The sequence below is a fragment of the Cohnella fermenti genome (genome assembly GCF_004801405.1).
Lineage (GTDB): Bacteria > Bacillota > Bacilli > Paenibacillales > Paenibacillaceae > Cohnella > Cohnella fermenti.
Window position 1 is genome coordinate 1 of record NZ_SSOB01000038.1, and the last position, 56470, is coordinate 56470.

General features: G+C 58.2%; 58 protein-coding genes (1 of these 58 cut by a window edge). 51 read left to right on the forward strand and 7 right to left on the reverse strand.

Annotated features, from left to right (window positions below):
* A partial coding sequence (locus tag E6C55_RS24035) for an IS110 family transposase (RefSeq protein ID WP_136372372.1) occupies positions 1 to 271 on the reverse strand: 271 nt, incomplete at its 3' end.
* A gap of 412 nt (positions 272 to 683) precedes the next feature.
* Between E6C55_RS24035 and E6C55_RS24040 the strand changes: the two genes are divergently transcribed.
* From E6C55_RS24040 to E6C55_RS35105, 3 genes are all read left to right on the forward strand, one after another.
* Positions 684 to 1649 carry a glycosyltransferase family 2 protein gene (locus E6C55_RS24040; RefSeq protein ID WP_168735850.1) on the forward strand — a complete coding sequence of 322 codons (966 nt, stop codon included), beginning with the start codon at positions 684 to 686 and terminating at the stop codon, positions 1647 to 1649.
* An 83-nt stretch (positions 1650 to 1732) separates the two neighbouring features.
* Positions 1733 to 2830, forward strand: coding sequence for a DegT/DnrJ/EryC1/StrS family aminotransferase (locus E6C55_RS24045; protein WP_230986835.1), 1098 nt, complete (start codon positions 1733 to 1735; stop codon positions 2828 to 2830).
* An 81-nt stretch (positions 2831 to 2911) separates the two neighbouring features.
* Complete coding sequence (locus E6C55_RS35105; RefSeq protein WP_269145558.1) at positions 2912 to 3043, forward strand: hypothetical protein; 132 nt, start codon at positions 2912 to 2914, stop codon at positions 3041 to 3043.
* Positions 3044 to 3525: 482 nt separating this feature from the next.
* Here E6C55_RS35105 and E6C55_RS24050 read toward each other — a convergent pair whose 3' ends face one another.
* The gene (locus tag E6C55_RS24050; protein WP_136372375.1) at positions 3526 to 3927 is read right to left on the reverse strand and encodes a helix-turn-helix domain-containing protein; all 402 of its coding nucleotides are present in this window, start codon (positions 3925 to 3927) and stop codon (positions 3526 to 3528) included.
* Between the two features lie 236 nt (positions 3928 to 4163).
* Here E6C55_RS24050 and E6C55_RS24055 point away from each other — a divergent pair, with 236 nt between their 5' ends.
* From E6C55_RS24055 to cls, 29 genes are all read left to right on the forward strand, one after another.
* Positions 4164 to 4607 (forward strand): PilZ domain-containing protein, encoded by a 444-nt coding sequence (locus tag E6C55_RS24055; RefSeq protein ID WP_136372376.1) that lies wholly within the window; start codon positions 4164 to 4166, stop codon positions 4605 to 4607.
* A gap of 19 nt (positions 4608 to 4626) precedes the next feature.
* Positions 4627 to 5385, forward strand: coding sequence for a tyrosine-protein phosphatase (locus E6C55_RS24060; RefSeq protein WP_136372377.1), 759 nt, complete (start codon positions 4627 to 4629; stop codon positions 5383 to 5385).
* A gap of 80 nt (positions 5386 to 5465) precedes the next feature.
* Positions 5466 to 6248, forward strand: coding sequence for a YveK family protein (locus E6C55_RS24065; RefSeq protein ID WP_168735851.1), 783 nt, complete (start codon positions 5466 to 5468; stop codon positions 6246 to 6248).
* On the forward strand, positions 6229 to 6936 hold the full coding sequence (locus E6C55_RS24070; RefSeq protein WP_136372379.1) for a CpsD/CapB family tyrosine-protein kinase: 708 nt from the start codon (positions 6229 to 6231) through the stop codon (positions 6934 to 6936). The genes E6C55_RS24065 and E6C55_RS24070 overlap by 20 nt, the downstream gene beginning before the upstream one ends.
* A 299-nt stretch (positions 6937 to 7235) precedes the next feature.
* Positions 7236 to 7916: a sugar transferase gene (locus E6C55_RS24075; protein WP_136372380.1), complete on the forward strand. Its 681-nt coding sequence runs from the start codon at positions 7236 to 7238 to the stop codon at positions 7914 to 7916.
* Positions 7917 to 7956: 40 nt separating this feature from the next.
* Positions 7957 to 8283 (forward strand): hypothetical protein, encoded by a 327-nt coding sequence (locus E6C55_RS24080; RefSeq protein WP_136372381.1) that lies wholly within the window; start codon positions 7957 to 7959, stop codon positions 8281 to 8283.
* A 6-nt stretch (positions 8284 to 8289) separates the two neighbouring features.
* A complete protein-coding gene (locus E6C55_RS24085) occupies positions 8290 to 9480 on the forward strand; it encodes a glycosyltransferase family 4 protein (protein WP_136372382.1) in 1191 nt (396 codons plus the stop codon).
* 50 nt (positions 9481 to 9530) lie between these two features.
* Positions 9531 to 11111 (forward strand): O-antigen ligase family protein, encoded by a 1581-nt coding sequence (locus E6C55_RS24090; RefSeq protein ID WP_136372383.1) that lies wholly within the window; start codon positions 9531 to 9533, stop codon positions 11109 to 11111.
* On the forward strand, positions 11014 to 12249 hold the full coding sequence (locus E6C55_RS24095) for a polysaccharide pyruvyl transferase family protein (RefSeq protein WP_136372384.1): 1236 nt from the start codon (positions 11014 to 11016) through the stop codon (positions 12247 to 12249). The genes E6C55_RS24090 and E6C55_RS24095 overlap by 98 nt, the downstream gene beginning before the upstream one ends.
* An 11-nt stretch (positions 12250 to 12260) precedes the next feature.
* Positions 12261 to 13754, forward strand: coding sequence for an oligosaccharide flippase family protein (locus tag E6C55_RS24100; RefSeq protein ID WP_136372385.1), 1494 nt, complete (start codon positions 12261 to 12263; stop codon positions 13752 to 13754).
* 33 nt (positions 13755 to 13787) lie between these two features.
* A complete protein-coding gene (locus tag E6C55_RS24105) occupies positions 13788 to 15890 on the forward strand; it encodes a stalk domain-containing protein (RefSeq protein WP_136372386.1) in 2103 nt (700 codons plus the stop codon).
* 13 nt (positions 15891 to 15903) lie between these two features.
* Positions 15904 to 17295, forward strand: a complete 1392-nt coding sequence (locus tag E6C55_RS24110; protein ID WP_136372387.1) for a sugar phosphate nucleotidyltransferase — start codon at positions 15904 to 15906, stop codon at positions 17293 to 17295.
* A 41-nt stretch (positions 17296 to 17336) separates the two neighbouring features.
* Positions 17337 to 18620 carry a beta 1-4 rhamnosyltransferase Cps2T gene (cps2T, locus tag E6C55_RS24115; protein WP_136372388.1) on the forward strand — a complete coding sequence of 428 codons (1284 nt, stop codon included), beginning with the start codon at positions 17337 to 17339 and terminating at the stop codon, positions 18618 to 18620.
* Positions 18529 to 19422 carry a glucose-1-phosphate thymidylyltransferase RfbA gene (gene rfbA / locus E6C55_RS24120; RefSeq protein ID WP_136372389.1) on the forward strand — a complete coding sequence of 298 codons (894 nt, stop codon included), beginning with the start codon at positions 18529 to 18531 and terminating at the stop codon, positions 19420 to 19422. Before cps2T ends, rfbA begins: the two co-directional genes overlap by 92 nt.
* A 31-nt stretch (positions 19423 to 19453) precedes the next feature.
* The gene (rfbB, locus tag E6C55_RS24125) at positions 19454 to 20443 is read left to right on the forward strand and encodes a dTDP-glucose 4,6-dehydratase (RefSeq protein WP_136372390.1); all 990 of its coding nucleotides are present in this window, start codon (positions 19454 to 19456) and stop codon (positions 20441 to 20443) included.
* Entirely contained in the window at positions 20433 to 21323 is an 891-nt protein-coding gene (rfbD, locus tag E6C55_RS24130; protein ID WP_136372391.1) for a dTDP-4-dehydrorhamnose reductase, read from the forward strand. Before rfbB ends, rfbD begins: the two co-directional genes overlap by 11 nt.
* Positions 21317 to 22483 carry a nucleotidyltransferase domain-containing protein gene (locus tag E6C55_RS24135; protein ID WP_168735852.1) on the forward strand — a complete coding sequence of 389 codons (1167 nt, stop codon included), beginning with the start codon at positions 21317 to 21319 and terminating at the stop codon, positions 22481 to 22483. Before rfbD ends, E6C55_RS24135 begins: the two co-directional genes overlap by 7 nt.
* Entirely contained in the window at positions 22480 to 23478 is a 999-nt protein-coding gene (locus E6C55_RS24140) for an LCP family glycopolymer transferase (RefSeq protein WP_230986836.1), read from the forward strand. Before E6C55_RS24135 ends, E6C55_RS24140 begins: the two co-directional genes overlap by 4 nt.
* 2 nt (positions 23479 to 23480) lie before the next feature.
* On the forward strand, positions 23481 to 24017 hold the full coding sequence (locus E6C55_RS24145) for a VanZ family protein (protein WP_168735853.1): 537 nt from the start codon (positions 23481 to 23483) through the stop codon (positions 24015 to 24017).
* Positions 24014 to 24205, forward strand: coding sequence for a hypothetical protein (locus E6C55_RS24150; protein WP_136372394.1), 192 nt, complete (start codon positions 24014 to 24016; stop codon positions 24203 to 24205). The genes E6C55_RS24145 and E6C55_RS24150 overlap by 4 nt, the downstream gene beginning before the upstream one ends.
* A gap of 110 nt (positions 24206 to 24315) precedes the next feature.
* Positions 24316 to 25116, forward strand: coding sequence for a hypothetical protein (locus tag E6C55_RS24155; RefSeq protein ID WP_136372395.1), 801 nt, complete (start codon positions 24316 to 24318; stop codon positions 25114 to 25116).
* Positions 25113 to 25379 carry a PqqD family protein gene (locus tag E6C55_RS24160; protein ID WP_168735854.1) on the forward strand — a complete coding sequence of 89 codons (267 nt, stop codon included), beginning with the start codon at positions 25113 to 25115 and terminating at the stop codon, positions 25377 to 25379. Before E6C55_RS24155 ends, E6C55_RS24160 begins: the two co-directional genes overlap by 4 nt.
* On the forward strand, positions 25369 to 25872 hold the full coding sequence (locus E6C55_RS24165) for a S24/S26 family peptidase (protein ID WP_136372397.1): 504 nt from the start codon (positions 25369 to 25371) through the stop codon (positions 25870 to 25872). The genes E6C55_RS24160 and E6C55_RS24165 overlap by 11 nt, the downstream gene beginning before the upstream one ends.
* A 19-nt stretch (positions 25873 to 25891) precedes the next feature.
* Positions 25892 to 28114, forward strand: coding sequence for an ABC transporter ATP-binding protein (locus E6C55_RS24170; protein WP_136372398.1), 2223 nt, complete (start codon positions 25892 to 25894; stop codon positions 28112 to 28114).
* Complete coding sequence (locus E6C55_RS24175; RefSeq protein ID WP_136372399.1) at positions 28115 to 28618, forward strand: DUF1854 domain-containing protein; 504 nt, start codon at positions 28115 to 28117, stop codon at positions 28616 to 28618. It begins immediately after the preceding gene.
* Between the two features lie 42 nt (positions 28619 to 28660).
* Positions 28661 to 28861, forward strand: a complete 201-nt coding sequence (locus tag E6C55_RS24180) for a hypothetical protein (RefSeq protein WP_136372400.1) — start codon at positions 28661 to 28663, stop codon at positions 28859 to 28861.
* Positions 28862 to 29103: 242 nt separating this feature from the next.
* Positions 29104 to 30024, forward strand: coding sequence for an ABC transporter ATP-binding protein (locus E6C55_RS24185; RefSeq protein ID WP_136372401.1), 921 nt, complete (start codon positions 29104 to 29106; stop codon positions 30022 to 30024).
* Entirely contained in the window at positions 30017 to 30823 is an 807-nt protein-coding gene (locus E6C55_RS24190; protein WP_136372402.1) for an ABC transporter permease, read from the forward strand. Before E6C55_RS24185 ends, E6C55_RS24190 begins: the two co-directional genes overlap by 8 nt.
* 603 nt (positions 30824 to 31426) lie before the next feature.
* Positions 31427 to 32857, forward strand: coding sequence for a cardiolipin synthase (cls, locus tag E6C55_RS24195; RefSeq protein ID WP_136372403.1), 1431 nt, complete (start codon positions 31427 to 31429; stop codon positions 32855 to 32857).
* 30 nt (positions 32858 to 32887) lie between these two features.
* Here the strand turns inward: cls and ligD are convergent, their stop codons facing one another.
* Complete coding sequence (gene ligD, locus E6C55_RS24200; RefSeq protein WP_136372404.1) at positions 32888 to 33796, reverse strand: non-homologous end-joining DNA ligase; 909 nt, start codon at positions 33794 to 33796, stop codon at positions 32888 to 32890.
* A 74-nt stretch (positions 33797 to 33870) separates the two neighbouring features.
* On the opposite strand from ligD, the gene E6C55_RS24205 reads away from it, so the two are divergent.
* The 11 genes from E6C55_RS24205 to E6C55_RS24255 all read left to right on the forward strand — a co-directional run bounded on the left by E6C55_RS24205 (position 33871) and on the right by E6C55_RS24255 (position 45341).
* On the forward strand, positions 33871 to 34824 hold the full coding sequence (locus E6C55_RS24205) for an ATP-dependent DNA ligase (RefSeq protein WP_136372453.1): 954 nt from the start codon (positions 33871 to 33873) through the stop codon (positions 34822 to 34824).
* A 173-nt stretch (positions 34825 to 34997) separates the two neighbouring features.
* The gene (locus E6C55_RS24210) at positions 34998 to 36050 is read left to right on the forward strand and encodes an ABC transporter substrate-binding protein (RefSeq protein WP_230986837.1); all 1053 of its coding nucleotides are present in this window, start codon (positions 34998 to 35000) and stop codon (positions 36048 to 36050) included.
* A gap of 105 nt (positions 36051 to 36155) precedes the next feature.
* Positions 36156 to 37805, forward strand: coding sequence for a helix-turn-helix domain-containing protein (locus tag E6C55_RS24215; protein WP_168735855.1), 1650 nt, complete (start codon positions 36156 to 36158; stop codon positions 37803 to 37805).
* A 136-nt stretch (positions 37806 to 37941) separates the two neighbouring features.
* Entirely contained in the window at positions 37942 to 38157 is a 216-nt protein-coding gene (locus E6C55_RS24220; RefSeq protein ID WP_136372406.1) for a hypothetical protein, read from the forward strand.
* 42 nt (positions 38158 to 38199) lie between these two features.
* Entirely contained in the window at positions 38200 to 38880 is a 681-nt protein-coding gene (locus tag E6C55_RS24225; protein WP_136372407.1) for a GntR family transcriptional regulator, read from the forward strand.
* A gap of 480 nt (positions 38881 to 39360) precedes the next feature.
* On the forward strand, positions 39361 to 40356 hold the full coding sequence (locus E6C55_RS24230) for a metallophosphoesterase family protein (protein WP_136372408.1): 996 nt from the start codon (positions 39361 to 39363) through the stop codon (positions 40354 to 40356).
* A 7-nt stretch (positions 40357 to 40363) separates the two neighbouring features.
* Positions 40364 to 41227, forward strand: a complete 864-nt coding sequence (locus E6C55_RS24235; protein WP_168735856.1) for a metallophosphoesterase family protein — start codon at positions 40364 to 40366, stop codon at positions 41225 to 41227.
* Positions 41228 to 41309: 82 nt separating this feature from the next.
* On the forward strand, positions 41310 to 42689 hold the full coding sequence (locus E6C55_RS24240) for an ABC transporter substrate-binding protein (RefSeq protein ID WP_136372410.1): 1380 nt from the start codon (positions 41310 to 41312) through the stop codon (positions 42687 to 42689).
* Between the two features lie 88 nt (positions 42690 to 42777).
* On the forward strand, positions 42778 to 43752 hold the full coding sequence (locus E6C55_RS24245) for a carbohydrate ABC transporter permease (RefSeq protein WP_136372411.1): 975 nt from the start codon (positions 42778 to 42780) through the stop codon (positions 43750 to 43752).
* 16 nt (positions 43753 to 43768) lie between these two features.
* Positions 43769 to 44605, forward strand: a complete 837-nt coding sequence (locus tag E6C55_RS24250; RefSeq protein ID WP_136372412.1) for a carbohydrate ABC transporter permease — start codon at positions 43769 to 43771, stop codon at positions 44603 to 44605.
* A 1-nt stretch (position 44606) separates the two neighbouring features.
* A complete protein-coding gene (locus E6C55_RS24255; RefSeq protein WP_136372413.1) occupies positions 44607 to 45341 on the forward strand; it encodes a tyrosine-protein phosphatase in 735 nt (244 codons plus the stop codon).
* A 68-nt stretch (positions 45342 to 45409) separates the two neighbouring features.
* Here the strand turns inward: E6C55_RS24255 and E6C55_RS24260 are convergent, their stop codons facing one another.
* From E6C55_RS24260 to ku, 3 genes are all read right to left on the reverse strand, one after another.
* On the reverse strand, positions 45410 to 45841 hold the full coding sequence (locus E6C55_RS24260) for a hypothetical protein (protein ID WP_136372414.1): 432 nt from the start codon (positions 45839 to 45841) through the stop codon (positions 45410 to 45412).
* Between the two features lie 212 nt (positions 45842 to 46053).
* Complete coding sequence (locus tag E6C55_RS24265) at positions 46054 to 46800, reverse strand: CAP domain-containing protein (RefSeq protein ID WP_230986838.1); 747 nt, start codon at positions 46798 to 46800, stop codon at positions 46054 to 46056.
* A 199-nt stretch (positions 46801 to 46999) separates the two neighbouring features.
* On the reverse strand, positions 47000 to 47935 hold the full coding sequence (gene ku, locus E6C55_RS24270) for a non-homologous end joining protein Ku (protein WP_136372415.1): 936 nt from the start codon (positions 47933 to 47935) through the stop codon (positions 47000 to 47002).
* 144 nt (positions 47936 to 48079) lie between these two features.
* Between ku and E6C55_RS24275 the strand changes: the two genes are divergently transcribed.
* The 7 genes from E6C55_RS24275 to tsaD all read left to right on the forward strand — a co-directional run bounded on the left by E6C55_RS24275 (position 48080) and on the right by tsaD (position 52467).
* Positions 48080 to 48265 carry a hypothetical protein gene (locus E6C55_RS24275; RefSeq protein ID WP_136372416.1) on the forward strand — a complete coding sequence of 62 codons (186 nt, stop codon included), beginning with the start codon at positions 48080 to 48082 and terminating at the stop codon, positions 48263 to 48265.
* Complete coding sequence (locus E6C55_RS24280) at positions 48243 to 48422, forward strand: H-type small acid-soluble spore protein (RefSeq protein WP_136372417.1); 180 nt, start codon at positions 48243 to 48245, stop codon at positions 48420 to 48422. The genes E6C55_RS24275 and E6C55_RS24280 overlap by 23 nt, the downstream gene beginning before the upstream one ends.
* A 120-nt stretch (positions 48423 to 48542) precedes the next feature.
* Positions 48543 to 49106: an NAD(P)/FAD-dependent oxidoreductase gene (locus E6C55_RS24285; protein WP_136372418.1), complete on the forward strand. Its 564-nt coding sequence runs from the start codon at positions 48543 to 48545 to the stop codon at positions 49104 to 49106.
* Between the two features lie 427 nt (positions 49107 to 49533).
* Positions 49534 to 50058, forward strand: coding sequence for a tRNA (adenosine(37)-N6)-threonylcarbamoyltransferase complex ATPase subunit type 1 TsaE (gene tsaE / locus E6C55_RS24290; protein WP_136372419.1), 525 nt, complete (start codon positions 49534 to 49536; stop codon positions 50056 to 50058).
* The gene (gene tsaB, locus E6C55_RS24295; RefSeq protein ID WP_230986839.1) at positions 50055 to 50897 is read left to right on the forward strand and encodes a tRNA (adenosine(37)-N6)-threonylcarbamoyltransferase complex dimerization subunit type 1 TsaB; all 843 of its coding nucleotides are present in this window, start codon (positions 50055 to 50057) and stop codon (positions 50895 to 50897) included. The genes tsaE and tsaB overlap by 4 nt, the downstream gene beginning before the upstream one ends.
* Positions 50894 to 51430 (forward strand): ribosomal protein S18-alanine N-acetyltransferase, encoded by a 537-nt coding sequence (gene rimI / locus E6C55_RS24300; RefSeq protein WP_136372420.1) that lies wholly within the window; start codon positions 50894 to 50896, stop codon positions 51428 to 51430. Before tsaB ends, rimI begins: the two co-directional genes overlap by 4 nt.
* Positions 51427 to 52467, forward strand: coding sequence for a tRNA (adenosine(37)-N6)-threonylcarbamoyltransferase complex transferase subunit TsaD (gene tsaD / locus E6C55_RS24305; RefSeq protein WP_136372421.1), 1041 nt, complete (start codon positions 51427 to 51429; stop codon positions 52465 to 52467). The genes rimI and tsaD overlap by 4 nt, the downstream gene beginning before the upstream one ends.
* A gap of 1028 nt (positions 52468 to 53495) precedes the next feature.
* Here the strand turns inward: tsaD and E6C55_RS24310 are convergent.
* On the reverse strand, positions 53496 to 55463 hold the full coding sequence (locus E6C55_RS24310; RefSeq protein ID WP_136372422.1) for an ABC-F family ATP-binding cassette domain-containing protein: 1968 nt from the start codon (positions 55461 to 55463) through the stop codon (positions 53496 to 53498).
* A 221-nt stretch (positions 55464 to 55684) separates the two neighbouring features.
* Between E6C55_RS24310 and E6C55_RS24315 the strand changes: the two genes are divergently transcribed.
* A protein-coding gene (locus tag E6C55_RS24315; RefSeq protein WP_168735857.1) for a helix-turn-helix transcriptional regulator crosses the window boundary here: on the forward strand, positions 55685 to 56470 show its 5' portion. 204 nt of this gene lie beyond the right edge of the window; 786 of the gene's 990 nt are visible here — the first part of the coding sequence; its start codon is at positions 55685 to 55687; its stop codon lies beyond the right edge, outside the window.

A 56470-nucleotide genomic window follows, 5' to 3' on the forward strand; every position in this document is an offset into this window, starting at 1 on the left:
AAGTGAATACCTTGGCCTTGCGCGCTTGCAGCTCAGCATCCTGATGCAGATACATGGCCGGGTGCCAACTGTAAACCGAGGTGGCTTCGAGCCCGATGTGAATCTCGGATACGGCAAGCTTGTCCGCGACAGCAACGATGCGGTCGCGCAGATGGGAAGCGCCGCCGAGGTTATTCTTGACGGTGAACGAGTCGAGCTTGTCGCCGTCGGCGTTCATGAAGCACACTTCGAGCTCCTGCGAGCTCACGTCAATACCGACAAAGAGTTTCAAGTGGAATTCCTCCTTTCGATAAGGGATTCAGGGAATGGACGCTCCGGGATGCCTCCGGCGCACGCGCAGATCAGTCACCCTCGCCTATAAGGACACACTTCGGTCCATGAGCTGCCCCGGATCTGCTACGTCCGGGCATGGGTTGCCGAAGGGAACAGCCAGCGGGTAAGAAGCTCAAGACGCGTACCGGAGAAACAGACTTTGAGAGTAGACGATGCTACTGGAGGCGTAAGAATTTCCCCGAATGGACCCTAAGTTCCATTGTCCAGAGGCATGCCGGAAAGTCCAGTCCCTGATTCGATTTTCAAGGTGCAAAATGGCTGGAAATTTTTCGAGCGGCCTCCAGTCCCCTCGGGGACTGGAAATAGGCTCTTGAATGACTTCAAAACATACTATACGAGGAGGGGTGCAGATGGATAAGCAAGGAAGCGTCAGCATCATCATCCCGGTTCGCAACGGGGCGGAGTTCATTCTTCAGACTCTGGAGACGATTGCCGGTCAGACCTACCGGGAATTCGAAGTGATCGTGATCGACGACGGTTCGACAGACGAGACGGCTCGAATTGTGCGGAGCTTCATGAGCGGAGATTCCAGGTTCAGAATCGTGGACAACAGCGGCGGCGCAGGGCATGAGCATGCCCGCAACTACGGAGTCTCGTTAGCTCGCGCGGATTGGATCGCGGAATGCGATGCGGATGATCTCTGGCACGAAGACAAGCTGCGTCGCCAGGTGCAGTTCCGCGATAGCTGGAGCCATGCGATTCCCCTTGTCCTGTTGGGCACGGCGGCGCAGCTCATTAACGATAAGGGGGAAGTTGTAGGTTCGTTGGGGACAAGTCCGACTACCTTGGAAGAGTATATGGAACGGAGAGCCCGGGACGATTACTTTATGTTGAATCACTCCTCCATCTTTTACGAGAGAGGCACATTTATGAAAGTAGGAGGGTATAAGCAGGATTACATCGGCGCGGAGTGTACGGAGCTGTATTCGCGGATGGCGGAATACGGGGCGGTCTTGGGCCTGCCGGAGCGATTGTTCCTGTATCGCAAGCATCTGAAGAGCTTCATGCTCGCGAATACGATTACCCAGGAGATCAACTTCCACCGGATCAGGGAGAACATCGTCCGCAGGCGGATGGGGCAAGAGGAGCTTACGTTCGATCAGTTCCTCGCGACGTTCAAGCAGAAGATGAGCTCCTCCGGCATGAGACGCTTTAATCGCAATGCCAAAGGAACGCTGTATTACCGCAGGGGCGCGATCAGTTCGGTAAACGGCCACTTGCTTCAGGGGCTAATCTATCTGGCCATCGCATGTTTCTATGACTTTCGGAAAGTTTGGAGCGGGTTGATGAGGAAGCTGCATCATACCGGATTATAGTCGCGGAAAGGATGAAGGACTTGGAACTGTCCGATACCCCAATCTTGGTAACGAAGCCTTTTTTGCCTCCACTGCATGAGTATATGAGAGAAATCGAGAAGATCTGGGAAGTTACCATATTAAGCAACCACGGCCCTATTCATAATCAGTTCGAAGCGGCATTAAAGAGTTATTTGAATGCGAAGCACCTCTCTTTGTTCGTGAATGGCCATATGGCTCTGGAGATCGCGATCAAGACGCTCGATTTGCAAGGGGAGGTTATCACAACTCCGTTCACTTTCGCCTCGACGGCGCACGCGATATCGAATTGCGGATTAACCCCTGTGTTCTGCGATATTAATCCTAATGATTACAATATCGACGTAACGAAGATAGAAGAGTTGATCACCGAGAAGACGTCCGCGATTGTGCCCGTCCATGTTTACGGCACTCCGTGCGACGTGAATGCGATCCAGCGCATCGCCAAGAAGCATGGGCTCAAAGTCATCTACGATGCCGCTCACGCCTTCGGAGTAAGCGTAAACGGAGTCGATATCGGCAACTTCGGCGACATCTCCATGTTTAGCTTCCATGCGACGAAGGTGTTCCATTCGATCGAAGGCGGAGCCTTGTCGTTTAACCACGAACCCTACAAGACGGTTATGGCGAAGCTGCGGAACTTCGGGATCAGCGGCCCGGATTCGATCGACATGACCGGAACGAATGCGAAGATGAACGAGTTCCAGGCCGCGATGGGAATCGTTAATTTGCGTTACGTCGAAGCCGATATTGAGCGAAGAAGGCAGATCACTCAGCGGTATCGCAACCGATTAGGCTCGATCGAAGGAATGACCTTTATGAGAGACGAGCCAGGCGTCAAGAGCAATTATTCTTACTTTCCGCTTATCATCGACCCCGTCCGGTTCGGCATGAGCAGGGATGAGCTTCATGACCGATTGCATCAATACAACATTTTCACCCGCAAATACTTCTATCCTCTCATCAGCGATCTCGACAGCTATAGACGTCCGGGGGACGGCGAACGTCTCGTTAACGCGAAGTATGTAGCTGAGCGAATTCTGGTTCTCCCGTTGTATTCGACTCTATCGGATGACATGATCGATTACATCTGCGATTCGATCGAGGACATCTCCTATGCCGCCAGCGTATCTGCTTCCCGGAATTATCTCAGAAGAGCTTAAGGATGGCTAAAGAGGAAACTTTATAGTTGAAATGATACAAAATGTATCGTAATATAGAGTACAGAAAGCGAGGTGATAGGAATGATTAAGTACGAAGCTCCTAAAATCATCGTTCATCAGCCGGTGGTATTCGAAGGGCACGACCGCAATTCCGGCAGCACCGGAGGCGGAGGCGGCGGAGGCGGTTGGCCGCCAAAGTGGCCTTGGTGGTAAGATGAGCACGACAGGAGTGGGGGGGAGAGAGAGAACTCTTTCTCCTCTTCTTTTTTTACTATCGATTTCGATCCGGCAAAAAAGAATTATAAGGCTTTCGGCCCCCCTCGACAAAAATAGAACCGCATGTCAGGTATCGGGCGAGCAATTGCGACAGGCTATCCCCAAGAACATCTGTATAATAAAGGCAATGTTTGCTCTTGTCGTTCGGAGCTAAGCCTAATACGCCGGGAAAGGTTTGAGGGAGTAATGAGAGCCGATTCGTTGATAGAGATGGAGAGGGAGCAAATGGAGAGAGAAGAAACGGAGAAAGTAAGCGTTGACATTCGAACCATACTGGAACAGCTCGGTCTTAACTTCAACAATTGGCTGGCCGCAGCGGCGGCCGAAGAGAAGGAGCCTTAATCTCTTCGGCCGGCCGGATCGGACGAAACCGGCAATAAGGGGTGATCTGCCGCTGCGCAGATCACCCCTTATTGCATTTATTGTCCTTCGGACGGAGCTTCCGGACCGGTCATGTCCATCGCTCTCTCCGCGCGAACGAACGCGATGAAGCGCTTCGCCTCCTCGAGGCTCAGCTTGCGTCCGTCTACCGTCAGTTGGAATTGCTCGAGAATTTCCTGCTCGGACAATTCCAACTGATCGACGAACTTCCGAACGAGCGGATCAAGCGTAATCTCCGGGCGTCTCGTTCTGCCGAGAAGGTAATCCACCGAGACAGCGAAGGTGTTCGCAAGTTTGATAAGCGTGTCGAAATCCGGCTGCCTGCGATTTTTCTCGTAGTGGGATAGCGCTGCCCGCGATATCCCGAGGGAGGCGGATAGCTGTTCTTGAGTAAGTCGCTTCGAATCCCGCAGTTCCGCGATTCTATCCCCGATATTCATTTTCTAGTCATCTCCCCCCTCCGCTATAACCTCATAATAATACGTTTTGTTTCGCTTTTTCTACAATGAAACAAAATGTCGCATAATAAAGCGCTTACTCGAAAAATATACTTGACACGATACGTATTGTATCGTAATGTAAAACTCATGAAGGATACAAAACGTAACATTCCATATTACAGTATGTCCGCCGGAACGGAATTCCATACCTGCGGAACACTGCGCGGAGGGGGATTATGGCGGAGGAGGCTCAGCAATCCGTCTCCGGCAATCGGCGCGCCGACGTTCGCATTCAGCTTCTTCAGGGAACGAGAGCCGCGATCCGGATCATTCGCATCAACAGAAGCATGGTTCGCTCCAGACCGGGGCCGATCCTGCTGCTGGATATCAGCCCCGGGGGCTGCGGCTTCCGAACGGCGCTCATGTTCCCGGTCTCCTCAAGGGTTCTGCTCGAGATCGAATGGGATCACGGACACGGCTCGCTGAGGCTTGTCGGTCAGATCGTCTGGCGGCAGCCGGTCGACACGGTCTATCGCTACGGGATGATGTTCCATCCCATGTCGCCGGGAGAGAAGCGATTGCTCTTCCACGAGCTGAACCGGCTGCTGCTGGAGCTCTCCCCGGGGCAATCAAGAATCCATCTTCTATACAGGGCTCAGAATGAACGGAAGTTCCGCTGAGCGCGAAGGATAGGTGCCCATGATCGATATTCACTCTCATCTTCTTCCGGGAGTCGACGACGGCTCCGCAGAGATGGAGGAGTCGCTCGCGATGGCTCGAAGCGCAGCCCGCCAAGGGATTCGGAAGGTCATCGCCACTCCCCACCATAACAACGGACGTTATGTCAATCCGGCTGCCGAAGTCAGGCGTGCCGTGGCCGAGCTGGGCGACCGGCTTCGCCAGGAGGGCATTCCGCTGGACGTGTTGCCGGGACAGGAGATTCGGCTGACCGGCCGATTGCTCGAGGATTGGGATGCGGGGCAGCTTCTGACGCTGGCGGACACCCCGTATATCCTGCTCGAGATGATGCCCGACTTCGAGATCTCGCATCTGGCCGAGGCGATTCACGAGTTAAAGGTGCGCGGGCTGATTCCGGTTATTGCGCATCCGGAACGGCATCCCGAGCTGGCCCGCCGCCCGGAATGGTTCGGGGAGCTGGTCGAGCTCGGCGCGCTCGGCCAAGTGACATCCCATTCGCTGCTCGGCCGCTTCGGCCACATGATCCGCCGGGCCGCCTTCCGGATGTGCCGGGAGGGAACGATTCATCTGGTCGCCACGGACGCGCACGATCTTCTCCGCCGCGGCTTCGACCTGAAGGAAGCCTATGAGCTCATCCGGAAGGAGTTCGGCCTCTCCTACGCCGAGCTGCTCGAAGGCAACGCGGAGGCGCTGCTCCGCAGCGAGACGGTCCAGGCGGCCATACAGACGCGACGCTGGCGCAAGGCCTGGTTTTTCTAGATACATTCGTTCCCGCTCGAATGATGTTTGGCCCGGCAGTCCATCCCCTTTTTCCCCAACAAAATCGGAGGTTACGCGCCATGGAACTTAAAGAGAGTCTGCTCATTGTTCGCAAGAAAATCTGGATGATCGCGGCGATCGTGCTGACGGCGACGATCCTGTCCGGGGTGTATTCCTTGTACTTCGTCTCGCCGACCTACGAGGCTTCCACCAAGCTGCTTGTCAATCACCAGGACCGCTACAGCGACGGAACGGCGATGATGGACTGGAACTCCGTCAACACGAACATCATGCTGATGAATTCGTACAAGGAGATCATCCAATCGGAAGCGATTCTGAACGCCGTCGCCGACGAGCACCCCGAATTCGAGCTTACCGGCAAGGAGCTGATGAGCTACATCTCGGCGTCCTCGTCCACGGATTCGCAGATCATGACGGTCTATGTGCGGGACTTCAGCTACGAGCGGGCGGTCAGCATCGCGAACGCGGTCGCAGGGGAATTCCGGGCGCAGATTCCTTCTATTATGAAGGTCGACAATGTCGCCATCCTGACGGCGGCCAATCCGGCCGACGAGCCGACCCAGGTCGCTCCGAACCCTCCGCTCACGATCATTCTGGCGTTCCTGCTCTCCGGCATGTTCGCGGTCGGTCTCGTGTTCCTGCTCGATTACCTGGACGACACGATGAAGTCCGAAGCCGACGTCGAGAAGCAGCTCGGGTTGCCGACCTTAAGCTTGATTCATGCCATCCGCAAGGATGACCTGTCTCCACGATCTTCCCCATCGTCTTCGCCGCCCCATCAGCAGCATCCGAACGAATCTCATGCCATAGGAGAGAAGAGCTATGTCACGGTCAACCATTGATACGAAGCCCAAGCTGGTCGCCTTCGCCAATCCGACCTCGCCCTTGGCCGAAGCCTATCGGACGCTGCGGACGAACATTCAATTCTCGAGCATCGACGAGCGAATCCGCACCCTGATGGTCGCTTCCGCCCAATCGGGGGACGGCAAGTCGACGACGATCTCGAACCTCGCAATTACGTATGCGCAGGAAGGCAAGCGGACGCTGCTCATTGACGGGGACCTGCGGAAGCCATCCCTTCATCACATGTTCGCCATCTCCAACCGGACCGGACTGACGAATGTGCTCGTGAACGAGCAGAGCTGGATGTCGGTGGTGCGAAGCACTCACGTTCCGAACCTGTCGGTTATGGCCGCCGGCTCGATCCCGCCCAACCCGTCGGAGATTCTGGCATCCCAGAGGATGAAGAGCCTGCTGGAGGAGCTCGGCGAGCGGTTCGACATGATTCTGTTCGATACGCCTCCGATTCTGGCGGTTACGGACGGGCTGATCATCTCCTCGCTGTGCGACGGAGTCGTCATGGTCGTCAAGTCCGGCCGGACGAAGCACGCGCTTGCCCGGAAGCTGAAGCTCAGTCTGGAGCACGCCAAGGCGCGAATCTTCGGAGTCGTGCTGAACAATGTGAAGCGCAAATCCGGAGAAGGCTATTACGACTATTACCGCTACGGATACGGACATTCCAAGTCCTAGCCCTGCCCTGGACTTGGACCTGGATGTGGACCAAGTCCTAGCCCTGGACCAAGGCATAGGCGAATCCTCCCCTCGCGGTTCAATCCGACCCATCTCCCGTTCTCATCTTCGCTCTCTCGGTTCTCGGTTGCTTCCGAAGGTAAAGCCTGCTGCACCTTTATCACTGCAGGCACTCGGCCATGCTGTGGGTTATGGATGCCTTAGACGTGAATCGTCAAGGGTGTGGCGTGAGGCGGGGTTAGATGCCCTTAGCTTGGTTTTGCTTGGATCAAGTTGCGATGGGGAGGTTGCATTCGGTAATGAATGAGGTAGATATGCAAGCTTCGTGGACAGCCGATGCCGCTTATGCGGTGCCGGGCAAAGCTTACGCGGCGGAGAAGCGCGACAGGGCCAAACGGCTTGTGGACGTGATGGTTGCCTCGGCCGGTCTGCTTGCCGTTCTGCCGGCGATGCTGATCGTCGCGATGCTGATCAAGCTGGAGGACCCCCGCGGGCCGATCTTCTTCGGGCAGATTCGGGTCGGCAAGAACGGCAGACGGTTCCGGATCTACAAGTTCCGCTCGATGGTCACGGACGCGGAGAAGCGGCTCGAGCAGTTGCTGGAGAAGAACGATATCAGCGGAGCCATGTTCAAAATGAAAAACGACCCGCGAATCACCCGCATCGGTCGCCTGCTTCGCCGTACGAGCATCGACGAGTTGCCCCAACTGTGGAATGTGTTGCGCGGCGATATGAGCATCGTCGGTCCCCGCCCTCCTCTGGAGCGGGAGGTTGCCATGTACAGCGAGCGGGAGCTGCTGCGGCTGACGGTTGTCCCCGGCTGCACCGGCCTGTGGCAGATCAGCGGCCGCAACCACCTAAGCTTCCACGAGATGGTGGAGCTGGATCTCAAGTACATAGAGAAGAGAAGCGTGCGGTTCGACCTCTACATCATGTGGCGCACCGTGCGGATGCTGCTCGGTGCCAAGGATGCGTATTGATGCCGGGGGCGGATGGGGATGGAGGTGGGGGTGGGCGAGTTTGGACGGTTTAGGCGAATTTTATATGAAAAACCACATTCGTTTCCGCGAGAACGAGTGTTTTTGGCGGTTTTATGCGAAATTTCACATATATCGGCTTGCTCGCGGCCAGAAATGCGCTATGTATGCTAAAAATCACATTTATCGCCTCAATCCGGGCCGAACACACGGTAACGAATGTGAAAAATCACATTCATTGGTGCGCGGACGGACGAGCGGGGGCGGTAACGGCGGTAACGGCAGTAATGGCAGTAACGGCGGTAATGGCAGTAATGGCGGTATCGACGGCATTGGCGGCATATTCGACAGATTTGTGGAAAGGAAGTAGACAGAGATGAGAATCGGAGTGGATGCGCACGTTTTGTCGGGGAATAAGATGGGGAGATTAGGAGTGGCCATGATAGAACCGGTAGGTGGACATGGCGGGATGAATTATTACGACTTCGGTCTCTGCCAGGGGCTTGCTCAATTCGATGTTGACGTTGCTCTGTATACTTGCGATAAGACGAAGGTTCTGCCTGCTTTGAACTTTGAGGTTCATACGAAGTTCAAGGGAATTTACGGCCAAGATCCTAAGTGGAGGCGTGCCGTGCGATTCTTCGCGGGATTGGGCAAATCTCTTGTTCATGCTCGCCGTAATCGCAAAAGCATCGCGCACTTTCACATCTTTCAAATCACTATTCTTGAATGGCTTGCCGTCCGACTGTTTAAGCTTGCGGGTTTCCGTATTGTCATTACCGTACACGATGTAGAGAGCTTCGGGTATGACGAGAGAGTGAAGAGGGTTCGATCCTTATACACTCTGGCAGATCGAATTATTGCTCATAACCAAGTCAGCAAGACGGAGTTGGTCGAGAGGCTGCGCATCGAAAATTCTGCTATCAGCGTAATTCCGCACGGGCATTATGTCGATACTATTATGGAGCGGCTATCCAAGGAAGAGGCAAGAAAGAAGCTAGGACTTAATAAGTCCGATCGGCTTCTTCTTTTTTTCGGTCAAATTAAGAAAGTCAAAGGCCTGGAAACCTTGTTGAGAGCGTTACCCCAAGTTCAAAAGGTGTTTCCGAATGTCAAATTGCTTATCGCGGGAAAGCTTTGGAATAACGACTTCCGCATGTACGACTCTATTATCGAGGAACTGGGAATTGCCCCCCTCATCATTCGACATATCCGCTACATTCCCGTGGAAGCTGTAGATTCCTATTTTTCGTCCGCGGATTTAATTGTTCTCCCATATAAGAAAATTTACCAGAGCGGAGTATTGCTCCAATCCATGAGCTATAAGCGTCCCGTCATGGTTTCAAATATCGAAGGAATGCTGGAGATCGTCTCCGATGGAGAGAATGGCTATGTGTTTGAGGAAGGTAACCCGGAGAGCCTGGCTAGCCGGATAATAGAGGCACTCTCTGACGATGAGTTTAGAGCGCAGACCTCTGAAGTGGGGTACCATTCTGTTGTAAAGAATCACAATTGGAGAAGGATAGGACAATTGACTACAAGACTTTATCAAGATCTATTGCACTAACTTCAGCAGTCAAAAAACATTTACTATTAGGTTATAGTATGGGGTGAACTATGCAAATCCGACGCGCGTTCATTCAATGGATGTTGGCTTTCTTTGCAGCATTAATGTCCGCCTCCATTATTACATTCTTTTCACAGAACAATATTATAAGTGTTGGAATAATCTTCGTCGCGGGCGCTGGACTCTTATATGTTCTTTCTCATGCGTGGTATTCCCCCTTGTCCATCTTTGTCGGTTCAAGCTTCTTGTTTATGTTGATCGGGTCCAAACTGATCATTCATCCGGTGGATGGATATTTCGGCGGAGTCGGCGCAGGTTCATTTTACATAGGGGTTCCTCACATCATTCTGGTTCTGGGAATCTTCTCGGTCGCAATTTATCGATCAAGAACAAGATCGAGTGCTTTGATTCGGAATCCGATCAAACATGACATAAACAAGCGGCTCTTGCTCTTCATTGGCTTTGTACTGGTCAGCGCGTTGATCTCCCCGTATGCGGCAGCCAGTCTGCCTCAGTTGAATCTATATTTGTCGTTGGCCTCCGTTTACCTGTTTTGGGTATATTCCTTCAAGCGGATGGAGCGGGAGAAGATCGTTCGGCTTCTTATCGGATTCTTCACACTCGCAGCTACGATCGAGATGATACTGGTGGGGTTGCAAATATGGCAAGGACAATTGGGGTTGAACTTTTTGGGAGAAGGCACGGTGGAGGAACGAGCTGGAGTGTCCATTCCCAGCGTTACCGGCACTTTCATTCATCCCGGTCCGCTGTCGTTGTTCTTCTGCATCTGTATGTCGATACTGTTCCCGTTTATTCTGCAGTCCCGAAACAAGATGGCGATCATCGGTTTTACGTTATCCTCAGTCGGTATGATCATGACCTTCTCGCGAACGAGCATGGTGATGATGATACCGATTTTGCTTTTAGAGGTCATGTTCCTGAGATTCGGCGGCATCAAGCTATCCAAGCTCAAAGTGTTCCTAATGTCCGCCGTCGCCGCAATTATCCTTGCCTTCTTCAGCGGGATGATCCAGGACCGATTCGACAACCTGCAATCAGACTCGTCGGACGAGCAATTTGACAACCGCTTTACTCATTTCTCAATGGCTTGGACCTATATCAAGAAGGAGCCCGTGTTGGGATATGGGCTAAGCAGTTGGTCCTACGTCACCCATAAACTGCAGCTCCCCTCTGCGATCGGCATCAGTCACACTTTTTTCTACGACAACCCCGTTCACAACATTTATCTGTATTTATGGTTCGAGGGCGGACTCTGTCTTCTTCTAATGTTTCTTCTTTTCGTTGGTCATACAATGTACCGTCTGGTCAAGCTGATTAGGCGAGGCAATACGCTCGAATGCGGGCTATTCGCGGCGCTGTTGTGTATTCTGGTCTACGGGATGACGGGGTGGGGCTTGTTTAACGGCAGCCAGCTTCTTTATTTGATGTTTCTATTGATGGCCATATCGGAAAGCTTGTATCGCGTTGCTTATCAATCCAAACCCAAAGTTGAAATTACAGGAGGATATAAGGATGAAGAAGATCGTGATTTCCGGCATTACGGGATTCAAAAACAGGGGCGTGGACGCACTCGTGACTACGGTAGTGGAAGGCATTCATACGGTAAATAAATCGAATGCACCGATCACCGTGCTGACAGATACCCCGCAATACGATACGGAGAGCGGGAAGCATCTGAAGGTGAACTTCGTCAGCGACACGTTCCGGAATCGCAAAGCCCGGTACATAAGGAAGCTGGGAGGCAAACCGCTGGCCAATGCTTTAATCCCGCTGGTGGTTCCTAGCTTCCGTAAGACGGTCGATCTAGTAGAGGGAGCAGATGTCGTTATCGCTTCAGGAGGAGACGTCTTCAGTTCCGATTACGGCGACTTGGGCGAGTTTCTCGTATCGCTGGAAGCTGCTCAAAGAGCAGGCAAGAAGGTAGTATTCATCGGGCATTCTATTGGTCCATTCAAGACAAAGGAAGAGGAGGAGGCTTGGACCAGGGTTGCGAACCAATCGGAGCTTATCACCTTAAGAGAGTCATTCTCTTACGATTACGTGGTAAACAAGCTGAAGGTGCCTTCCTCGAAAGTCCATCTCACAGCCGACTCCGCCTTTAATTTGAGAATCCCGGATTCTAATTGTCTGAGTGAACTAGCTCGTCTTTACGGCATCGATAGGGATCGTCCCACGATTGCTCTCAGCATAAGCCAAGGCATCAAGAAGTTTGCCAAAGTCGCTCATGATGGGCATTTGAATGCGTGGACGAAGCTGGTCCGAACAGCAACCGAGCGTTTGGGTCTTCAAGTCGTTATTGTGTCGCATGTTCAAGATCAGTGGGAATTGAACGATGATCGGCTAGCCAGCCAAGAGGTTGCTAGTCAGTTCTCCGGCAACCCGCTCATCCGAGTGGTGAACGGCGATCATACCGCTTCTGAACTGAAAGGAATTATTCAGATGGCAGATATGGTCGTCGCGGAAAGAATGCACGCGGCCATCGCTGGCCTATCCAGCGGCATCGCGACGGCCGTCATCGGGTACAGTGTGAAGGCTCAAGGAATTCTGTTCGATCTGCTGCAGGACAACGTAGAGAAGTACCGCCTGCTCGTTTCGGTCCAAGACTTCGTGAACAAAATCGATGCTGGAGCATGGGTGGAACAATTATGGAATCGTCGCTGCGAAGTCGGGGAGCATCTGGCTCAATCGTTGCCGCAAGTGAAAAACCGTGCAAATCAAAATTTTGAGCTTCTGGCCAAAATTCTGTGACGTGAATCGCCATGAGAGCCAAAATCAACTCGGTCATGCTCGGCCCCATGCTCCTAATGGGGGCGCAATACACGACGCAAATCGTCTGGCCGCTGGTCAATCTTCTGGTCGTTCGTTATCTTGGACCGGAGCAATTCGGGCTATACGCTTCCGCGATAGCCATCATCACCCTGCTGACCTTCATTCCCGACTTCGGACTTCAGCAAGCGGCGTTGAATCTGAATGCGAGGAATCAATTCTCTATTCTGTCCATCCTTCGCAAGTCGATGAGAATGGGAATGGCTTACGCTGGTGCCGCAATCCTTCTCGTTATCGTATGGATCAGTTTGGTTCCGTATGACGACGTGGAAATCAAATGGTTGGCCGTACTGATGAGTTTCACATTCCTCCGAGTAGCGTGCGTTACGGTCATCACTACCCGTCTGCAGATCAACGGGAACTATTCCCGGATTGCCATATGGAATCTGTCGATAAGCTCAAGCCAATGGATCTCCACGCTCGTGCTGATGTTCTTCGATGCGGGATTATACGTCCTAATCGTCGCCCCGATCGGGATCAGTCTTGTCATCGCGGGAATTATGATGGTCGTTCAGGGAAGAGACTTGATACTCAAGCCTTCCGCATCGGAGCAGCCGGAGCAGGTGCCGCTCAAGGAATTGTTCGGAGGTTCATGGAAGTTTGGCGTTGCTTCCTCGATGCATCAGTTGTATTACAAGTCGGATGCGGCCCTCATGTCCGTGTTCAGGGCGCCCGTTGAGGTCGGCTATTACACGGTCGCCTTTAAGCTGATCGAACTGTTTTTCCTATTCCCGGGAGTTGTGTTCAACCAGGTGCTCTACCCTAAATACGTCGTTTGGTGCCGGGATAACGTACAGAAGCTTAAGATGTATTACTCGCTGATGAACAAAGTGATGATTCTGACGGGAATCATCGTGACCTTCTTTCTATTGTTCTTCAGCAGAGATCTGCTTGGACTTTTGTTTGGGGAAAAGAATAAAAGTGCCATCCAGTTCTTGAATTTGCTTGCTTTCGCTGTTCCGCTTCGCTTCTGGGTGAGCTCCGCGGGAGCGGTATTGACGAACGAGAAATTAATCGTCGTCAAGATGAAAATTCAAGCCGGCATTGCGGTACTGAACGTCTCACTGAACCTGCTTCTTATTCCGCTCTGGGGCGGCATTGGTGCTGCTGCGGCGATGATCGCAACCCATGTTGTACTCCTCGCGGCTTACGAGTTCGCTGCTCACAAGTTTGTCTTCGGATTTGAGAAGAGAGGCACCTTCACGAGAATGGCCGTTCACTATCCGATCGGTTTGTTTGTGCTCGGAACGGCGCTCTACGAGCTGGCAGGCGAGCAGAGCCTGCTTCTTAAGATTCTGGCTTGCGGCTTCATGGTTATTCTTGTTGTTCCTGGTACTTGGGGCTGGTTAAAGAAGGGCGAGAAGAACCAGTTGCTGTCTCTGATACGCAAGCCGGCACCGGAAACCGCGGGCAGTCATTCAGCTTAGTTGCGAGAAATATTCTAGTCAAGGAGGCATATCGTGAGTAGGCACTTGAAGTCTATTGTTGTTCTAGCATTGGGATTATCGGTCCTGACACCAACGGCGGCGGCCGAACAGCCTCCGATTGAGATTTATTATAATGGAGAACGAGTCGTCTTCCCGATCGATCCTGTCATTAAGGAGAATGCCTTATTCGTTCCCATGCGCAAGTTATTTGAAGTAGTGGGAAGCGAAGTGCACTGGAACAACTCCAAGAAGAGTGTTATCGCCTCCAAAGAGAATAACATCATAGAACTGAACATCGGGCAAAGGCAGGCCTTCTCTCAAGGCAACGGATACGAACTCGATGCCGCTCCTTTTACCTCCGAAGGCTACACGCTCGTTCCTATGCGGTTCGTAAGCGAATCGTTGGGGGTGGACGTGGAATGGAACCCGGAAACCCGGCAGGCAAAGCTTACTCCAAGGCCGAGCATCTTGCCCTCTATCCATGTCAATGACTACCTCGATCCAGATCCGGTTCGGGATATTAGCGGCGTAAGCTTGCATAACCTGGAAGATTCCTCTTCCGTCCGAGTAGCAACGGTGTCGAACACTAAGCTGGCAGTGCTAAGCGAAGCCAGTCCGACTCAAAGCTATCCCAATAAATCCGACTTTGAGCTGAACGGAGAATTGGGCAAGCAGGCCAAAGCGCTGCTTCAGTTCGACCTCTCCTCCTTCGAAGGCAAAAAGATACGGGCGGCCTACCTGCAGTTGACTAATCATAAGAATCTCGACACGAACGCGGCTCGTACGATCTACGTGCAGGAGGTCTACAAGCCGTGGGGCATAAAGGCGAATTGGTTGCAAACCGATAACGGGAATGGCTCTTGGGGAGCTCCCGGAGCGAACTCGGACGAAGACGCTTCCGTCTACCGAATTAGCCAGTCCAGCTTCCGAATCGTGACATGGGAGCCATCCTGGTTTATCGACGTGACATCTTCCGTCCAAGCGTGGAACACATCCGTAAGGATCAATAACGGATTCCTATTGACTTCGGATCGCAACCTATCCATCTTCAATCCCTTTACGAGCGGATTTAAGCCGCAGCTTATCATCGAGTACGCCGATTCCGATACGATTGAACCGTTGTCTTATCGAAGCAAACTACGAACGGCCTTGGAATTTTTAAGCACAAATTACACGCATGGATCATGGAGCGACACCAGCTCGGGCATTATCAATTCGCAGATTAACGCGGATAAGCTTGGCTTGGGCGACGAATATCTGAAAGTTCTAATTAGTTTCTTCGATAACTATGTCGGCGAAGACAGTAAGTTGAAGGGCGGAGCAGCCAAGCTGGACAGCTACTATAACGGTTCGATGGGCAAGGCCTTGATTTATCTCTACCAACGAACGGGTGAACCGAAATACAAGATTGCCATCGACCGAATCCGGGCGATGTTCTCGACACTTAAGCAAATCGACGGCATCTATATCGAGCAGAACACCTTCCAGTCCGAGCTATCTTACCTCGGTACGGATTTCCTGGCGGCATACGGAGAGGCCTTCGGCGATGCGGAAGCAACGGATATCGCAATAAATCAAACCCTTAATCTTTACGATAAGCTGGTCTCTTCCGCGACGAACGGAATTCCGTTTACCCTGATGATCCGAACGGGAGATATCATTGGATATCCGAAGGGTGTCGGCTGGTCCCGAGGCATTGGCTGGCTGTATGCGGGATTAGGGAAATTATTGGCCTATGATTCGATCAAAGCTCATGCGAAATACCCCGAGTTCGTCAGGCGATACCAAGAAATTTCTTCTTTGCTCGTCTCCTACCAAGACAAGAGCGGCCTCTGGCGCAATCTTATGCAATATGAGAGCTCGCCGTTGGAAACGACGGGGACTTCGATGATCGCGCTTGGCATGGTATACGGCGTAAACGAGGGAGTTCTTCCGAAGTCGTACGATTATATCGTGAACGCAGCTCTCAATGGGTTGCAGTCCTACACCCGAACCGGGGCGGAGATGGGGAACGCCTATCCCTCCAATCAAGACCTCATCTACACCTACCCGTATTTGACCACTTCAAGGAGCAGCTTCGGCTTCTGGATGGAATTGATCACGACAAGAGAGCTCTATAGAGACAAATTAATTTGAAGGAGGGATGGAGTTGAGAGTCGTACTGCTGTCGGGAGGTTCTGGCAAGAGGCTGTGGCCGCTATCCAACGATATGAGATCGAAGCAGTTTCTGCCCCTGCTCAAGGATGAGAATGATTTTCCCGAATCCATGGTCCAGAGAGTCTGGAGGCAGTTGGAGGAGGCGGGATTCACGGACGACAGGTACATCGCGACGGGGAAGTCGCAGGCCGAGTCGATTCTGAATCAGTTGGGCATGGACGTGCCTATCATTATCGAGCCGGAGCGGAGGGACACCTTCCCGGCGATCGCGTTGGCGGCGTCCTATCTGTACTCCGTGGAAAATGCCGCGTTGGACGAGGTGGTGGCGGTTATGCCGGTCGACCCGTACGTGGAGTCCTCCTTCTTCGGACATATCGGGCGGTTGGAGTCGCTGCTTCGGCAATCGGATGCTCAATTGGCCCTGATGGGGGTCGTGCCGCACGAGCCTTCGGAGAACTTCGGCTACATCGTTCCGGATAAGGAGCGGGAGAGGGACGCCGGACCGTTCCCCGTCAAAGCGTTCAAAGAAAAACCTCGCAAAGAAGAAGCGGAAGCCTTGATCGAACAAGGCGCGCTTTGGAACTGCGGGGTTTTTGCATTCCGGCTGGGGGAATTGATCAACAAGCTGCTGGAGCTGGGCATGCCGATTCGGTATGACGAGCTGCTCGGTCATTATCACCGGCTCCCGAAGATCAGCTTCGACTACGAGGTGGTCGAGAAGCTGGAGCGCATTGTGGCTCTGCCTTACAGCGGGCAATGGAAGGATCTCGGCACCTGGGAGTCGCTGACCCATGAGATCGATGCGGCGGTGTCCGGACGAGGTTATGTGTCCGCGGACTCTGCGAATTCGCATCTGATTAACGAATTGGACATTCCGGTTGTCGTGATCGGCCTGCCCGAGGTTATTGTCGCGGCGAGCGCCGACGGGATTCTGGTGGCCGACAAGGCGAAGAGCGCTCGCATCAAGGAATTAAGCGATCAGATGATCAACACCCCGATGTATGTGGAACGACGCTGGGGCTCGTACCGGACGATCGACTTCATCCGCTGCGAGGACGGCATCGACGTGATGACGAAGCGGGTGCGCATCCGCCAAGGGAAGGGGCTCAGCTACCAGTTCCATCGCCATCGGGCGGAGATGTGGACGGTGCTCTCCGGAGTCGGGGAGATCGTGCTGGGCAAGGAGATTCGGAGCGTTGGAGCCGGAGAGGTTGTTGTCGTTCCGGCAGGCGTCGAGCATGCGATCAGAGCGCTGACGGATCTGGAGCTCATCGAGGTGCAGCGAGGAAGCGTAATCGCGGAGGATGACATCGTTCGGCTGAGCATGAGCTGGAACGATATCGAACGGATGATCTTGCGCGAGACAGGAGTGGCGGAGAGATAGAGCCGGCCGGCATAGGAGAAATTTAAGAGAGAAGGTGCAAGATGAGACACATCTTTATCCTGGGCTCCAAGGGGATTCCGGCACGGTATGGGGGCTTCGAGACGTTCGTCGACCAGCTCACGGCCCGCAGGAGAAGCCCGGAGCTGCGTTACCATGTGGCGTGCCTGGATACGAAGAACCGGGAAACCGAGCATAACGGAGCGAGATGCTTCCACGTCGCGGTACCGAAGATCGGCCCGGCGAGAGCGGTCCTGTACGATGTTCTCGCCTTAAGAAGAACCATACGCTATATCCGCAAGAACGGTCTGACGGACTGCGCCATCTACCTGCTGGCGTGCCGCATCGGGCCGTTCTTGCCCTTGTGCAAGCGGCAGCTCGAGAAGCTCGGGGTTCCGCTCTGCGTGAACCCGGACGGCCAGGAATGGAAGCGAAGCAAGTGGAATGCGGCGATCAAGCGGTACTGGAAGCTGTCGGAGCGGCTGACGATCAAACACGCGGACCGGGTGATCTGCGACTCGCGGGCGATCGAAGGATTTATCCGCGAGGAGTATTCGGCGTACCGGCCGGTCACGGAGTATATCTCCTACGGTGCGGATCGGACCCCGTCGAGGCTCCCCGACGATGCGGACTCGCTGCTTCTCTGGATGAACCTGCATAGACTGAAGCGAAGCGGCTTCTACTTGATGGTCGGGAGGTTCGTTCCGGAGAACAACTACGAGCTCGTTATTCGCGAGTTCATGCAATCCTCCTCGAAGCGGGACCTGGTCATCATCTCGAACGTGGAGCATAACTCGTTCTACGAGGCGATCCGCAAGCGGACCGGCTTCGAGAGCGATCCTCGCATCAAGTTCGTCGGCACGGTTTACGATCAGGAGCTGCTGAAGAAAATCCGCGAGACGGCGTACGGCTACATTCACGGGCATGAGGTCGGCGGGACGAATCCGTCCCTGCTCGAGGCGCTGGCCGCGACGAAGGTGAACCTGCTGCTGAAGGTCGTCTTCAATCTGGAGGTCGGCGGAGACGGAGCGGTCTACTTCAAGGCGAACGAAGGCTCGCTGCGGAACCTGATCCACGGCATGGACGCGATGAACGAGAGCTTCGTTCATTACTTGCAGCACAAGGCGAAGCAGCGCATCGCGGACGAATACGACTGGGACAGCATCGTTCATCAGTACGAACAGTATTTCCATCAACCGTTCACCGAGAATGCGAAGGAGAAGGAGGCGAGCTTGCTTGAGAGGAATTTTGCTGGCCGGAGGAAGCGGGACGAGGCTGTACCCGCTGACGAAGTCCGTGTCGAAGCAACTGCTGCCGATCTACGATAAACCGATGATTTATTACCCGTTGTCCGTGCTGATGCTCGCAGGCATCCGGGACATCCTCATCATCTCGACTCCCCAGGACCTGCCGAGGTTCGAGCAGCTTCTCGGCGACGGCTCGCAGTGGGGAATCTCCCTCAGCTACGAAGATCAGCCTTCGCCGGACGGCATCGCGCAGGCGTTCGTCATCGGGGAGCGCTTCATCGGCGGCGACAGCGTCGCGCTTATTCTGGGAGACAATCTGTTCCACGGGCACGGTCTGACCGAGCTGCTCCACAATGCCATTCGGCGCAACCGGGGAGCGACGGTGTTCGGCTATGCGGTGAAGGACCCGGAGCGCTTCGGGGTCGTCGACTTCGATCCGGACGGCCGGGTGCTGTCGATCGAGGAGAAGCCGAACAAGCCGACGTCCCAATACGCGGTGACGGGGCTGTACCTGTACGACAACCGCGTGGCGGACATCGTTCGGAGCATCAAGCCGTCCGCCCGCGGCGAGCTGGAGATTACCGACGTGAACAAGGCGTATCTGCAGCGGGGAGATCTGCGGGTGGAACTGCTCGGAAGAGGCTACACGTGGCTCGACTCCGGGACGCACGAGTCGCTGCTCGAAGCGTCGCAATTCATCGAGACGATCGAGAAGCGCCAGAGCCTGAAGATCGCCTGTCTGGAGGAGATCGCCTACTTATGCGGCTATATCGACGCCGACCAGGTCAGGGAGCTGGCGAAGCCGATGGCCAAGAACGAGTACGGTCAATACCTGCTCCGGCTTGCGTCGCGGCGGCCGCTTCACGCCAGAGCTTATGTCTGACTACCTTAATGTGGACAAAGGAGACGAATCGATGAAGCTGCTAGTGACCGGAGGAGCGGGGTTTATCGGGAGCCAGTTCATCCGTTATATGATCGCCAAGCACCCGGAATATAGCTTGGTGAATCTCGACAAGCTGACCTATGCGGGCAATCTTGCCAACTTGACGGAGCTCGCCGGGAACGCCGCCTATTCGTTCGTCCGCGGCGATATCGCGGACAAGGAGCTTGTCGCAAGGCTGATCGGCGAAGGCGGCTTCGATGCCGTCGTCAACTTCGCGGCCGAGTCCCACGTGGACCGCAGCATCGAGGACGCAGCGGTGTTCGTGCGGACGAACGTGCTCGGCACGCAGACGCTGCTCGAAGCCTCCCGCGAGGCGGGCGTGAAGAAGTACGTGCAGATCTCGACGGACGAGGTGTACGGCACTCTCGGCGAGAGCGGGTTCTTCACCGAGGACACGCCGCTCGCGCCGAACAGCCCTTATTCCGCGAGCAAAGCAGGCGCCGACCTGCTTGTTCGCGCCTACGGCGAGACCTACGGGATGAACGTCAATATTACTCGCTGCTCGAACAATTACGGCCCGTATCATTTTCCGGAGAAGCTGATTCCCCTCTTGATTACGAACGCGATGGAGGACAAGCCGATTCCGGTGTACGGCGACGGCCTCTACGTTCGCGACTGGCTGCACGTGCGCGACCATGCGAGGGCGATCGACCTCGTGCTGCATGAAGGCAGACCGGGCGAGGTGTACAATGTCGGCGGCCGCAACGAACGAACGAATCTCGATATTGTGAAGGCCGTGCTGAAGCGCCTGGGCAAGCCGGAGAGCCTCATCACGCACGTGGCCGATCGGCTCGGCCATGACCGCCGCTACGCGATCGACGCGACGAAGATTCGCAGGGAGCTCGGCTGGGAGCCGACGGTCTTCCTGGAGGAGGGGCTGGCGGAGACGGTCGATTGGTTCGTTCGGAACCGGGAGTGGTGGCAGAAGAGCAAAGCCGGGGAGAGGTCGTATGGCGCCTAAAATAGGGAAAGCAGCGGTGACGGGAGCGGGAGGAATGCTCGGCTTCGAGATGGTGAAGGCGCTGGAGCTTCATGCGGAGCAGACGCTCGCGTGGGACCGGGCCGCTCTTGATGTGACGGACCTGGAGGCCGTGCTCGCGCGGTTCCGCGAGACTCGTCCGGAGGCTGTCGTCCATGCGGCCGCCTATACGAAGGTCGATCAGGCGGAGGCGGAGCCGGATGCCGCATTCCGGGTGAATGCGATCGGAGCGCGCAACGTCGCTCTGGCGGCGGCGGAGGTCGGAGCGAAGATGGTGTACGTCAGCACGGATTATGTGTTCCCCGGGACGAGCGGTACGCCTTATTGCGAATACGAGGAGACGAGCCCCGTCAATGTGTACGGGGACTCGAAGCGGGCCGGCGAATGGATGGCGGCGGGATTGCTTGAGGAGCTCTTCATTGTGCGGACCTCCTGGCTGTACGGGGAGCACGGCCCGAACTTCGTGAGGACGATGCTGAAGCTGGCGGAGAAGGGAGAGCCGATCCGCGTTGTCGGCGACCAGATCGGCTGCCCGACCTATGCCGCGGATGTGGCGGAGACGATCGTCCGGCTGCTCCGGACGGACAAGTACGGGACGTACCATGCGGCGAATTCGGGAGCTTGCTCCTGGTACGAGTTCGCGGAGCGGATCTTCGGGCTGACGGGAATCTCCGCCGACCTGTCCGCGGTCACGTCGGAGCAGTTCAAGCGACCGGCCGCACGGCCGGCTTATTCGGTGCTGGATTCGATGGCGCTCCGGATCAACGGCTTCCCGCCGATGAGGGCATGGGAGGATGCGCTGAAGGAGTTCCTGTATCGCCAACGTCTTCTCAGACGGGAATCGAGGCCGATCGAATGCTGACCATCGAGCTGCTAGAGAGATCCTATAGCCGTCGAACGCCGCTGCTCAAGGCGGAGCGGGACTTCCAAGCGTCGCTGGAAGAGATCGGGCGGCAAGGAGTCGCGGGTCCGATCTATCAGATTCTGAAGGAGAACGGCAGTCTGCACGAGGTTCCGGACTTCTACCGCGAAGGCCTGGAGAAGATGAGGGACTTCAGCGCATACGGGAACCTGCTGGTCAAGAGCCATGCGGACCGGATTCTGGAGGGGCTGGAGCGGGAGGGGATTCCCACTATCGCGCTTAAGGGGATCTGGCTCTCCGAACGGCTCTACGGGAGCATGGGAGTCCGTCCGACGGCCGATATCGACCTGCTCGTCCGGGAAGAGCAGTTGGAGGACGCTTCGAAGCTTCTCTATTCGCTCGGCTTCGAGAATGCGGATATCGAGAGGCATAACTCCTATCACCGCATGTTCGGCAAGAGGAACCCGGGCACGCAGAGTCCGATCTTCGTGGAACTGCATTGGCATGTGATTCAGACGGATTATTGCCGGATGGAATGCTCCCGTCTCTGGGAGCATTCCAAGCCGCTCGGCTCCTACGAGCACATTCGGGAGCTGTCCGCGCCGGACCTGTTCTACACGATGTGCCTGCATGGGGCGAAGCATCACATGTCCTCTCTGAAGCATGTGCTGGATATCGCCAGAATGATCCATCTCTTCGGTCCGCAGATCAGCTACGAGAGTCTGCTGCAGCGCGCACGGGAGGATCAGCTATACGGCATGGTCGTCATGGCCCTGTCCGTCGCTTACCGCGAGCTGCCGCATCTCTCCCGCCTGAAGACTTTCGGCGCGCTGAGAACCTGGTTCCCTTGGGATCAGGAGCTGGCGGCGAAGAAGGACGAGGATTACCGGCATTACCGCTTCAAGGGCGTCACTTATTACGTCTACCAGTCTCTGTTCGCCATGGGCAAGCTGGACCTTCCGAGCCATCGGGCGCTGTTCCTCTGGAGGTCCGTGTTCCCGCATCCGGAGATGATCCGCGTCTATCTCGGGCGCCCGGAGACGGACTCCGGCTTCCAGTTGTACGCGAGATGGCTGGGACGATTCTGGCTGATGAGAGGCCATAGAACCGGGAGCGCGCCCGCTTCCGGCATCCTGCTTCAAGGGGACGACAAGCGATGAAGAGAATGAAGAGCGGCAACGGCAGCATTAAGAGCAGGGGGAAGGGCAAGGGAAGGCGATGGCTGTGGATCAGCCTCTCGGTCATTGTCTTGCTGGCGGTCGGCAGCGTTGGCGTTGCCGGCTATTTTTATTGGTCGGTGAAGGAGACCGCGAGCGAGATTTATCAACCGCTGCCGTCGGACCGGCCGCGCTACGTGAGCAGCGACAAGGATGTTCCGGCCGCGGCCGCTCCGGTCGAGACCGAGAAGCTGAACCCGTTCTCCGTCCTGCTGCTTGGAGTCGACGAGCGGCAGAACGACAGAGGCCGATCGGACACGATCATGGTGATGACGGTCAATCCGGCCAGCAAGAAAGTGTTCATGTTCAACATTCCGCGAGATACGCGCACAGAGCTCGCGCTGCGGGGAACCGAGGACAAAATCAATCATGCCTACGCCTACAATGGCATCGAGGGCTCTCTCGCGACCGTCGAGAAATTCATCGATATGCCGATCGACTACTACGTGGAAGTGAACATGGAGGGCTTCAAGCTTATCGTCGATACGCTGGATGGAGTCAACGTGGACAATCCGTTCGAGTTCGATTACGAAGGAGAGACGTTCCCGGAAGGGCTTCAGCATCTGAACGGGGATCAGGCGCTCAAGTTCTCCCGCATGCGCTATGACGATCCGAGGGGCGACTTCGGGCGCAACGACAGGCAGAAGCAGGTCGTTCAGGACGTCATCAGGCGGGCGACGAAGTGGACCAACACGAGTTCGCTGCCGTCCATTCTCCATGCGATCGGGGACCATGTGCGGACGAACCTGGCGTTCGGCGAGCTGCAGGATCTCGTGCTTAAGTACAGGAAGAACCTGAACGACATCGAGAGCACCTTCGTTCAAGGCCAAGGCACGATGATCGGCGGCATCTACTACTATATTGTCGATCAGACGGAGCGAGACCGCATTCATGAGGCCATGAAGCAGCAGCTGCTAACGAACTTCACGGAGGGATGACGATGAGCCGGACGACCTTCCTCCGGGCGTTGGCGGTTGTTCTATGGACCTGCCTGATCTTCGTCTTCTCCTCCGAGCCCTACGAGAAGCAATCCATTCAGCCGCTGCTGCATGAGAAGCTGGGGGACAGCGGCCTGCTGCAGGCGATGCCGGACCTCGCCATCACCTACAATGACACGACCCTATCGACGCAGCGCGATCCGTTCCAGTTCGTCGAGTTTATTTTCCGCAAGGGGGCTCATCTGTTCATGTACGGGGTGCTGGCCGCAGGCTGGAGCCTGCTCCTCGGCGCGAGAGTGAGGGGCGGGCGGCTGCTCGTCCTCGTCATGGCGGCGGTGGCGCTGACGGCTTCTCTGGACGAGTGGAATCAGTCCCATGTAGCGGGGCGATATTCTCTTCCGAGCGATGTCGGCATCGATATTGTCGGAGGTTTAATGGGATTTATGTCGGTACAAGTGCTAAATTTGCTACATATTGTGTTGACTAGATACAGATTGTATCATAGAATGGAAACAGTAAAGCGAGGTGATACAAGTTGAGAATCTATGTAAAGCCGGAAGTGCTGGTTCATCAGACGGTCGTCTTCGAAGGCCATTCCAACCCGTCGGGCAATCCCGGATGGCCGGGCGGCGGCTGGGGAGGCCCAGGCGGCGGTTGGGGAGGTTCGGGCCACGGAGGCGGCGGTCCGGGACACGGCGGAGGCGGCGGAGGCCATGGAGGCCGTTAAGCTCGCGCCGGACGGTTCCGCATGTCGGCATTGCGAGGCAAGCACGCATGGCAGAACGGAAGAGAGAGCATGCTCTCTCTTCCGCAATGCAGCGCATAGGAGGAACACTCGTGATCGAGAGATGGCAACGAATCGGCAGCGTGCTGGTCAAGCTGCAGTTGGCGAACGAACGCACGGCGTCCTGCGTCGGGTATACGATCGGGGATTCGCACCTGGCTGCGGATTCCGGGATGGTGCCGGATTATACGCTGAAGATCGAGGACGGATACGGAGAGAGCTACGACGAAGTGACTCCGGTTGCTTACGAGAAGGACGGGGATGGCGGCATCAAGGTGACGAGAGCCGACTTCCGGCTTGAATCCGAAGCGGATCTGAAGACGGCGAGCCTGCGCTTCCACGACTACTTCGGTCTGCGAACGGGGCTGCTCAACTGGTTAAGCCGAATCCTTGCCCGCCTGAATTGGGGAATGCTGATTCATTCCTCCTGCATCGTTCAGGACGGACAAGCCTATATATTCTCGGGATATTCCGGCGCCGGCAAGACGACGATCGCTTCGATGTCGCGTCCGAGGCCGATTATGGCCGACGAGACGGCGCTGGTGGAGCTGTGCGAGGACGGACGGGTGCTGATTCACGATTCTCCGTTCCGCAACGACTTCAAGGAGCCTTACCGCGCGGGGCCCGTCCCGCTTAAGGGGATCTACCTGATCAAGCAGTCGCCGAACGTCGAGCAGCATCTGATGTCGAAGAGCGCGGCGATGCTCTCCTTGTTCGACAAAATTGTATTCTGGCGCTTCGAGAGGGACGAGTCGCTCGGACTCATCCGTCAATGTCGGGCGCTGGTGGAACGAATTCCGGTGTACGAGTTGGAGTTCCAGAAGAACGATCGATTCTGGGAGGCGATCTCATGAGGCTGGAGAGGCTGCAAGAGGCGGAAGTGCTGGAGCTTGACGGGGAGATTATCATTCTGAACCAACTGACGTTCGCGGTGACGAAGCTTAACGGCTCGGCGGGCTGGATCTGGCAGCAGCTCGAGGGCGGTCTGACGGTGGAAGAGCTGGTTCAGCGCATGGTCGCGGAATACGAGGGAGTCGATGCCGCTCAGGTGGGCGCGGACATCGCGGGCTTCATCGATCAGATGTCGAGCATCGGACTGATCAAGCGTGCGGGATGAGCTGCTCAAGACGTTCCGCGGCTTGATGCAAGCGAAGCGGGAGGTTGTTCTGCCGGCCTCGGGCCTGAGCATGTACCCGTACATTCTGCCTGGCGACGAGTGCCGGTTCGTTCCGGTACGGGGGCGGCTCGCTCCCGGAGAAGTCGGTCTGTTCGTCAGCGACGACGGCGTTCTGCTCTCGCATCGGCTTCATCGGACGGAGCCTTGGAACGACGAGCTTCGCTATTGGCTGCGGGGCGACGGCAACTTCGGCATGGACGGTCCCGTGGGGGAAGAGCGGATTGTCGGAGTGCTGTCCGAGGTGAAGCGGGGAGGCCGAATTCACGCGGAGCAAAAGCTGCTGAGGCGCTTGTGGGCGAGGTGGTCGATACGGTATCCGAAGCTGCTCAAGCTCACGGCGCATGCTTCCCGGTTGAAGGCGAAGCGGGCGGGCGCTGCGGCTGCGGTTCCGGATTCCGAAGCGGCGGCAGGAACGGTGAGGTCGGTACGATGAGGGAAGGGGGACAACGAAGATGGCGCCTTTGACCGGTTCCCTGCCGCTGGCGGAGGCGAGCGAGGCTCGCGAAGGCCGCGAAGGCCATGAAGGTCATGAGGGCCGTGAAGCGGAAGAGGGGGAGGTGCTGCTGGGCAGTTGGAGCTCTCCGATGTCGGAGACCGGCCGGATGGAACGGAGAACGATTGCGCTCCTGGTGTCCCGGCTGGAGATTCGGGACGGGGACGGCGCTTGCCTGAAGAGGATAGACCGTCATCAGACGGCCGAGGCGACGATTCGCGAGACCGGCGGCGGAGCCTGGCTGGAGCTGACGAGGCAGGACGGGGGAGTCGTCCGGTTGGCGATGTGCCCGCTCGCGGGGCTCGGCAGCCTGGCAGAGCTGCGGGACATGATCGAGCGCTGGGTCTCGGCCTCGCCGAATTCATGGGCGGAGCCGCCGCTTGCGCTTGCGGAGAAGCGGACGTTCGGGGAACGCTCGTCCGGGCTCGAGGGGGCCGGAGAGAAGCTGACCTGGAGGCGAAGGGTCAAGGCTCTGTACGGCTTGCTGAGCTATGCGGCTCCGCATCGCAAGGCGATCGCGCTCTCCGTCGCGGCGCTGCTCGTCGGCGTCGGCCTGGAGACGCTTCCCCCCTATCTGATGAAGCTGATGATCGACGAAGGGGTGATGCGCGCATCGATGTCGAGGTTCGGCGGCATCGTCGCGCTGCTGGCGGCGGTCTACGCGCTGCAGGCCGGCTTCCGGGTATGGCGATCGTCCATCTCGATTACGATCGGCAACCGGATGATGAGTCACATTCGCAAGGACATGTTCGACAAGCTGATGAAGCTGCCCGTTCGCTACTACGAACAGCGGGCAACGGCGCCGTTCATCGGCCGCATTCAGAACGATACCGCTTGGGTTCAGGGATTCCTCAGCGAAGGCATCTCGCAGCTTGCGGCCGCAGTCGTGTTCACGGCCGCCGTATTCGCAATTCTGTTCGCCATCGATTGGCGGCTTGCCCTGGGAGTTCTGGTCCTGCTCCCGGTATGCGCGCTCGTTGTCTTCTGGCTGTGGCCGAAAATTCGATCGCTCTCGAATCGGACCTGGAATACGCAGTATTGGCTTCAGAAATATATAGGCGAAGCTCTTCAAGGCATTCGCGTCATTAAAGCTTTCCATCGCGAAGAGGAAGAGAAGAGACGCTTTGAACGATATAACGAGGAATCCGTTCGCCGGGCCATCGATCAGCAGCGTCTGCTGCAGTGGCTTCAGCCGGGCATCAATCTGGCGGTGTCCGGCGGCGTCGCCGCGGTCTGGCTGATCGGCGGAAGGTTCGTCATCGAGGGAACGGCGAGCCTCGGCACGCTTGTCGCCTTCACGACGTATCTGGCGATGCTGCTCGGCCAACTGCAATGGAACATGAACCTGGCCGGCCAGGCGAACGCATCGATCGCCGCGGCCGACCGAATCTTCGACTTGCTGGGCGGCGAGGACGAGCTGCCGGTCGAGGGAGTCCCGACGCCTCTGCCGAAGGACGGGAGCGACATCGCATTCGAGGGAGTGTCGTTCGGATACGAGAAGGGGAGGGAGATTCTCCATGACATCCGCCTGACCGTACGGCCGGGGGAGAAGCTGGGGATTACGGGGCCCACGGGAGCCGGCAAGTCGACGCTGCTGCAGCTTCTCGGCCGCTTCTACGATCCGGATGCGGGCAGCATCCGAATCGGCGGCGTCGATCTGAGGAGCGCGGAGCCGGCCGGCCTGCGGCGTCATGTAGGGATTGTGTTCCAGGAATCGTTCCTGTTCGACGGGACGATTGCGGACAATATCGCTTACGGAGTCGAGGACGCCACGCCTGAGCGAATTATGGAGGCCGCCCGGCTGGCCCGAGCCAGCGCCTTCATCGAGCGTCTGCCATACGGATACGATACGAGGGTCGGCGAGCGCGGGGTGCGGCTGTCCGGAGGCGAGAAGCAGCGAATCTCGATCGCGCGGACGCTGCTGCTGAACCCGGCGGTTCTGCTGCTGGACGAAGCGACCTCCTCCGTCGATCAGGAGACGGAACGCGACATCCAGGCCGCGATCGACTATCTCTGCGAGGGCAGGACAACGATTGCGATCGCCCATCGCTTGTCCACGATCCGCGGGGCGGACCGGATCGCGGTGCTCGACAAGGGGCGGCTCGTCGAGCTTGGCACCCACGAGGAGCTTGCCGCGAGAGGCGGCCTGTACCGCCAACTTCTGGAAGCGGGAGGAATGTAGATGAGCTCGACGACAAGCCTGCCGGAGAGAAGCTGGATCTCTCCGGACAGCATCCGCTTCCGCAAGGAGGAGGGGGGCGGGCTGCGGGCCGAATGGCGTTCGCTGTGCGGAGGAGTGACGGTGCGCCGGCTGTTCCCCCTCTCTCATCCGAACAGCGCCATATGGGTCGGCGACCGCAGCGGGAACGAGTGGGGAGTGCTGCGGTCGCTTGACGACATGGAGCCGGTCAGTCTGGCCGCCTTGATCGATGAGCTTCGGCTCAGCCCGTTCCTGCCGCGGATCACGAAGCTGATCTCGCTCCGCCGCCGCCTGGGCAGCTTCAATTGGGCGGTCGAGACGGACGCCGGGGGCATTCGGTTCACGACCGGACCTCTGTACGAGACCGTCGCGGAGCTTCCCGGCGGCGACCGGCTCGTTGTCGATCGGGACGAGCAGATGTACGTGCTGGCAAGCGACAGGATGGTCGACCGCAAGACCCGCAGGAAGCTCGCCAAGTGGCTGTAGGATCAAGCCGCTGCAAGATCAAGAAGAGGAGGCCCCCCAAAAATGGTTGCATCCCATCAGTTCTATTGTTTGTTCTGCGAGCGGCTGAAGGAGATTAAACAGTCGGCGGTCGTCTTCAAGACGGGGTTCTACCGCACCCGCCACCCGCTCGGCTGCTGCCGGGAATGCCAGGAGCGCTCGAGCCGCCGACCGGAAGATTCGAGGGAAATCCCGCTATCCGACACGGTCTCGCCTTCGAAATAACGTTGCTCCAATGAGCTCCAGCGCTTTTCTGCCAATTGACTCTCTTCCTGCCCTCCCTCCGGCCCAAGACAAGACCCCCGATTCCCCGCCAAGATCTGCCATCCTTCCTCCTCGCGCGGCCCGGCTCAGGCCGCTTGATCCGATTGCATGCTAAATTTTACATAAAAATCAAGGGCGACAACAGCAAGAATGGTATAATGATAAGGTTGGTTGCTCCACATATTGGCGATGGAGGGGAATTCATGTCTCAAGCACCTGCCGCGATTCTGCAGGACGTAACGAAGAAGATCGGAGGCCGCACGATTATCGATCGCGTCTCCTTGGAGATTAGTCCGGGGGAAGTATTCGGCTTCCTGGGGCCGAACGGCTCGGGCAAGACAACGACGATCCGGATGATGGTCGGTCTGATGGCGCTTACAGCGGGAGACATCACAATCGGCGGTCACAGCGTGAAGACGAGCTATGCGGCATCGGCCGCGCAGGTCGGCGCAATCGTCGAGAACCCGGAGATGTACAAGTACTTAACGGGGTATCAGAACCTCGTCCATTACGCGCGCATGAACCCGTCGGTCACGAAGGAACGAATCGACGAGGTCGTGAAGCTTGTCGGTCTCGATGGCCGAATCCACGACAAGGTCAAGAAGTACTCGCTCGGGATGCGCCAGCGGCTTGGGGTCGCCCAGGCCGTCATGCATCGCCCGAAGCTGCTCATTCTGGACGAGCCTACGAACGGACTCGACCCGGCGGGCATTCGCGAGCTGCGCGATTACCTTCGCCGGCTGTCCCGCGAGGAAGGCACGGCCGTGTTCGTCTCAAGCCACCTTCTGTCCGAGATGGAGCTGATGTGCGACCGCGTCGCGATTCTGCAGAAGGGCAAGCTCATCGACATCCGCTCGATCCGCGGGCCGGCGAACAAGACGGGCGAGGAGCAGATCGCGGTATTCGACGTCGATCATCCGGAGAACGCGCTTGGCGTGCTCGAAGGCCGCGGAGACGGCAAGCTTGAGGACGGAAGTCTGGTCATTACCGCTACCCGCGAGCAGATCGCCGACGCCAACCGGATTCTGGTGGAAGCCGGATTCAAGGTGTACGGCATCCGGACTCGGACCAAATCGCTCGAGGACCAATTCCTCGAAGTTACGGGAGGCGAGACGATTGGCTAACTTCTGGAACCTCGTCCAGAACGAGAACATGAAGATTTACCGCCGCATCCGGGCGTGGATCATGCTGGGCTTCGTCGCCCTCGCGCCGATTGCGATCTCCATCATCTACATCATTGCGAGCGGCGAATTCGACGCGAACAACTGGGAGATGATGACGCTCGAGACAACGATTCTGTATCAGCTCATCACGATCTTCACCGTCGTGAAGGCGGCGGACTCCGTGGCCGGCGAGTTCTCGACCGGTACGATCAAGCTGCTGCTGATCCGGCCTTGGAGCCGCTCGATGATTCTTCTCTCCAAGTTCGTTGCGCTGCTGCTGTTCGCTGTCGTTCAGATGGTGCTGCTGTTCGTCGTGACCTGGGGGATCAACGCGCTGCTGTTCGGCGTCAATTCCGACGCTTCGGGCATCATTCCGTCCGGCTCGCCGCTCGCCGGTCATTCCGTATGGGGGTACGTCGGTCTCATGTACCTGTACCTGTTCATCGCGCAGCTCATGATCATCGCGGTTGCGTTCATGCTGTCGTCGGCGTTCCGCAGCGGCGGTCTCGCGATCGGCCTGTCGATCTTCGTGCTCTTCTCGGGCAGCATCATCACCGGCCTGCTGAGCCTGACCGACAAGGCGTGGGTGAAGTACGTCCTGTTCGCGAACATCGACGTCACCTCGTACTTGAACGGCTCGACGCCGCTGCCGAACCAGGACATGACGCTCGGCTTCTCGCTGGCGGTGCTCGCGGGGTACTTCATCGTCCTGAATCTGATCTCGTGGCTGGTGTTCGTCAAGCGCGATGTAGCGGCTTGATTGTTGGACACACCTCGGCTCCAGGTTCCTCAAGGCCTCCCTTGTTCGGGAGGCTTTGTTGATGTTTGCGCGTCTAGGTTGGACGATTATATGTGAAAAACCGCATTCGTTCGAGCGAAAAGGGGCCACGAGGCGAAACGAATGTGAAAAATCGCATATATGGCGCAAATTCCGATCGAAGCTGCTGGATGTATGCTAAAAATCACATAAAACGGCTCGATTCGTGCGAATTCATGCCAACGAATGTGAAAAACCACATAAAAATACGTCGACCGCCTCATTCTCGTCAATCGAGCGAACCCCAACAACCCCAACAACCCCAACAACCCCAACAACCCATCAAACCTAGCCGCTCAATCGCATCAACCTCCTTAGCCGCCTCAATCGAGCCAAATAGCTCATTGGCATCCATCGTCGGATCAAAGGGGCCGCACGGAGCGTCAGAGCGGTCTCCCCCTCCCGCCTCCCAGCCTCCCCGACTCCAGCATCCCCGCCCTTGTATATGCGGCGGTATTCTTCGCACAGCTCGGGTATGAGCTGATCCTCGTTCGCGCAAGCTAGATTATTGGGGCCGAGGAGGACGTCATTCGAAGAGGTGCTGGCATGGCATGGATCGTCGTTATTTTGCTTCTAATCCTATTCCAGGCGGCGACGGTGCTCGCGCTTGAGCATCGCCGCCCGGCGCATGCGGTCGCCTGGCTGTTCATTCTGCTTGTCGTTCCGGTCGTCGGCTTCGCGCTCTATTACTTCCTGGCGCGGGAGTATCGCAGGCAGCGCAAGGCGCGAAGAAGCCTTACCGTGGAGGGGCGCGTCCAGGAGGGACGGCTTGAGCTCGGTCGCATCGGAGGCAAGCCCTCCGATATTCAGAATCCGCAGTGGAGCGACCAGAACCGTCTGTTCCGGGCATTGGTTCGTGCCGGGTCCGCGCCGATTCTGCTGCGCAACCGCTGCGAGGTGCTGACGAACGCGGCCGCAACGTACGAGTCGATGCTTGAGGCGATTCGGCAGGCGAAGCGGACGATTCATATCGCGTCGTATATCGTCCGGGACGATACGACGGGGCGGCTGTTCCGGCAGGAGCTCGTCGACCAGGCGCGCAAGGGGGTCAAGGTGCGCCTGCTGTACGATGGGATCGGCAGCCACAAGCTGACGGAGAAGTACTTGCGCCCCCTCCGGGAAGCGGGCGTCAGCATTGCCTGCTTCTTCCCGCTGAAGCCTTCCTTCCTGCGCAAGCGGATCAATTATCGCAACCACCGCAAAATTCTTGTGACCGACGGGATTCAAGGCTTCGTCGGCGGCATAAACATCGGCGACGAATACTTGGGCGGCGATCCCCGTCTCGGCTTCTGGCGCGACACCCATCTGAAGCTGGAAGGAGACTCGGTCTATTCGCTTCAGGAGATTTTCCTGAAGGATTGGGAGATCGCTTCCGGAGGCGAGCCGATTGAGGAGCCGGGACTGTTCCCCGAGCACAACTGCTCCGGCGAGGAGGCGGTCCAGATTGTCGCGGGCGGGCCGGACAGTCATGGCGATACGATTCACGACACGCTCTTCGCGGCGATCGCCGCCGCGAAGAGCCGGATCTGGGTCACCACGCCGTACTTCATCCCGAGTCCCGGCATCCGCACCGCGCTTAAGTCCGCGGCGAGAAGCGGATTGGACGTGAGGATGATCATCCCGTATGTCCCCGATACATGGCTTGTTCACGCCTCCACGCTGAGCTTCATGGAAGAGATGCTGGCCGCCGGCATTCGCGTCTGGCGTTATGACACCGGCTTCGTCCATGCCAAGGTCATTATCGTGGATGAATTGCTGGCGATTCTCGGCACGGCGAACATGGATCTGCGGAGCTTCTACAGCAACTTCGAGACGAACGCGATTCTGTTCCATCCTTCCGCCATCGCCAGGCTCGAGGAAGACTTCCGCAGGGACGAGGCCGACGGCACCGAGATGGAGCTGGAGTCGTTCCGCCGCAGGTCGGTTGCGAGAAGGCTCGGCGAGTCGATCTCGCGGATGCTGTCGCCGCTGCTGTAGCGCATCTCCTCCTGTCGCTCCCCCGACCAGTTACCGGCGGGGAAGCATCCGAAGCACCTGACCGAGCACTTGGCCGAGCGGCTGCTTCGGATGTTGGCCGATCAAGTCGCCGAGCCGGCGAATGCGTTCGGGCATGTTCAGCAGGTGGAAGTCGCGGGGATGCGCATTGCTCCGCACTTCCTCCCGGGTCAGCGGGGCGGAGACGGGGGCGCCGGGACGGGCCCGCGGGGAGTAGGCGGCAATGAGCGTGCGGCCCGGATAGAACTGCAAGTAATCCAGGTAGACAAGCGTGCCGCGATTCCGCTTCAGCCGCTCCACCGTGAACAGCTTCGGGTGCGAAGCCGCGAGGTATTCGCTGACGAACTTGCCGAATTCCCGCAGCTCGTCGTACGTCGGCCCCGGCTCGATCGGCATGACGATCTGGACGCCGGTCGCCCCGGATGTCTTCGGAACGGCCGACAGCCCGAGCGAGTCGAGCAACTCCAGCACAAGCGACACGGCTTCCATCAGCCGCGGTTCTTCCTCAAGGCTCGGGTCGATGTCGAGCATCCACCGATCCGGCAGCGGTTCGCCGATTCGCTCGCACGAGGCATGGAACTCAAGCGCATATTGGCTGCCAAGCCAGAGCAGAGCGGGAAGCGAATCGAGCCGAATGTACCGAATTCCGTCGTTTTCTGAATGGGGCACGTAGGCGGGGGCGTTTGGGGGAATGTTTTTCTGATAGAAGGAGATGCCTTGAATGCCCTCGGGGTACCGGATTGTGGTGAGATAGCGCCCCGAGGCGTGCGGCAGCAGCGAATCTGCGAGCTCGGCAAGCTTGCGGACATACGTCAGCTTCGTGATTCCGACATCGGGCCACAGAAGCTTGTCCGGGTGGGTGACGTTAAGCTCAAGCTCTCCAAGCTTGATCGTGATCGGCGGCGAGGCTGTTGCGGGCATGGACATCGAACTCCTTCTGCGATGGATTAGATGAGGTTAGCATTCCCCATGACAAGGAGATGAAGCGAGTGAATATGGGGCCGATCGTTCCGTTCGAGCCGATTCTGTCGGACCGCATCCCGACCGGGGACAGATGGATTTACCAGATCAAGTGGGACGGCGTCCGGATGCTCCTGCACCGGGACGGCGGCGATGTGCGGCTGTTCAACCGCAAGCGCAGCGAGCGCACCGCCCAGTATCCCGAGTTCCGACATGCGTCTCCGTCTTCGGGCGGGACGTCCTTCATCCTCGACGGGGAGATGATCGCATTCGACGAGAGCAAGCCTTCCTTCCCCGAGGTCATGAGGCGCGACGGATTGCGGCGGGCAAGCGGCATCGAGGCGGCGGTGCGGCGAATTCCGGTCGTCTACATGGCGTTCGATATTGTGTATTGCGACGGGGAGTGGACAACGGGCTGCACGTTGGAGCAGAGGCAGCGGCTGCTGAACTCGGTCGTGAAGCCGGGGCCGCTCATTCAGGTGACGGATTCGTTCCCGGACGGCGAGGCGCTGTTGCACGCGATGAAGGCCAGGGGAATGGAAGGGATCGTCGCGAAGAGCCTGGACAGCGAGTATGCTCCGGGAGGCAAGGACGGCCGCTGGGTGAAAATAAAGCTCGGATTCGACCTCTACGCAGCAGCGGGAGGAGTCACGTACCGGGACGGCAGAGTGAATGCGCTGCTTCTCGGCCTCTACGCGGCGGACGGCTCGTTCGTCTTCATCGGGAAGGCGGGAGGCGGCAGCCTGACCTCCGAGCAGTGGGCGCAGGTCGACATGCTGGCTTCCCTGACACAGACGGCTCGGATGCCGTTCTCCCGCAAGCCGGACCGGGTGCCGGACGCGGTCTGGATCGAACCGACCCTTGTCGTTAAAGTATCGTTCCTGGAGTGGACGCAGGGAGGAACGATGCGGCAGCCCGTCATTCAGGCCGTCATGGAAGGAATGGAGCCCGCAGGCTGCCTGCTTGCCCAGACTCCGTACTCCGGCTGACGGAGGAATCCCGCGCTCGCTCCCGCCTCGTTCGAGAATGGACAAAAAAACGAAGGTGAATGTGCATTGTCGCACCCGAGAAGAGGGGGCTATAATAGCAACGAACGAAATGATAACGATTCTCAGTTGTGGGGCGGTCGTTGTCTCGTAATCGAAGCGGGGGAGAGAACGGAATGAAGGGCATGAAGGGCACGGGAAGCAACAGCAGCAGAGGGATGTTCAGCGTCTTGGCGGTTATCCTGATCTTGGCGATCGCACTGGTCGGCTGCGGCAATAACGGCAATAACGGCAACGCGGAGTCGGCGAGTCCGGCGGCAAGTCCGAGTGCGGCAGCCGCTTCGGACGAATCCGCTGCGGCGACGGCCTCGGCTTCGGCTTCGGCCGAGAGCGGCACCAGAACGGTGGAAGACGGCTTCGGCACGGTGGAGATTCCGGTTCATCCCGAGCGGGTAGCCGGCATCTATCTCGAGGATTACATGCTTGCGCTCGGCGTTGCGCCAGTCGTGCAATGGTACCATCCGTCCTGGGGCAAGCAGGATTACCTGGGGCTTGACGACGTTCCGACGTTCGATATTACGGGGGAGATGGAGGCGCTCATCGCCTACGATCTCGACCTGATCATCGTCGACCCGGGAATCAACGAGGCCCAGTACGAGATGTATTCGAAGATTGCGCCGACCTATCGCATTCCCGATTCCATGAGAGGAGACGCGGTGCAGACGCTGAAGGCTGTTGCGGATGTGCTCGGCATTCCGGACAAGGCGGATGCCGTGCTGGCGGCATACGACGCCAAGGTTGCGGACGCCAAGTCCCGCCTCCAGGCGGCCGTGGGCGATCAGACGGTCGCGGTCGTTCGGCTCGATGTCGGCGACAAGCCCGATCTGCGCCTATTCTCGGACACGAACGCCTACACCGGCATGCTGTTCAAGGATCTCGGCCTGACGCCGCATCCGTGGTCGGTCGGCATTGACGGGCACGAGGCCATCTCGCAGGAGAAGATTCCGGAGTTTGACGTCGAGCATATGATTATTTTCCCATCGAACGGCACATGGACGTCCAAGGAGAACCAGTCGGCGATCGAGCTGCTGGACAGCCCGCTCTGGAAGAACGTACCGGCGGTCAAGAACGGCCACGTGTACCGGGTCGAGAGGTCCCACTGGCAGTCCGGCGCGATTACGGCCAATTCGATGAAGATCGACGACTTGCTGAAGCTGTTCGGCGCTTAAGGAGATAGAGGGTTAAGAAGCAGGGAGAACCTTTCGTTTGAAGGGTTCTTTTTGTTGCGATATGGTATAATGATAATAATTATCACTATCGCAGGGGGGCGGAGGATGGAGAAATCGATCGAGCTGGGGGCACGGGCAGAGCGGCGCAATCCTCCCTATCCTTCGGCATTGTATGTGATCCGCGATTGCCGCCGGGAAGAGACGTACGGAGACGCTGAGACGGACATCGCGGCGGGGGGGAGCTACGTTCTCTTGGCCGTCGCGGAAGGAGAAGGAAGGGCGCGCGTGGACGGCTTGACCTATGCGCTCGGGAAGAACGGCTTGCTGGCGGCGGAGCCCGGCCAGCGCGTCACGCTTCACGCGGCTTCCGCCATCTTCGCCTACTATCGGCTGACGTTCTCGGCGATCCCCGTTCCCGCGCTCGAAGCGGGCGGGGCTGTCGCTGCGCCTGCCGGAAGCGTGCCTTCGATCGTTCCTTCCGGTCCGTTGGCATGCATTCCGTTCTCGCGCTGTCTCGAGGTGTGCGAGTCCGTCATTCGCAGCGGCGAGGAGGCGGATGAAGCGAAGCGCTATCTGCATCATGTCCGGTTCGAAGAGCTGCTCCGCTGCCTGATCGAGCAGAACGGGGGAGGGAGCGCGGAATCGGCTTCCGATGTTCGCCGTGCGGTCGGGTTGACGATCGAGAGGCTGAAGGATCGTTACATGGAGTCGCTGACGGTCAGCCAACTGGCTGCCGACGCACGCGTTCCCGCCGGTCATTACTCCAAGCTGTTCAAGGAGCTGACCGGACAAATTCCGCTCGAATACGTAAACGGCTTGCGCATCGACCGGGCGAAGCTGCTGCTGCGGGAGACGAACGACCGAATTCACGAGATTGCGTCCCAGGTCGGGTTCGCCAGCGAGTTTTATTTCAATCGGCGATTTAAGCAGTCTGTCGGAATGGCGCCCGGCCGCTATCGGAGTCAGACCCGCAGGCAGCCTCGCGTTACGGCTCTGTTCATGGAAGACAGCCTGCTGTGTCTGGGGATTACGCCGATTGTGCAATGGGCGCACCCGGCATGGGGCACGCAGGAGCATCTGGGGCTCGCCGGCGTTCCTACCTTCGACGTGCTGCGGGACGAGCCGGACTCGCTTGCGAGGTTCGAGCCCGATCTGATTATTGCCAAGAGCGAAGCGAACGGCTTGGGCAACCATCCGTTGGAGCAGTACGAACGGATCGCGCAGACGTATCCGCTGGCGCATCGGACACGGGAATGGAAGCTGACCCTTCGCAGTCTGGGGAGCCTGCTCGGCAGGGAGGAGCAGGCGGAGCAAGCGATTGCCAGGTACGATCGCAAGCTCGAGGAGACGCAGCGCCTGCTGTCCGCCCCGCTCCGCAACCGAACGTACGCCTGCTTGCGGCTGACGGCGGGGGAGATCAGCGTGGACCGGGAGTACTCGACGCCGTTCCTGAACGGGGATCTCGGGCTCGAGCCGCATCCGCTGGTGCGCGAGTTGATCTTCAAGGCCGGACGGGAAGCGGTCTCCGCCGAATGGCTGGCCGAGCTGGACGCGGACTATATCTTCTATACGTTCGACAAGTGGCATGAGCAGGGCGAAGGGCTGGAGCGGAGGCAATTGCTGACGCCCGGCTGGCGTGCGATTCCGACGGTGCGAAGCGGCGGAGCGTTCGAGGTCGACTTTATGGTCTGGATGAACCAAGGCTATATCGCGAACAGCCGCAAGCTGGACGACATGGTCCGGCTGCTGAAGTAAGCCGCTTGAAGCGGAAGGGAGTTTGCCCGGCATATTCGGTGCAAAGGCTTCCAAGCGACGGCATCCCGCATACAATAGGAACAGATAAGCGCAACCCTTATTCAAGTTCCATCATGAGTGCGGGAGGAAGATAGGCATGGGTATCGCCTCGTCGGCGTGGTCGACGGGATTGGCGCTTCTGCTTATATTCGCGACAGGAACGGCTTGGTTCCTTGCGCTTCACCCTGGGCTGATCTGGCGAATGCTGCGGGCGCAACGCCCTTCGCGCGGCGCACGGCTTCGGCTTGTCCGCCTGCTGGCGCTCGCTTGCGGAGCGGCCAGCTTCGCGATTCTCTGGCTGGCGGGAGGGTAGCGGGATAAGGGAGGCTTTTCAAACGGAGGCCAGTTTGCTAACATGGAACCAAACAATGGCAAAGGAATTGTAAGCGACATGTCCTCTTCGTTGGAATCGAGAGCTTATCAAGAGCTTCGGCGCCGAATTATCTCGGCGGAATACCTGCCTGGCGCGCTGCTCTCCGAGAATGACTTGGCCGAGCAGTTGCAGATGAGCCGCACCCCTATCCGTGCGGCTATCAACCTGCTGATGACGGAAGGCTTCGTGGAATCTCTTCGCGGCAGAGGAGTCCTCGTCAAGGATATCTCCTTCCGGGAATACGGCGAGATGCTGGAGACGTTTATCTCGCTGCAGATCTATGCGCTCGACACGATCGGGCGAAGAGCGTTGCCCCTCGACCTCGAGGCTCTGGGCAAGTACCTGGTCAAGTCCGAAGAGGCGATGGTAACGATGGATATCCCGGCGTATTACGACAATTCCTTCTCCTTCGGAGAGACGATCGTCGGCGCGATCCACAACGACCACATGATGAAGGTACTCTCGCAAATTCGCGGCAAGTACATGTTCAAGATGGTCTCGTTCCGCAAGATGTACCCTCAATACAAGCCGCATAAGTCGCAGGAATCCAACCGGCTTATCTACGAGGCGCTCAGCCGGGGCGATCTGGCGACGGCCAAGTCCGCAGTGCTCGAGATTTACACGAGCTCCTATGAGCAGATGAAGCTGCGCGGCATGATGTGAAAGCGCCGCCGATCGGCGGCGCACGGGCCGGGAACGCGGGAGCGGCTGCCGCATTCCGGCCGCTCCGGCCCGATCGGCCGGCTGTTTTTATGCTACAAACCACATTCATTTCGCGCAAAGCGCCCCCTCGCAGCGAATGTATATGAACAACCGCATCCAATCTGCGAGGCAGCGCGTCTTGTATAGCTCTAACGCTTGCGAAGCGGTCGGGGTGTCCCCGCGAGTCCGCTGCCGTTAACCGTCTCTCCACCGTTCGGCGTTCCTATGCTGACAGCCCGAATTCGAGCGTTCACGTTCCGTTCCGTACCTCGCCATGTTCACATTCCGTTCTCCGCCTCCTCGCCTCGTCATGTTCACATTTCGCTGCTGACTCCCCGCGTTCACATTTTACACAACTGAGCATGTACTCTAATATTCAACTTACATACAACCTGCATACTAAATCTCGTAGGAAGTTTCCTTACGAGAGGGGATAGCCGTATGAGTATTCAAACAGAGCGCAGATCGTTCGAGATGATCGTGGACGCCGAGAGGTTCCGGACGGACAAGGGACCGTGGTTCGGGAAGCTGCCCGAGCAGCTTGGCAGGGACTATTCGTTCGCGGTCATGGGCGACCGCTGCGGGATGTCCATAGATGGAGTATTCGAGCAAGGGCTTGAGGTGCTGCGCGACATGAAGCCGGATTTTGTCCTGTTCGTAGGAGACTTGATCGAAGGGTACTGGCGGGACCCGGCTTCCGCTCATGAGGAATGGGATTACATCGATGCCCGGATCGAGCGGACGGGGCTGCCCTTCTTCCAGACGATCGGCAATCACGACTTCGGGACGCAAGCGATGGCGGACGTATGGAGCGAACGCAAGGGCCATGAGTATTACGCCTTCCGCACCGGAGACTCGCTCTTCCTTATCGTCAACACGGAAGACCCGTTCGAGGAGCTCTCGGACGAGTTTATCGGCATGATCAAGCGCGCGACCGAAGGCGTCAAACGCGAGCCGGATCGGGCCTCCGAGCATCTGAAGGCGTTCTATGACGAGATCGTCGCCGGTCTGAGCCCGGAGCAACTGAAGCAGATGGGGCAAATTACGCTGGCGATCGGCGAACGGCAGCTTGCGTTCTTCGAGAAGGTGCTGGCGGACAACGCAGACGCGAAGATCACATTCATCAGCATGCACCGTCCGGGCTGGAAGGCGGAAGACGCCTCCTTCGCCAAGCTGGAGAAGCTGCTCGAGGGTCGCGAATATGCGATTTTCTCCGGTCATCTTCACAGCATGGAATATACGAAGCGGGATAATCGCCGTTACATTCAGCTCGGCCGCACGGGAGCCAGCCCGCATGGCAATGGACGCGGGGATGAGAACCTGATGCTGTGGGTAACGGTAACGGATGGCAAGCCGAGCTTCCGGGTGCTTCATCTCGACGGGATCGGCGACATTGAGCAGTACCCGCCGACGGCCCACCACCATGATAAGGAGTGAGCGAACGATGACGAATGAGGCGACACCAACGAACAGCCCGATCAACGCAGAGCCGATCTGCTTCGCGCATCTGACCGACATTCACATCAACGCGCCGGCCAAGGGCAACCCGCTCTTCGGCATCGACATGACCGCGAAGCTGCGCACCGCCTTCGCCGATCTCGGCGAGCTGAAGACGAAGCCCGCCTTCGTCCTGATCAGCGGGGATCTGACGCAGGACGGCGATCTCGACGACTATAAGCATCTGAAGGCGCTCCTGGACGAGGAGTCCGCGAAGCTCGGCGTTCCGATCTACGTCGGTCTCGGCAACCACGACTTCCGCTCCCCGTTCCGCGAGGGCTACCTCGAGGAAGCGCCGTCGGAAGCGAACTATTACTACAGCTTCGTTCACGAAGGGCTCCGCTTCGTCATGCTGAGCACCCAAGTTCCGGGTTCGCACGACGGACGAGTCGACGAGGAGCAGCTTAAGTGGCTGTCCAGCGTGCTCGCCGAGCCTGCCCCGCAAGGCACGGTCGTCGTTCTTCACCACCCGGTGAACCCGACCCCGACCGCCCTCATGGACAGCCACCTCCTGCTCAACAGCGGCGAACTGGTTGAAGCGCTGAGAGGAACCGACGTCATCGCCCTGCTGTCCGGCCATATTCACTTCCACAATATCGGCGTCGTTGCGGGAATTCCGAGCTTCGCGGCGACCGGCGTTGCGTTCGGCCTGGATTCGACGGACCCCTCCACGATGCGCTTCCTCGACAACAGCGGCTACAATCTTGTATGCGTCAAGGACGGGGAGATTGCGGTCCAGCCCCGTTACCTGCCCGGAGAACATCGCATGGTGTTCGAATGGGACATGGCGAAGCATCCGGCCCACGCGTAATTCATTCCATTCGCCACAGCGATTCGTCAGGAAGGCAATCGATCGGGCAATCGATCAAGAAAAGGGAGAGGTTAGAAAAACAATGGCAACCTTCAAAGTATGGGCAGCCTCCGCGCTGTCTCTGTCCTTGCTGGCCTTGACGGCCTGCGGCAACAGCGGAACCGGCAGCAACGCTTCGAATGCGGCAACGGAGAGCTCGGCCAGCGCTAATGCAGCCGGCGCTGCAGCGTCCCCTTCATCCTCCTCGTCCTCCTCATCCGATGAGAAAGTCACGATCAAATTTTACAGCTACAACCTTGCGACGGCAGGGCAGAAGGAAGGCACGCAGAAGCTGATCGACGAGTTCGAGGCGGAGAACCCGAACATTACGATCGAAGGCATTCCGGTTGCTTCCACGGACATCAACGCGAAGGTGCAAGCGGACATCGCCGCCGGCTCCCCGCCGGACGTCGCGCAGCTTGTCTTCGACGGACTCGACTTCATTGCGAACAACTTCGGCGCCAAGCCGCTGGAAGACATCGTTCCGGCGGACGAGTTGGCCGCCGCCTTCGAAGGCTTCAACCCGAACGGCCTCAAGCTCGGACAACTGAACGGCAAGACGTACGGGCTGCCGTTCACGTTCAGCACACCGGTCCTGTTCTACAACTCGAGCTTGTTCGAGAAGGCGGGGCTGGACCCGGCTTTCCCTCCGACGACGTGGGCGGAAGTGAAGGAAGACGCGCTGGCCATCGCGGATGCGACCGGCACGACCGGCGTTCATATCGGCGGATCGGTCGGCAACGACTGGCTCGTGCAGGCAATCATCGGAAGCAACGGCGGCAAGGTGCTCTCCGACGACCGCACGACGATCGAATTCGGCTCGAACGAAGCGATAGACGCGATCAAGATGTGGCAGGACATGGTTCTAAGCGGCGCGAACAGCAAGATGAACGACGGCGAAGCGATCGAAGCGTTCACGCAAGGCAAACTCGGCATGATCCTGTTCACGAGCGCCCTGCAGAACATGTTTATCGGCGCGGCTCAAGCCGGCGGCTGGGAGCTGCAAGCCGCCCAGATGCCATCCTTCGGCGATAAAACAACGACACCGGTCAACTCCGGAAGCGCGCTGTTTATTCTCTCCGACGACAAGGCGAAGCAGGAGGCCGCTTGGAAGTTCCTGAAGTTCGTCACAAGCGAACGCGGCTATACGATCATTACGTCCGAGATCGGTTATCTGCCGCTCCGTCCGTCCATCGTGGAAGATCCGGCTTATCTGAAGGATTGGGTCGAGCAGAACCCGCTGATCAAGCCGAACCTCGCTCAGCTTGAACGCCTGACCCCGTGGGTATCCTACCCGGGCTCCAACTGGTACCAGATCGAGACGATCTTGCTCGAGGCGGTCCAGAAGGCCATCCAATCGAAGGACGACGTGTCCAAGATCATGCAGGATGCGCAGAAGCGCGCTCAAGACCTGATGCCGTAATCGAATCCCCCGGCTTGAAGACAGAGGGCCCTAAGATTCGCCTTCTGTCTTCAAGTCCTGTTTAAGCCCGAGAGGAGGATGACACCAGATGAATTACGATTCCGCAGCGGCGACCGGCACGCTGAGCCAGCCGAAGGCGAAGCTGAGAGCGAAGAAGGAGCGCCAGGCTCTGCCCGTCCGATTAGCCAAGCTCAAGCCGTACCTGTACCTGCTGCCGGTTATGCTGTCCATTGCCTATTGGATATATCGTCCGCTCATCCAGACGTTCCGCTTAAGCTTCTACGAGTGGAATCTGCTGCCGACCTCCGCCGAGAAGTACGTCGGGATGAAGAACTTCCGGAATATCGTCACCTTGCCCGAGATGGGCACCGCCTTGCTTAACACGCTGATCTACACGGTCGGAGTTATTCCGTTCGCGCTTATCATTCCGATCGCTATTGCCATCATGACCGACAACATCGGCAAGCGTTCCAAGAATATGTACCGCGCCCTTATTTTCCTCCCGATGATCATGGCTCCTGTCGCCGTCTCCTCCGTATGGCGTTGGATCATGCACCCGACCAACGGCATTCTGAACCAGACGCTGCAGTCGTGGTTCGGACTCGCCGAGCCGATTCGCTTCTTCTCCGACGCGAAGTGGGCGATCTGGTCGATCACGTTCATTACCGGCTGGAAGCTGATCGGCTTCAGCACCCTTATCTTCTCTGCCGCCATGACGGGAATCAATCGCGAATATTACGAAGCTGCCAAGATCGATCGGGCGTCCCGCTGGCAGATCGTTCGCCATATTACCCTTCCGCTCTTGTCGCCGACGATTCTGTTCATGACGATGCTCAGCACGCTGTTCGCTTCCGAATGGAGCTTCTCCTACGTGAATGTGCTGACGCAGGGCGGACCGCTGGGCTCGACGACGAACATCTACTACCTGCTCTGGAAGTACGGCTTCCAGACGTTCTCCGTCGGCTGGAGTTCGGCCGCGGCGGTGCTCATCTTCATCGGCTTCGGCATCATCGCTCTCGGGTTCATGAAGCTGACCCGCAAGCTGTCATTCTTCGACGATTAGAAGGGGAGGACTCCTCATGCACCTAACTTCCGCAAGAAGGAACAAGCTCAGCGCCTCGACAATCTCGAAGCACGCCGTTCTCGTCGCTCTCAGTTTCCTGGCTATTTTCCCCCTGTATTGGATGATCGTCACTTCCCTGAAGTCGGAGGGAGAAATCTTTAATGCCAGCCTGCTGCCGCACCATTGGACGTTCGATCACTACAAGATGGCGTGGGACAGCATCCCGATGGCCCGCATGCTCGGCAATTCGATCGGGGTATCGCTTCTGCAGACGATCTGCCAGGTAGTCACCAGCATACTCGCGGCTTATGCGTTCACCCGTTGGGACTTCCGCGGCAGCAGCCTGATTTACGGCCTCATCGGCTTGACCTGGCTCGTCCCGTTCCAGGTTATCATGATTCCGAACTACGTTGTGATCAGCAACTTCGGTTGGAGGGACACGCTGACGGGGCTGATCGTTCCGAATATCGTCTCGGCTTTTGCTGTCATGCAATTGTATAATGCTTTTAAGAGCTTCCCCAAGGCGCTCATCGAAGCGGCCCGGCTCGACGGGGCATCGGATTGGAGCATCCTGTGGCGCACCGTGTTCCCGAACCTGAAGGCGTCCATCGCATCCATCGGCATTCTGCTGTTCATCACGTCCTGGAACGACTACTTCTGGCCGCTGCTCGTGACGACGAAGATGGAGCATTCGACGATCCAGAAGGGGCTGCAGATGTTCATGTCCAGCGAGATGAACCTGTGGGGGCCGCTTATGGCCGCAACAACGATCGCCAGTCTGCCCGTGCTTATTCTGTATTTGCTTCTGCAACGACAAATTATCGATTCCTTCGTGAAAGGCGGACTGCGCTAAAATGACAACGACAACAGAGCCAATCGAACGCCGAATTCCCTTGGAGGGCGCCTTCAACGTGCGGGATCTAGGAGGCTACGGCGCCGCGAACGGCAAGACGACGCAATGGGGGCGATTGTTCCGCGCGGACGGCTTGCACAAGCTGACGGAGCAAGACCGGCAGGAGCTGCTCGGACGGGGTATTCGGACTGTAGTCGATCTGCGGCACGAGCACGAGGTGCGCGAGTTCCGCAATGTGTTCGCCGATTCCGATGCTGTGACGTACCGCAACATCAGCCTTATCAACCCCGCAGCGACGACCCGCCGGGACATTCGCTGCCTTGGCGATATGTATGTCGACATGCTCGACAACGCGCAGCCCGTTCTCAAGGAAGTGCTCGACCTCTTGGCGGAAAAGGATGGCGGAGCGCTGTTCCACTGTTCGGCAGGGAAGGATCGGACGGGCGTGCTGGCGGGGCTGCTGCTGTCGCTGGCCGGCGTCTCCCGCGAGACGATCGTCGCCGACTACGAGCAGACCGGCCCGAACATCGCGCCGATTCTGGGCGAGCTGCGCAAGGGCATTCCGGACGTCGTGCCGGAGGAGATGGCCCGGGAACTGCTTGGCTGCGCGCCATCCAATATGGTTATGATGCTCGACCATCTGGAGAGCGAATACGGCGGCGGTGCTGCCTACATGCGGCATATCGGGCTCGGAGAGGAACAGATCGAGGCGCTGCTGGGCAAGCTGTTGGGATAAGCGAACGGCCCCAAAAAAGCCTCCCTGATCGGTAGGTCGACGATCGGGGAGGCTTGACGTTAATGACGTTATTTCGCTTGCTTGATCCGATTGAATTCTGTTTCCAGATCGATTGAGCGTCTTGAGAGGGTAGTGAGCGCCGCATCCTGCTTGTCTTGCTTGGTCTCGATGCGCTTCGTCGTCTCCTGCGTCTCCAGCACCGCTTGCTGCGTCTCTTGTATCGCTTGCTGCATCGATGGGATCAGCGCGGTGTCCTTCTCGATGTTGCCGATGCGGACCTTCATGTCCTCTTGCTCCGCCTTCATCCCGGCGAAATCTCGCTTCAGGACGTCGACATCTTGCTTAAGGACAGCAACATCTTGCTTAAGGACAGCAACATCTTGCTTGAGAACAGCAACGTCCTCTTTAATCTCGGCTACATCGGTTTTAATGCCCTTCACTTCTTGAAGAATTTGCTGCAATAGCTGTTCGTTCATTTGACCGCTCCGTTGTTCACTCATTCCGATCTGGCTCCCCTCGTCAAATTATTCGCAGGCAAGCTTCGCCGGTGACCGGTGGTCGAGGGTCGTTTGGCGCATTCAGCTTCGTGCATGACAATAGATTACTATAAAAATGGTATTTTTGGTAGCTGACAAGTTGTATCGGAGGGGAGGAGGAAGCATGGAAAAACCGGGGAAGCCGCTGGCTCCCCCGGTTGTGATCCGATCGCGAATCAGCCTGTGAATTCCTGCACCCAGACGCCGTTGTAGTAAGCGACGCCGATCGAGGTGTAATTGCTGCCGAGAATGTTGGCCTTGTGGCCGGAGCTGTTCATCCAAGCGGTCATGACCGCTTCCGGATTCTGCTGCCCCTTGGCGATGTTCTCGCCGGCGTAGCTGTAGCTGACGCCGAATTGCTTCATCATATCGAACGGCGAGCCGTACGTTGGCGAAGTGTGATCGAAGTAATTGTTGTTGTACATATCCTTGGCCTTGGCAAGAGCGACTTGCGTCAGCTTGGTATCCGTCGTCAGAGCGCCGAGGCCGGCCGCTGCACGCTGCTCATTCACGAGAGAGACGACTTGAGCGGCATAATCCGATTGAGCGGCGGTCGAACCGGAATCCGAGCTGCCGGAGCCGTTGCTGCCCGAGCCTGTGTTCCCGGAGCCGGAGTTCGAACCGGACGAACCCGAGTTGCCCGATTGCGAACCGGAGCCCGAGCTGCCGGAGCCGTAATTGCCGCTTGTCGAGCCATTGCTCCAATTGCCTCCCTGAATCTGCTTAAAGATCGAATTCAGGTCGATCCCGTATTGGCTGGCCAATTGCGACCAGGAGAAGTTCGCAGAATAGGCGGTTGTCGTTGCGGCATTGCCGCCCGACGCGGATGCGGCCGAGGCCGAACCGACGGCAGCAGGGATGGACAGTGCAAGAACCAGAGAACCGGATAGGACCAGCTTGCCAAGACGTTTATTCTTTAACAATGAAGATTCCTCCCTTGGTTGCAGCCTGCGAGGTGGAGCGCCGCAGCGGCGCTTCTTCCGAAGGAAGAGTCAATCGCCCCTCGTGCCATGCGCTAAGGCTTGGCTTCGGCTTGGAATGACTCCAGTCTAACAGCCGTTCCAAGGAATTGCACTGCTAAAAAATTGGCTTGGTGAAGATCCTCTCACATTTAAGCTTCCTTTAAGGTTGCTTGCCGGCTCCCGGTGCACCGCCCGGATTCTCCGCCCCGGCCGCAGCCTTCTTCGCGGAAGAACGGACGGACGGCTTCTTGCGCGAGGTTCCGCTTGTCTTCTTGCCGGCGGTTGAAGGGGCGGCTGCCGCCTCTCCTTCGGCTCCAGGCTTCACCGCCTCGAGGCTGGCTTGAAGCGCGGCCATCAGGTCGATTACGTTCGTTCGCTCGGCGGCCGGGGACGCGACGACATCGATGCCTTCGCCGGCGATCTTGCGTTCGATCGCATTCAGCAGCGCGACACGATAGTCGTCCGTGTACTTCGCCGGATCGAACGGCGTTGTGAGCTGGTCGATCAGCAGCTTCGCCATCGCCAGCTCGCGTTCGTTCACCTTCGCTTCGCCGGCGGCTGGCAGATTGGGCACTCCCGAGATCGGCCGAATCTCGTCCGGATAGAACATCGTCTCGATGCAGAGGCAGTTGTCGATCGCTCGAATGACGGCGAGGCTGCTCTTGCTGCGGATCGCTATCTTGGCGATGCCGATCCGCCCGCTCTGCCGCATCGCTTCCAGCAGCAGTCCGTAGGCACCGCCTCCCGCCTGATCGGGCGACAGGTAGTATGTCTTCTGATAGTAGAGCGGATCGATCTCCTCCAGCGAGACGAAGTCCAGAATCTGGATCGTACGCGTATTCTCCGGCTTGGCCGCTTCCAGCTCCTCCTCGTCGAAGAGCACGAACCTCCCCTTTTCATACTCGTAGCCCTTGGATATCTCTTCCCATTCGACCTTCCTGTCGCAATGCGGGCAGCTTCTCACATTCGTGATGGGGGTGCCGCATTCCCGATGAATCATGCGAAGATGAATGTCCTTGTCCTCCGTAGCGGCGAACATCTTGACGGGGACATGAACGAGGCCGAAGCTGATGGCGCCTTTCCAGACCGTATGCATACCTAAGCAGCACTCCTCTCCGGGGGATCTCGGATTGTCGTTCGTTCCGTGCTCTTAGCGTTCCCGGAATGAATGGAGCTAACCCGCAGCGGGCATATTGTGCATGGCATGACTACGATACCGACGGAAGGAGACCGGGAAGCGATGGCCAAGCCGGGCGAGCAAGACGTTCTGTACGAAGGCAAGGAACAGTTCGACATGGATATCGACCGAATGGTCAACGAAGGGCTTGGCGGCGGTCAAGTGACGATGCACAACGGGCATATCGGCGCATCGACGACGGATACGCTGGAAGGAGGGGTGCACGGTGAACAGCAAGCGGGCGGCTGAGATTTACGCTTCCAAGGATACGATCGCGGTGCAACTGGACGGGGAGCCCGTCTGGATCGAGAACGTCGACGATGCGAACGGAATGGCGACGGTGCAGGTCGGGGCGAAGCCGACGAATACGAAGACCGTGTCGGTCGAACGATTGACGGAACATTGATCGGAATCGTTAACAGAATGATGGGCTGACGCCGCTTGATCTTGTGACTCGCTTGACCTTCTTTTCCGCAGAGATGGTATAATCAAGAAGATGCCATCATTCGAAGGGAGAGATGAAGGAATGTATGATGTAGTCATTATCGGAGGCGGCCCTGCCGGGTCGAGCGCTGCGCTGTTCACGGCGAAGGCCGGCAAGAAGACGCTTGTTCTCGACAGCGATCAGAGCGTAACGAGGCGCGCATGGCTGGACAACCACTACGGCGCTCCCGGCATCTCGGGCCCCGATCTCGTCGAGACGGGCAAGAAGCAAGCCCAGAAGTTCGGTGCCGAATACGTTCAAGCCAAGGCGACCAAGCTGACGGCGGGCGAAGGCTCGCTGACGGTCGAGACCGAGAACGGCTCCTACGAGGCGGCTCACGTCGTCATCGCAACGGGCATGTTCGCGGATCTTGCGGAAGCGAGCGGCATTGAGACGAAGCCAGGCACCGAGCCGAGGATCAAGACGATTATTGACGCCTCTCCGGAAGGCAAGACGAATGTGGCGAACGTCTGGGCGGCTGGCACGATTGCCGGAGTCAGCATGCACACGATCATCACGGCGGGCGACGGAGCCAAGGTGGCCATCAACCTGATCAGCGAGCTGAACGGGACGCGTTACGTCGACCATGACATGCTGAAGTCGTAAATCCTTTATTCGATTGAGACACCGAGACGATGCGGGCATGTCCCCGCTCGTCTTTATTTTATTGTTCTCAAGGGGCAGCCGCTGCGCCGTGCTGCAAGGAGGAACGATCCGAAGGGACGACGAATGGGACGACGAATGGGACGACGAATGAATAAAGGTCAGGGCGGAATAAATTTAGAGGCGGAACAAATTGTTTAGAGGCGAATAAATTCGATAACTCTTTTGCATGTTCCGGGTCATGCCGATATAATTAAGGGCACAACATGCTGGGCGGAGTCTCGACAACTCTTCCGATTGCGACCGCGCTCATCCGCGCTTGGACGGCTTCCCGTCCGTCCGCGGATTTTCTGTATTCGCGGCGGGGGTTCGGGGACTGCTGCCTCGGAGCAGGGTACAGGGATGTACAGGGATGCGGAGGAATGGCGGAATGTCGGATGAAGTTCGGATCGGAGGCGGCGACAGGCGCGTCTACGAGTGGGAAGCGAGGAGCGAGGCGGACACGGTCCGGCTTGCCGAGAGGCTGGCCGCTCTGGCCTTCCCGGGAACGATGATCGCGCTCGACGGCGATCTGGGAGCGGGCAAGACGAGGTTCTCCCAAGCGTTCGCGGCGGGTCTTGGCGTTCGCGGCGTTGTGAACAGCCCCACCTTCACGATCATCAAGGAATACGACGAGGGGCGGCTGCCTCTCTATCATATGGATGTATATCGTCTCTCGCAGGAAGAGGCGGATGAGCTTGGATTGGACGAATACTTCGAAGGGGAAGGCGTCTCGCTGGTCGAATGGGCGTCGTTGATTGTCCCGCTGCTGCCGGCGGAGCGGCTGGACGTTCATATCGGCACGCTCGGACCGGAGGAGAGAAGGTTCGTATTCACGCCCCGGGGGGAACGCTACGAGTCGTGGTGCCGACAGCTCGGCATGACGGAGAGGAAAAGAGGGGAAGCGGCACGATGAAGATGGGTTCGAGTTCGGACAAGAAATTCGCGACGCTCGCGCTCGATACGTCGACGGCGATGCTTGCCGTGGCGATCACACGCGGCGGGGAGATCGTTGGCCGCTCCCAATCGCTTGCGGAACGCAACCATTCCGTTTATGTCAGCTCCCGGATGAAGGAGCTGATGGAAGAATGCGCTGTGCCGGCTGCTGACATCGGCATCGTCGCGGTTGGACAAGGCCCCGGCTCGTACACCGGCGTGCGCATTGCGGTTACAGCCGCGAAGACGCTTGCCTGGATCTGGGGCAAGCCGCTCGTCGGCGTCTCGAGTCTGGAAGCGATGGCATACGGGTTCTGGCGGGAGCGGCTTGCGACAGCTTCGGCGGCGCGAGCCGACGCCGGGAAGGTCTGGATTGTTCCTCTGATGGATGCGCGTCGGGGACAAGCGTATTGCGCCTGCTTCTCGGCGGCTGCGGACGGCGAGTGGCGCCGGGAGGAAGCGGACGGAATCCGCTTGTTCGAGAATTGGTTCGAGAGCCTGGAGGAACGGCTGGCGGCCGATCCCGGCCAAACGCCGCGAGAGATTTGGTTCCTCAGCGAGACGGGCGAGCTGACGGCCAAGCTGCTTGGCGGCGAAGGACGGATCGCGGTCGCTTCGCAGGGAGCTTCTGCTTCGGCGGTCCGATCGGTTTGCCGCGAGGCGGCGTGGCTGCTCGACGCCGCGGCTGTCGGCCTGCTGGCCGAGCGGCGCTTCCTGCGCGGAGAGGCGGATGACGTTCACGGCTTCGCGCCGAACTACACGCAACTGACGGAAGCCGAAGCGAAGCTGAACGCAGCGAGAACGGAGAGTGCGAGATGAGCCGGCCGGGTCCGATCGTGCGTCGCGAGACGCTGGAATTCCGCAGCATGAGAATAGAGGATATCGACGCCATCGTGGCGATCGAGCAGGAGGCATTCGCGGCTCCGTGGACCGCCGAGGCGTTCCATAACGAGCTGAAGCAGAACCTGTTCGCGCGGTATATGGTGATGGAGCAGGCCGGAGACATTCTCGGCTACGGCGGAATGTGGCTGATCGTCGACGAGGCTCACGTCACCAACATCGCGATCCGCGAACGCTTCCAGGGGCAAGGGCTCGGAAAGCTGCTGCTGGGCGAGATGATGAAGACCGCGCATTGGATGGGCGCGAAGCGAATGACGCTCGAGGTGCGCGTGTCGAACGAGATCGCCCAGAAGCTGTATCGCAAGTTCGGCTTCGAGCCGTCCGGCATCCGGCCCGGCTACTACTCCGACAACATGGAGGACGCGCTGATCATGTGGGCGGATCTCGAACCGGAGGTATGGATTCGGGAGATGGGGATCGCCCAAGGAACTGCAGAAGGAGAACAAGCATGAACAGTCCTTATCATATCCTAGCCATCGAGACGAGCTGCGACGAGACATCCGTTGCGGTTGTCAAGAACGGAACCGAGGTGTTGTCGAACGTCGTGTCGAGCCAGATCGACACGCATCGCCGCTTCGGCGGAGTCGTGCCGGAGATCGCCTCGCGCAAACACGTCGAGAGCATTACGGTCATTCTTGAGGAAGCGCTGGCCGAAGCGGGCGTCGGCCCGGATCGGATCGACGCCGTGGCGGTGACGCAAGGCCCCGGCCTCGTCGGCGCGCTGCTCGTCGGCGTCGTTGCGGCGAAGAGCCTGGCGCTCGCCTTGGACGTGCCGCTGATCGGCACGCACCATATCGCCGGGCACATCTACGCCAATCGACTGATCGGCGAGATTCGGTACCCGGCGCTTGCCCTTGTCGTCTCGGGCGGGCACACCGAGCTCGTGCTGCTCGAAGCGGAAGGCCGCTTCCGCATCGTCGGCCGTACGAGAGACGATGCGGTCGGCGAAGCTTACGACAAGGTCGCACGCGCCTTGTCCCTTCCCTATCCGGGCGGACCGCATGTAGACCGGATGGCGCAGGAGGCCGAGGACGCCATCGAGCTTCCCCGCGCGTGGCTGGAGCCGGATTCGTACGACTTCAGCTTCAGCGGGCTGAAGTCGGCCGTGCTCGCGGAGATCAACCGCGCGAACATGAAGGGCGAGCCGATCCGCGCCCATGCGCTTGCCCGCGGATTCCAAGAATCCGTCATCGACGTCGTGACGACGAAGGCGATGAGGGCCGCTCGAGAATTCGGCGCGAGCCAATTGCTCCTGTGCGGCGGTGTCGCGGCGAACAAGGGCATCCGTGCGCGGCTGACCGAACTATGCGCGGAGGCGGCGCTGCCGCTGCTCGTGCCGCCTCTCAAACTTTGTACCGACAATGCGGCTATGATCGCCGCCGCCGCCGATCTGAAGTGGAGATGCGGACAATTCGACACGCTCGACCTGAAGGCGGAGGCGCAGTTGTCGCTGGAACAGTGGTCGGTCGGAGCGGCGACGATGGATTGAGCAGGTTTACAGCGGGCTGGCGGCATCGAGAGAGAAGCGATTCTCTCTCGATGCCGCCAGTTTGCGTTTGTTTGAAGTTGAAGCGTGCGGCTTACTCCCATCCTCACGTATTCCTTATGCCGCCAGAGGCTCCGCAACCGCGAATATATGCGAAATTTCACATTCGTTATGCCGCCAGAGGCCCCGCAACCGCGAATATATGCGAAATTTCGCATTCATTGTGCCGTCTGAGGCCCCGCGACCGCGAATATATGCGAAATTTCACATTCATTGTGCCGTCTGAGGCCCCGCGACCGCGAATATATGCGAAATTTCACATTCATTTCTTCGAATCGGGCCTTGAAGTCCCCACGAGCCAACCGCGCATTCGCCCGCCCAACACGCAGACCCGGCCGCAGGCTCAACCACGAAGCCGGCTGCGGCCCCAGCTCCGCCCCCAGTTTCGCTCCAAGCCTCGAAGCCAACTTCTAACTTGACTTCGCAGCCAATTCGCAGCCAATTCGCAGCCAATTCGCAGCCAATTCGCAGCCAATTCGCAGCCAATTCGCAGCCGGCCGCGAGCCGCTGCGATGCCGTGGGCACAAAGGGCCTCCCCTTTGCACCCAGTGTGACCTGGCGACTAGCGGGAGGTCGGCAGACGGAGGCGCCAAGCCCTAATCTTGACGAATTGTGCGCCCAACGCTTGCAAAAACAGTTACCGTTCGACAGGATCGGGTAAGATTCATCAAGGCGGCATGTGGATACAGTTATCCACACCCCATGTGCATATTGTGGACATCGGTTGCGAAACCTTGCGGCAGTAAGTCTCATGGATTACACCGGAGGGGATAACTAAACGTGTCGTTTCGTGTGGATAATGTGGATAAAACGGTGGAAAAGTCAGAAATTTAATATTCAGAAAATAAAAACCGCCTGCGGCAAGCGCGGATCCCCAAGAAAAATCACATTTTCTGGGGATAACCCGCTGCTCACAGGCTGTGGATAATGCTGTGTGTAACTAAGGCGGCTTTCGTCGGATAGGGGATTCCTCAATCCAACAAGGATTCCCATCGTTCATAGGCTTCGTCGAGAGCTTGTCGGCATGTGTCGAGCGCTGCCTGTTTCTCGCGAAGCAGAACGTAATCGGTGAATACTTCCTCTTGGGTCATCTCTTGCTCAAGCGCCGAGATCTCCTCTTCCAGGCGGGCGATATCCGCTTCCGTCTGCTCCTTCTTACGCTGCCGCGCGCGCTCCTCGCGCTTCGCTTGCTTCTCGGCCTCGTAATCCAGGGCGGGAGCGGAGCCGGACACCGCCGAGCCTGAAGCAGCAGCCGTCACGGCAGTCGATGCCGCTCCGGCCCCGGTCGGCTTCGGGGCGGCGGCTTCCGCCTGCCATTGCTCGAGCTCCTGCTTCTTGGCGACCATGTCGTCGTAGTTGCCCAAGTAAATCTCCGCGCCTTCGGGGTGAAGCTCGACGATCCGGTCCGCCAGCCGGTTCAGGAAGTACCGGTCGTGGGACACGAACAGAAGCGTGCCCTCGTATTCCTCCAGGGAGGCCTCAAGCACCTCGCGGCTCCACAGATCCAGATGGTTGGTCGGTTCGTCCAGTACAAGCACGTTCGCCTTGCGCAGCATAAGCTTGGACAAGGCCACGCGTGCCTTCTCCCCTCCGCTCAGGGAGCCGACCGTCTTCTTCACGTCCTCGCCGCTGAACAGGAAGTTGCCGAGAACGGTGCGGATCTCCGCTTCCGGCAGCATCGAATATTCGCTCCACACTTCCTCAAGCACCGTGTTGGCCTTGTTCAACTGCTTCTGCTCCTGGTCGTAATACCCGAGCATGACGCCGGTGCCCCAGCGAATCGTTCCCTTGCGCAGCGGCAAGTCGCCGACGAGCGCCTTGAGCAGCGTCGTCTTGCCGATGCCGTTCGGTCCGAGCAGGGCGATGCGCTCGCCCCGCTTCGCTTCGAAGCCGACGTTGCGGAAGAGCGGCGCCATCTCTTCGGAAGGAGCAGCGGAAGCTTCGGACACCTGCAGCACATCCTTGCCGGTGCGCCGCTCGGTCGTGAAGGAGAAGCTGGCCTGCTTCAGCGTGCCCGGCTTCTCGAGCCGTTCGATCCGCTCCAGGGCGTTGCGACGGCTCTGGGCCCGCCGGGTCGTCGTCGCCCGCACGAGATTGCGCTGAATGAAGTCCTCCATGCGCGCGATTTCCTTCTTCTGCTGCTCATATTGCTTCACCCGCTGGGCGAAGTCGGCTTCCTTCTGCTCCATGAACCTGGAGTAATTGCCGGTATAGCGAGTGGCGGAATGACGCTCGATCTCGACGATGGACGTAACTGTCGCGTCAAGGAAGTAGCGGTCGTGAGACACGATGACCATGGCCCCGGAATACGTGCGCAGGTACTGCTCCAGCCACGTCAGCGTCGCAATGTCCAGGTGGTTGGTCGGTTCGTCCAGCAGCAGCAGTTCGGGTTGCACGACGAGCAGGCGGGCAAGCGCGAGCCGCGTTCGCTGGCCGCCGCTCAGTCCGGAGACAAGCGTGTCCGCCGGGAAGTCGCCGAAGCCCATCCCGTGCAGTACGCTGCGAATCCGCGTCTCCATCTCGAAGCCGCCCCCGTCGCGGAAGCGGTCGTTCTTGTCCGCATATTGGCTAAGCAGCGCTTCGTAACGGGCGGCGTCTAGCTGTTCGGCCGGGTCGGCCATTCGTTCCTCCAGCCGCCGCAGCTCGCGTTCCTGCTCAAGCAGCGGCCCGAAGGCGTCATACATGATCTCCTGCAGCGTGCGGCTGCCGTCGAAGCTGCTGTTCTGGGCGAGATACCCGATCCTCACTTCGCGGGGCCGGGATACGGACCCGGAGTCGGCCGACAGCTCGCCGGCGAGAATCCGGAGGAAGGTGGACTTGCCTGCGCCGTTGACGCCGACGAGTCCGATCCGGTCTCTCTCATTAATAAGAAGGGACAGCCCTTCGAGAACGGGAGCTACCCCGTAATGCTTCGTGATGCCAGATGCTTGCAATAGCAAGAGGAATCCCTCCGACTCGATAATTGTGCGTATGGGCGAATTGCGCCCGAATGATGCCTGCTATCAAGTGTAGCGCAAATCGGCGATAACGTCCAAGGCGTCGGCTGACGGTGGGAGAACGGTTGGCGATTGCTTCGCGGCGTGGTAAGCTGTATGTATTCCAATTGGTGAGAATAGTTCTCAATCGAATGAATCCATACATGGGGAAAAGGAGGTGCGACGTGGAATCGGCTGCTTTCCATGGTAATTTCGATGCGTTCTTCGACAAGCTTGAGCTGGAGCAACCCGATGCTTCCTGGACGGGAGAGCGAAGGCTTCTTGCGGGCGGACGGGGCGGCGTCCGCCGCTACTCGCCGAGAAGCGACATGGCGATCGTCCTGTCCGATTACGAGTTCCACGCGTCGCGCGTCATTCCGCTCACGGCTGCGGCGCCGATGGTCGAACTCAATATCGGCTGGCAAGGCACGCGGGAGATCGCAGCGGGAGGAGAGACGCACGGCTTCGGGCCGGGGATGTGCTCGCTGCAATTCGTCAATCCGACCGACGTCCGGTTCCAATTCGGCGCCGGCGAGCCGACCCGGATGCTCAGCGTGGCGATTCCCGCCGGCACGTTCGATCGCTCCATGATGGACGCGAAGCGAGGCCGATCCGGCCCGGAATTCGCCGCTATTATCGGGCGCAAGCCGCTTCACATCTACCAAGAGAAGATCCCTGCTTCCTTGAAGCTCGTCGCGGAGCGGCTGCTCGGGTCGGCAAGCAGGGACGGCGTCCGGAACTTCGAACTCGAATGCTTGGCGTCGGAGCTTCTCGGCGAATCGTTCCGGTTGTTCCTGGATCGCGGCGCCGACGAGGCGGATTCGGGCTTGTCGAGAAGGGACGCGCAAGCGATCCGGGAGGCGGCCGCCATTCTCGCCTCCCGTCTGGCGGATGCCCCCGGCTTGCTGGAGCTGGCCAGACAAGTCGGGGTGAACGACAACAAGCTGAAGCTCGGCTTCAAGAAGCTGTAC

Excerpts from the sequence above, each read along its gene's own strand:
- E6C55_RS24040 (WP_168735850.1), top strand. The coding sequence starts at position 684 with ATGGATAAGCAAGGAAGCGTCAGCATCATCATCCCGGTTCGCAACGGG.
- E6C55_RS24045 (WP_230986835.1), top strand. The coding sequence starts at position 1,733 with ATGAGAGAAATCGAGAAGATCTGGGAAGTTACCATATTAAGCAACCAC.
- E6C55_RS35105 (WP_269145558.1), top strand. The coding sequence starts at position 2,912 with ATGATTAAGTACGAAGCTCCTAAAATCATCGTTCATCAGCCGGTGGTA.
- E6C55_RS24050 (WP_136372375.1), bottom strand. The coding sequence starts at position 3,927 with ATGAATATCGGGGATAGAATCGCGGAACTGCGGGATTCGAAGCGACTT.
- E6C55_RS24055 (WP_136372376.1), top strand. The coding sequence starts at position 4,164 with ATGGCGGAGGAGGCTCAGCAATCCGTCTCCGGCAATCGGCGCGCCGAC.
- E6C55_RS24060 (WP_136372377.1), top strand. The coding sequence starts at position 4,627 with ATGATCGATATTCACTCTCATCTTCTTCCGGGAGTCGACGACGGCTCC.
- E6C55_RS24065 (WP_168735851.1), top strand. The coding sequence starts at position 5,466 with ATGGAACTTAAAGAGAGTCTGCTCATTGTTCGCAAGAAAATCTGGATG.
- E6C55_RS24070 (WP_136372379.1), top strand. The coding sequence starts at position 6,229 with ATGTCACGGTCAACCATTGATACGAAGCCCAAGCTGGTCGCCTTCGCC.
- E6C55_RS24075 (WP_136372380.1), top strand. The coding sequence starts at position 7,236 with ATGAATGAGGTAGATATGCAAGCTTCGTGGACAGCCGATGCCGCTTAT.
- E6C55_RS24085 (WP_136372382.1), top strand. The coding sequence starts at position 8,290 with ATGAGAATCGGAGTGGATGCGCACGTTTTGTCGGGGAATAAGATGGGG.
- E6C55_RS24090 (WP_136372383.1), top strand. The coding sequence starts at position 9,531 with ATGCAAATCCGACGCGCGTTCATTCAATGGATGTTGGCTTTCTTTGCA.
- E6C55_RS24095 (WP_136372384.1), top strand. The coding sequence starts at position 11,014 with ATGAAGAAGATCGTGATTTCCGGCATTACGGGATTCAAAAACAGGGGC.
- E6C55_RS24100 (WP_136372385.1), top strand. The coding sequence starts at position 12,261 with ATGAGAGCCAAAATCAACTCGGTCATGCTCGGCCCCATGCTCCTAATG.
- cps2T (WP_136372388.1), top strand. The coding sequence starts at position 17,337 with ATGAGACACATCTTTATCCTGGGCTCCAAGGGGATTCCGGCACGGTAT.
- rfbB (WP_136372390.1), top strand. The coding sequence starts at position 19,454 with ATGAAGCTGCTAGTGACCGGAGGAGCGGGGTTTATCGGGAGCCAGTTC.
- rfbD (WP_136372391.1), top strand. The coding sequence starts at position 20,433 with ATGGCGCCTAAAATAGGGAAAGCAGCGGTGACGGGAGCGGGAGGAATG.
- E6C55_RS24135 (WP_168735852.1), top strand. The coding sequence starts at position 21,317 with ATGCTGACCATCGAGCTGCTAGAGAGATCCTATAGCCGTCGAACGCCG.
- E6C55_RS24140 (WP_230986836.1), top strand. The coding sequence starts at position 22,480 with ATGAAGAGAATGAAGAGCGGCAACGGCAGCATTAAGAGCAGGGGGAAG.
- E6C55_RS24145 (WP_168735853.1), top strand. The coding sequence starts at position 23,481 with ATGAGCCGGACGACCTTCCTCCGGGCGTTGGCGGTTGTTCTATGGACC.
- E6C55_RS24160 (WP_168735854.1), top strand. The coding sequence starts at position 25,113 with ATGAGGCTGGAGAGGCTGCAAGAGGCGGAAGTGCTGGAGCTTGACGGG.
- E6C55_RS24170 (WP_136372398.1), top strand. The coding sequence starts at position 25,892 with ATGGCGCCTTTGACCGGTTCCCTGCCGCTGGCGGAGGCGAGCGAGGCT.
- E6C55_RS24175 (WP_136372399.1), top strand. The coding sequence starts at position 28,115 with ATGAGCTCGACGACAAGCCTGCCGGAGAGAAGCTGGATCTCTCCGGAC.
- E6C55_RS24180 (WP_136372400.1), top strand. The coding sequence starts at position 28,661 with ATGGTTGCATCCCATCAGTTCTATTGTTTGTTCTGCGAGCGGCTGAAG.
- E6C55_RS24185 (WP_136372401.1), top strand. The coding sequence starts at position 29,104 with ATGTCTCAAGCACCTGCCGCGATTCTGCAGGACGTAACGAAGAAGATC.
- cls (WP_136372403.1), top strand. The coding sequence starts at position 31,427 with ATGGCATGGATCGTCGTTATTTTGCTTCTAATCCTATTCCAGGCGGCG.
- ligD (WP_136372404.1), bottom strand. The coding sequence starts at position 33,796 with ATGCCCGCAACAGCCTCGCCGCCGATCACGATCAAGCTTGGAGAGCTT.
- E6C55_RS24205 (WP_136372453.1), top strand. The coding sequence starts at position 33,871 with ATGGGGCCGATCGTTCCGTTCGAGCCGATTCTGTCGGACCGCATCCCG.
- E6C55_RS24210 (WP_230986837.1), top strand. The coding sequence starts at position 34,998 with ATGAAGGGCATGAAGGGCACGGGAAGCAACAGCAGCAGAGGGATGTTC.
- E6C55_RS24215 (WP_168735855.1), top strand. The coding sequence starts at position 36,156 with ATGGAGAAATCGATCGAGCTGGGGGCACGGGCAGAGCGGCGCAATCCT.
- E6C55_RS24220 (WP_136372406.1), top strand. The coding sequence starts at position 37,942 with ATGGGTATCGCCTCGTCGGCGTGGTCGACGGGATTGGCGCTTCTGCTT.
- E6C55_RS24225 (WP_136372407.1), top strand. The coding sequence starts at position 38,200 with ATGGAACCAAACAATGGCAAAGGAATTGTAAGCGACATGTCCTCTTCG.
- E6C55_RS24230 (WP_136372408.1), top strand. The coding sequence starts at position 39,361 with ATGAGTATTCAAACAGAGCGCAGATCGTTCGAGATGATCGTGGACGCC.
- E6C55_RS24235 (WP_168735856.1), top strand. The coding sequence starts at position 40,364 with ATGACGAATGAGGCGACACCAACGAACAGCCCGATCAACGCAGAGCCG.
- E6C55_RS24240 (WP_136372410.1), top strand. The coding sequence starts at position 41,310 with ATGGCAACCTTCAAAGTATGGGCAGCCTCCGCGCTGTCTCTGTCCTTG.
- E6C55_RS24245 (WP_136372411.1), top strand. The coding sequence starts at position 42,778 with ATGAATTACGATTCCGCAGCGGCGACCGGCACGCTGAGCCAGCCGAAG.
- E6C55_RS24250 (WP_136372412.1), top strand. The coding sequence starts at position 43,769 with ATGCACCTAACTTCCGCAAGAAGGAACAAGCTCAGCGCCTCGACAATC.
- E6C55_RS24255 (WP_136372413.1), top strand. The coding sequence starts at position 44,607 with ATGACAACGACAACAGAGCCAATCGAACGCCGAATTCCCTTGGAGGGC.
- E6C55_RS24260 (WP_136372414.1), bottom strand. The coding sequence starts at position 45,841 with ATGAGTGAACAACGGAGCGGTCAAATGAACGAACAGCTATTGCAGCAA.
- ku (WP_136372415.1), bottom strand. The coding sequence starts at position 47,935 with ATGCATACGGTCTGGAAAGGCGCCATCAGCTTCGGCCTCGTTCATGTC.
- E6C55_RS24275 (WP_136372416.1), top strand. The coding sequence starts at position 48,080 with ATGGCCAAGCCGGGCGAGCAAGACGTTCTGTACGAAGGCAAGGAACAG.
- E6C55_RS24285 (WP_136372418.1), top strand. The coding sequence starts at position 48,543 with ATGTATGATGTAGTCATTATCGGAGGCGGCCCTGCCGGGTCGAGCGCT.
- tsaE (WP_136372419.1), top strand. The coding sequence starts at position 49,534 with ATGTCGGATGAAGTTCGGATCGGAGGCGGCGACAGGCGCGTCTACGAG.
- tsaB (WP_230986839.1), top strand. The coding sequence starts at position 50,055 with ATGAAGATGGGTTCGAGTTCGGACAAGAAATTCGCGACGCTCGCGCTC.
- rimI (WP_136372420.1), top strand. The coding sequence starts at position 50,894 with ATGAGCCGGCCGGGTCCGATCGTGCGTCGCGAGACGCTGGAATTCCGC.
- tsaD (WP_136372421.1), top strand. The coding sequence starts at position 51,427 with ATGAACAGTCCTTATCATATCCTAGCCATCGAGACGAGCTGCGACGAG.